Here is a 57671-nt window from a genome sequence, read left to right on the forward strand (position 1 = left end):
CGCCACCGTATGCGGAATGTCATGAAACTTCAGGTCCAGAAACACATCAAATCCACGGCTCTGCAACTGGCGCACGATCTCAGGCCCCTCGCGCGTAAACAATTCCTTGCCCACCTTGACCCTGCACTCAAGAGGATCGAGCGTATCGGCTACGCTCAAGGCCTGTGAACAGTTCATGTTATCCAGCGCAATAATCAACGGTGTCATCCGGTCCCATCCCGAGCAGTAAAAAACCACAGTATACGAGCAGCCCCCCGTCACTCACAAAAGCACTAATAACAGGCAGCATTATATTCTTATTGACTTATTGAAAAGATCGCACGTTTTTAGACTGTGAAGGCGACACAATCACTACCAACTGCAGGGATATAACCGGATGAAAAAACTGATTGCTGCACTGATCACCGCGTCAGCACTGACCACCCTTTCCGGCGCATGGGCACAGGAAAGTACCGACCCGATTGATCTCAACACGGCAAGCACAGAGCAATTGGCAGGTCTGGCCGGCATTGGCGAGAAAAAGGCACAGGCCATCGTCGACTATCGCAACGAACATGGCGACTTCAAGCATATTGATGACCTGACCCTGGTCAAGGGTATCGGCAGCAATCTGCTGGAAAGAAATCGTGACAGGGTAACGCTTGAAACTCCCTGAACACCTCTCCAGATACAAGCGCGCCAGCATGCTGGCGCGCTTGTATTCATGTACACTCGGCCTCACATCATGACTTCAACATGAAACCGGGGAACATGAATGCCCATCCTCTTTATTTTTGCGCTACTGCTGGTTCTGGACCTTGCATCATTGATCATGCTGGGCCAGCAGCTTGGCTTTATCGTGACGCTTCTATGGATCATCGGTACATTTGCTCTGGGCTCTCACCTGATCCGTCGCGAAGGCATGGCAACCCTGCGTGATGCACAGGCCAGCATCATGGCCGGACAGGCTGCGCCCAGCGACGCCTTCATTCAGATTGCTGCCTACGTCTTTGCCGGTATTCTGCTGATTCTGCCCGGCCCGCTCTCCGATATTTTCGGGCTTGTCCTGCTATTGCCCTTTGTTCAGCCTTTGGTCAGTGGCCGCCTTCGCAAACGTCGTCCGGGCACAACCTGGCAGGATGCTGACATTTCCGGCCACAACCCGCGTCAGGAAGGCAGTATTCACGGAGAAGAACGCTCGGGTACCACCATCGACGGTGATTACGTCGCACGCGATGACGAAAAACGGTAAGAATTTTTTCATCGCCTCCCTTGAAACTTCCTTTGATGACCGCATTAAGCAGGCACGACCATCAGACAGACATGTCTGGTCTTTGAACGAAGGTGCCATACCTTTCGAGCGAGCATCACTCGCTCAAGTCCATGCAACCATCAGGAGAACGTGAGCAATGAACATTCGTCCCCTGCACGATCGCGTCGTCGTCCGTCGCGTTGAAGAAGAAGAAAAAACCTCCGGCGGCATCGTTCTGCCCGGTAATGCGAAAGAAAAGCCGACGCGGGGCGAAATCCTGGCTGTAGGCAATGGCCGTATTCTTGAAAATGGCGACGTTCGCGCGCTTGACGTCAAGGTAGGCGATACCGTGATCTTCAAGGACGGTTTCGGCGTCGAGAAGCAGAACATCGACGGCCAGGAAGTATTGATCATGAGCGAAAGTGACGTTCTTGGCGTACTCGAAAGCTGATTCAGTTCCAGCTCATTTTTTTCTGTAAAGACATTGTTTCGAGGCATTAAACATCATGGCAGCTAAACATATTCGCTTCTCTGACGACGCTCGTAAACGCATGGCGCGTGGCGTCAACGTTCTCGCCGACGCCGTCAAGACCACGCTGGGCCCGAAAGGCCGTAACGTTGTTCTTGAAAAATCCTTTGGCTCACCGACCGTTACCAAGGACGGCGTAAGTGTTGCGAAGGAAATCGAACTGAAGGATCGTTTCGAAAACATGGGCGCCCAGATGGTCAAGGAAGTTGCTTCCAAGACGTCTGACGCTGCCGGTGACGGTACAACTACAGCGACCGTACTGGCCCAGTCCATCGTGAACGAAGGTCTGAAAGGTGTCATCGCAGGCATGAACCCGATGGACCTCAAGCGTGGCATCGACCAGGCCGTCATCGCGGCAGTCGAAGAAGTACGCAAACTGGCTGTGCCCTGCACCGATTCCAAGGCCATCGCTCAGGTAGGCACCATCTCTGCCAACGGCGACAGCAACATCGGCCGCATCATCGCTGAAGCGATGGAAAAGGTAGGCAAGGAAGGCGTCATCACTGTTGATGAAGGCCGCGGCTTTGAAGACGAGCTCGAAGTGGTCGAAGGTATGCAGTTCGATCGCGGCTACCTCTCGCCGTACTTTGTCACCAACCAGGACACCATGGCGGTCGAGCTGGAAGATCCGCATATCCTGCTGGTCGACAAGAAGATCTCCAACATCCGTGAATTGCTGCCGACGCTTGAAGCTGTCGCCAAGGCCGGCAAGCCACTGGTCATTGTTGCTGAAGACATCGAAGGTGAAGCGCTGGCAACACTGGTCGTCAACAACATGCGTGGCATCGTCAAGGTTGCTGCCGTCAAGGCACCAGGCTTTGGTGATCGTCGCAAGGCCATGCTGCAGGATATCGCCATCCTGACCGGCGGTACCGTTATTTCCGAAGAAGTGGGCATGACGCTTGAAGAAGCCACCCTGGATCACCTGGGTACTGCCAAGCGCATCACCATGAGCAAGGAAAATACCACCATCATCGATGGTGCCGGTGTTGAAGCAGACATCGAATCCCGCGTTAACCAGATCCGTGCTCAGATCGAGGAAACTTCCTCTGACTACGACCGCGAGAAACTGCAGGAACGCGTTGCCAAGCTGGCCGGTGGTGTTGCCGTTATCCGTGTTGGCGCCGCGACTGAAGTGGAAATGAAAGAGAAGAAGGCACGCGTTGAAGATGCGCTGCACTCTACTCGTGCGGCAGTAGAAGAAGGTGTGGTTCCTGGCGGTGGTACTGCCCTGATCCGTGCCCTCACCAACCTGCACGGCCTGCGCGGTGATAACGAAGATCAGACCCACGGTATCGTGATCGCCCTGCGTGCCATGGAAGCTCCGCTTCGCCAGATCGTCACCAACGCTGGTGAAGAAGCCTCCGTGATCGTCAACAAGGTCAAGGACGGTTCAGGCAACTACGGCTACAACGCTGCTACCGGCGAATACGGTGACCTGTTCGAGATGGGTGTACTCGACCCGGCCAAGGTTACCCGTACAGCCCTGCAGTCTGCCGGCTCCATCGGTGGTCTGATGATCACTACCGAAGCCATGATTGCTGACGACCCGGAAGACAAGGATACTTCCGCAGGCGGCGGTGACATGGGTGGTATGGGTGGTATGGGCGGCATGATGTAATCGCTTGCCCCACCTGATAAGAAGCCCCGCGCATGCGGGGCTTTTTTATGCGCGTGGCCTTCTCGTCCATTCTTCTATAAGCTGACCCCCCTTGATACGACCCTCTTTTTCCGACTGTTTAATCTCCGGCCATCGCATGCTTTCCAATATCCAGATTGTGCTTGTTCAAACCTTCCATCCCGGCAATATCGGCGCGGCTGCACGCGCCATGAAAACCATGGGACTGAGCCGACTCATCCTGGTGGCTCCGCGTCGTTTTCCAGATGATGAAGCCACCGCCATGGCGGCCGGTGCCACGGATGTACTGGAAAATGCTCGAGTGGTGGACACACTGGATGAGGCCGTTGGAGAGTGTGTCAGCGTGATTGGGGCCAGTGCACGCCTTAGAAACATGCCCCTGCCTCATTTCTGTGAACCAGACGAGATGGCCGAACACGTCATGACGCAGGCAGCCAGCGCCCCGGTCGCACTGGTCTTTGGCCGAGAGCGTTTCGGGCTCACGAATGAAGAAATTCAGTGCTGCACGCATCAAATGACGCTTCCTGCTGCACCGGACTACCCTATCCTGAACCTTGCCCAGGCCGTTCAGGTATGTGCCCATGAACTGTTCACTGTCTGGCGCAAGAACCCGGAAAATCAGTACAGCGCTCCTGCGCCGGTACAGTCCACGCGCCCTACACAGCAGCAGCTTCAGGCCTTTTTGCAACATCTTGATCACACCCTTGAAGATGCCGGCTTTCATAATCAGCCACACTCACGCACGCTTGAGCGGCTGCATGCCTTTTACATTCGCGCCCAGCCCAGCAAAAAGGAACTGTCATTGCTGCGCGGCATGCTGAGTGCGTTTTCCACGCCGAGAGACAACGGCCCGTCGAACAAATAATAATTCAGGGAACCTTTGGCGGTTCTGTTTTTCCTATCGACAACCATTACCCATCAACTGCAGGTTTACTGCCTTGCCCTGGAGATTCTGTTTGTGTCATCACCGCTCCCTACCCGCAAGCATGATCACTTTCTCGCCAAGGTATGGGCGCTGACCAAACCCTACTGGCGCTCCGAGGAAAAATGGAGTGCCTGGGGGTTTCTGATCCTGATTCTGACGCTGACTCTGGGGAGCGTCTATCTGACGGTTCTGTTGAACCGATGGAGCGGCGAATTTTATAACGCCATTCAGGACAAGGATCTGGATGCCTTCTGGCACCTGATCGGGGAATTCTCGATTCTGGCCACGATCTATATCATTGCCGCGGTATACCAGTACTACGTCACCTCCATCCTGCAGATTCGCTGGCGCCGCTGGCTTACCAACGTCTATTTCGACCGCTGGCTGGATGGTCACGCGTATTACCTGATGGAAATGCGCCACGAGGAATCAGATAACCCTGACCAGCGTATTTCAGAAGACATAGATCGCTTCACGGACGCCACACTGAACCTCACCATCGGCCTGCTGCGGTCGGTCGTATCGCTGGTCAGTTTTTCAGTCATTCTCTGGACCCTGTCGCAGGCCGTGGCCTTTGATATTGGCCCGCTGCATGTCGACATCCCTGGTTTCATGCTGTGGGCCGCCCTGCTGTACGCCGGTCTCGGCAGCATCCTGACGCATTATGTCGGTCGGCGGTTGATTCGCCTCAACTTCACCCAGCAGCGTTACGAAGCCGATTTTCGTTTTTCGATGGCTCGCCTGCGGGAAAACTCCGAGCGAGTAGCACTTTATGGAGCTGAAGAAACCGAGAAGAGCCTGCTTCGTGGGCGCTTCAACATGGTCTGGCAGAACTTCTGGCGCATCATGCGCACCCAAAAGCGACTGATCGGTTTTACATCCGCCTACAGTCAGATTGCCATCATTTTCCCCATGCTGATTGCAGCACCAGCCTATTTCAGTGGAGCCATGCAGCTGGGCGGGTTGATGCGTGTCGTCAGCGCCTTTGGCCGCGTGCAGGATGCACTGAGCTGGTTTGTCGATAATTACGCCAGTCTGGCGGCCTGGCGCTCCGTCGTTGACCGACTTACCACCATGAATGAAAACATGGATAACCTGGTACCACCCGGCGAACGTGACGGACAGCACTATACTCACGAAACGACGAATCACATCGAGCTTCATCAGGTAGTGCTCAGGGTACCCGATGGCACACGCTTGCTGAATATCGACAGCCTCACATTCAACGCCGGCGAGCATACCCTGATCCACGCCCCTTCAGGCAGCGGCAAGAGTGTACTGTTCAGAACGCTGGCAGGGATCTGGCCCTGGTGGTCCGGCACCGTAAAGGCCGGTACATCACAATTGTTTCTGCCTCAGACACCCTATCTACCGATTGGCACGTTAAGAGATGTACTGAGCTATCCGGACCGGCACAGCGATCACGATGATGATGCCCTCAGGGCGCTGCTGCGCCAGTGTCGGCTTGAAAAGCTTGAGGACCAGCTACACAGCGAACGGCACTGGGCCCACCTGCTGTCACCCGGCGAGCAGCAGCGACTGGCCTTTGCCCGCGCACTTTTAAAACAGCCCGACTGGCTGTTTCTGGATGAATCCAGTTCCGCGCTGGACCTTGATACCGAGCAACACCTTTATGCCTTGATAAAGGAACAGCTCCCCCGGACGACGCTCATCAGCATCGCTCACCGCGCCAGCCTGAATGCCTTCCACGACCGCGTCATTGACCTGCGCGATATCAGCGCCTGAGCCCTGCGCCCCGCTTTGCCGGGGCGCAGGTTAAACCGTACAATGCCCGCATCCAGATTGCTGGCTTTCAACTACTTAATGAAAAGGATGCGGGCTGATGCGCGCCACTGAACTGCTGATTTCGACCCTCAAGGAAACACCGGCAGACGCCGAGGTAGTCAGCCACCAGCTGATGCTGCGAGCCGGCATGATTCGCAGGCTTGCTTCCGGGCTGTATACCTGGCTACCGATGGGCGTGCGCACACTTCGCAAGGTTGAGCGTATCGTCCGTGAGGAAATGACCCGTGCAGGCGCTCAGGAAGTTTTAATGCCCGCGGTACAACCAGGCGAGCTGTGGCAGGAATCAGGTCGCTGGGAGCAATACGGCCCTGAACTGCTCCGCGTCAAGGATCGCCACCAGCGCGATTTTTGCATCGGTCCCACCCACGAAGAGGTCATTACCGACCTGTGCCGTCGCGAGCTGCGTTCCTACAAGCAGTTGCCGGTCAATTTCTTCCAGATTCAGACCAAGTTCCGGGACGAAATCCGCCCGCGCTTTGGCGTCATGCGTTCCAGGGAATTCATCATGAAGGACGCCTACTCCTTCCACCTGGATCAGGCATCGCTTCAGGCAACCTACCAACGCATGTACGACGCCTACATCCGTATCTTCACTCGGCTGGGTCTGGACTTTCGTGCGGTGATCGCCGACAACGGCTCGATTGGCGGTGAAGGGTCCCATGAATTCCACGTACTGGCCGATTCCGGCGAAGATGCCATCGCCTTTGCAAGTGGCTCCGACTACGCAGCCAACCTTGAAAAGGCCACGGCAGGCGACCCCGAACAAACACGCCCTGACGGTAGCGAAACGCTGCGCAAAGTGCCCACACCCAACGCCAAGACCATCAAGGCGCTGGTTGAACAGCACGATGTCGCCATCGAAAAAACCGTCAAGACCCTGATTGTTCATGGTAAAGAAGGACTGGTCGCGCTGGTGGTTCGTGGTGACCACGAGCTCAACGAGGTCAAGGCCGAGCACCTCCCGCTTGTTCGCGCCCCGCTGACCATGGCAAGCGATGAAGAAGTCCGTGATGCCATCGGTGCCGGATTTGGCTCCATTGGGCCTGTAGATCTGCCCATGCCGGTCGTTATTGACCGGGATGTGGCGGTCATTTCCGACTTTGTCGCGGGAGCCAACCAGGAAGGCGAACACTACTTCGGTATCAACTGGGAACGGGATCTGCCGCTGCCTGAGGTAGCCGATATTCGGAATGTGGTAGAGGGCGATACTGCGCCGGATGGCCAGGGCACCCTGTCCATCGTTCGGGGTATTGAAGTCGGGCATGTCTTCCAGCTGGGGCAGAAATACTCCAGGGCCATGAATGCCACCGTCCTGGATGAGAATGGCAAGACCGTCCCCATGTCGATGGGCTGCTACGGCATTGGCATTACCCGTATCGTGGCCGCCGCCATCGAACAGAACCACGATGAACAGGGCATTATCTGGCCAGAAGCGCTGGCACCGTTTGAAGTCGCGCTGGTGCCAATGAACGCGCACAAGTTCCCCAATGTGCGCGAGGCTGCCGAGACGCTGTATAACCAGCTGGTCGAGGCAGGCGTTGATGTCCTGCTGGATGATCGTGATCTTCGGCCCGGCAACAAGTTTGCCGATCTGGAGCTCATGGGCATCCCTCATCGCGTAGTCATCGGCGATCGAGGTCTCAAGAATGGCGAATACGAGTACAAGGGAAGAAAGGACAGTGACTCCACCATGGTGCCGGTTGACGCACTGGTGGATCAGCTGCGCCAGCAGCTGGGTCGCTAGAACGGCTGTTGGACTTGTACTGTTGCTGGTCCAGGCCCCCGCGGGGGCCTGGACGCCACCCACCCTGCCAGCCCTTGACGCTTCTTCCCCCTCCGAACTGACCACCTACAGCGACTCACCCTCCGCCCGTGCCGGCATCAATGACCCCTTTGATGCGCAGGTCTGGTGGCTGGACATGGACTATCGACTGGGCCGGTTCATTACCACGAAAACCATGCGCCGCCCCCTGCTTGAAAAGGTCATGCAGGCAGCAACCCGTGCGGGGCTGTCACCGGAGCTGGTGATGGCCGTCATTCAGGTGGAAAGTCGATTTGATGCCAGGGCAGTGTCGCCGGCAGGTGCCATCGGGCTGATGCAGGTGATGCCATTCTGGAAGAAGATCATTGGCAAGCCGGAAGACGATCTGTTCGACCCACAGACCAACCTCGCCTATGGCTGTACCATTCTGGCCCATTACCTGAGCACTGAAAAAGGCGACATGACTGATGCACTTGCCCGCTACAACGGCAGCCTGGGCCAGACCTGGTACCCGGAACGGGTCATGCAGGCCTGGAACAATCAATGGTGGGTCATTCGTTGATTACTGCTTGCGATCTTCCACTTCGCTGTGGGAAACGCCGGGCTCCAGCGGGTGCCCCTTGGCCAGCTCGGCGCGGGTTGCATCACGAATATCGAGGATTTCGACACTGTAATTCAATGCCCTGCCTGCCAAGGGATGATTGGCATCGACGGTCACGTTGTCCTGATCGATGCTGACCACGGTCACCGTCCGCGGCCCATCCGGACCATTGGCCTGAAACCGCATGCCGGGCTCGAGTTCGCTGGCACCAAAGGCCCCCCGCGAAACCGTTTGCGTCAGCGCTTCATTACGCTCGCCATAGGCCTGGGCAGGCGACAGCTCAAGCTCGAACCGGTCTCCCGGGGTACGCCCTGTCATGGCCTCTTCAAGCGCCGGCATGATATTGCCGTGGCCATGGAGATAATACAGGGGTTTCTCGCGTTGACAGGAATCATCAATGACCTGCCCGTTTTCATCACGCAATACATAATGAAAACCGACAATGTGATGGGACGTTATGAGTGACATGCAGTACCTTCAGTTGAAAATGAACTTCTTGTGAGCTCTGACTCGCTGCGTAATGCGAGATTGCCATGTTATTGAAAAGAGACCTCTGGCTGCGGTCATGATGATGACGGCGACAGAGCCGACGGGTGTTGATCATCACGGTGGCAATAATGGCACGGCTTCAGCCACCTTTCGATGCCAGACCATGCCTTGAGGCTGCTTTTTTATGCCAATATGATCATTTGCCGCCTGATGCTGCCGTAGCCTGTCCGCCATCTGGAAAAACCGCGGCCGAACAGCCTGCTTGCGCCAGCGTGAGTGACGTGCGACCTTTGCACGTCCTGCGCATCAGCCGTTTCCTCCATCCCTGAAAAGAGAGTCTGCATTGGTCGGGTTCAGCAAGCATCTGGGCATTTTTCGCCGTCATGCCATTACCTTTTTAATGGGGTTCGCGTCCGGGCTGCCACTGCTGCTGACTGGTAGTGTACTGCAGGCATGGATGACCGATGCCGGCATCTCTCTTGAGAATGTCGGCTTGCTGGCGCTGATCGGACTGCCTTATACGCTGAAGTTTGCCTGGGCACCGCTGCTTGATCGCTTTTCGCTGCCCTTTCTTGGTCGCCGTCGCGGCTGGCTGTTTCTGACACAGGCCGCCCTGGTCGGCATGCTGGTGATGCTGGCGCTGTCCAACCCCGCCGTGACGCCGCTGCTGGTCGGGCTGATCGCGTTGGCAGTCAGCTTTTTAAGTGCCACCCAGGACATCGTGATTGATGCCTATCGCCGTGAGCATCTGCCCGACAATGAACTGGGACTGGGCTCGGGCTTTTACGTGTATGGCTATCGCATCGGCATGCTTCTGGCTTCCGGCGGCGGGCTGATGCTGGCTGACGTGATCGGCTTCACATCAACATACCTGCTGATGGCAGGCTGTCTGGCAGTGGCAATGCTGGTCACACTCTGGGCCCCCGAACCGGAAGCCGCTGCCCCACTTGAAAGACGCCATCTGCATCAGATATTCATCGACCCGCTCGTCAACTTCATGGCCCGCCCAAAGGCATGGGCGCTGCTGCTGCTTATCCTTCTATACAAGCTTGGGGATTCGGTCGCGGGCAACCTCACCACGCCCTTTTACAAGAGCATCGGGTTTTCCAACGCCGAAATCGGTGCCACGGTCAAGATTTTCGGCCTCTGGCCCCTGCTGGGAGGTATTTTCATTGGCGGCCTGTTGATCATGCGGTGGGGAATCTATCGCTCGCTGGTCGTGTTTGGTGTGCTGCAAATGCTCTCGACAGCCGGTTTTATCGTGCTCAACCATCAGGGCCACGATATTGCCTGGCTGGCCGGAGTAGTGAGCTTTGAAAATCTGGCAGCCGGCATGGGCACAGCGGCCTTTGCAGCCTTCATGGCCTCACTGACCGACAAGCGATTTACCGCCGGTCAATATGCCCTGCTGTCCTCCATCATGGGACTGCCACGCGTGGTCATTGCTGCACCGAGCGGCTATCTCGCCCAGGCAGCAGGCTGGGACGGGTTCTTTCTGGTCTGTACGCTTGTAGCCCTGCCTGGACTGTGGCTGTTGATCATGATCAAGGACAGCGTGCCGCGCACCTGAAGCTTCCGCGTCACCCGAACAACCTCAACATTCGGCCCTTTTTCATTAGAATACTTAAATGGAAAATCCAGCATGCTGTGTCTCGGACCCGTAGCTACCGCTACGTCTCTCATGAGGCCACCCCATGCGATATATATTTTCTCTGGACGATAACAACACTCTCCTGGTACCACCCGAGCAGTTTACCGGTGATGATGCGCGTACGTTCAGGGCCATGATCTCCGATTACCTGGGCTGTAATCCCTCGGTGCTTGCTACCCGCATCTATCTGGATGCACGGCCCATTACCCGTATTGATGCCGATGGCCTCTCGGCCATGGTGGCCATTCATTCCCTGCTGGCCCCCGCCCCCCTGACACTGCTGGAACCTTCCGAAGCGCTGACACGCACCCTGGAATCACTGCGGCTTTTTGAACACTTTGATATTTATTTCGATCGCAAGTACCTGCTCACTGGTGTCGTGACGCGTCCGGACGAGTTGCAGGAATCTTCCCTGCGAGCTCACCCATGAATGCCCGCTACGTGCCCATCCTCCTGGCACTGATGGCGATGATACTGGGGGGATGCACTCCCGTGGACCGGGCCAGCGTGTCGCCGAAGGATCATTGGCAACATAGCCGCCTATGGTCCAGTGAAGTGGAGCAGATTCCCTCCCGGCCCGCTCGGCTTGAACAGCTCAACGCTCAGCGCCTGTCGGCGGGGGATCGTATTACCATTACCGTGGCAGCAGGCGATAACTTCAACGGCCGCTACGAGATCGATCACGATGGCCGGTTGCGACTGCCATGGCTGACCCCGATAGAGGCGGTCGGCAAAAGTGCGCCTGAACTTGCCGAAGCCATTCGTCACCAACTGGAATCGGAAGGCATGTTTCGCTCAGGGCTTGCCTATGTGACGGTTCAGCTTCATAGCTGGGCGCCGATCAGCGTGCGTGTCGAGGGCGCCGTGTTCAACCCCGGCCGGGTGGATATCAGCGCCCGTTCTGCACTGGACCGTAGTGAACGCCAGAGTGTCGCTTCCGGTGAAGCCGGCACCGGTCGCCGGCTTTCGAACGCACTGGCGGCTGCCGGTGGCATCCGTCCGGATGCCGACATTACCCGCGTGGTCCTGATTCGCAACGACATACCCTATTCTCTGGACCTGGCCGGTTTCATTGATGGCACTCGGGTGATCGACCCCTTCCTGCGCGACGGTGATCGACTGGTCATTGGCAGCACGGGGCATTTTTCGTCATCCCTGATGCGGCCCATGCCCATTACCCTGCCGGGGATCAAGATCTTTGCCTCGAACCTGACCCAGCCGGCCTCAAGCAACGGCAATTCAAATCTCGGGGAAGATGCCATGGCATTCCCCTATGGCACTCGCCTGCTGCAGGCGGCAATCAAGGCCAACTGCATCGGCGGCATTCAGACGACCTCGGGTAACCGTAATATCGTTCTGATCAGCGAAAACCCGATGACCCGGAAACCGGTCATCCTGTCACGCAACTCCGATGCGCTGATGGCCCACTCGAATGATGCCGGCATCAACCCCTGGCTCATGCCGGGCGACACCCTGAGCTGCTATGACTCGGGCGTCACCAATTTGCGCGATATCGCTAAAGTGCTGACGGAAATCGTCGTTCCGTTCAGTCTGTTTTAGTGCGGAAACTACCCATGCGACGATGGCTCAGGAAAATCACGCTACACAAAAGGATCAGCGGCTGGATATGGCGCTGGCTGGCCTACGGATCAAACATGCGCCGGGCCCGTCGGCTGGCCATTTATCTCGGCATTCTGATCTCTGTCTGGGCAGCTATCGGTATTCTCGCCAGTATCGTGATTGCAAAGTCACCGGTTCAGTACACCACGCGCTGGGTCATTATTCTGCCCGGCAGTGGCGCGGGGCTGGCCGTCAGCCTGGAAAGCATCGGGCAGGCCAGCTCCCAGTCCAGCTCGCCCTATACCAATACGTCGGTAGACCCCAAGGTCAATTACCAGGCCATTGCTACCAGCGACCCGGTCATTATTGATGCAGCACGGCGCAGCAACATGAGCACCGAGGCGTTTTCATCACTCAAGATCAAACTGGTGGATCAGACAGCATTGATCGATTTCAGTATTTCCGGTGATACGGCCGAACAGGCACTGGCCAAGGCAGAGGCGCATTTTGCAGCGTTTCGAGCCACGCTTGAGCATTTACGGCGCGATGAGTTTGCCACGCGGGAAAACGCATCCCGTCTATCGATCGAGACCTATGAGCGTACGCTGGACACCTCCCAGCAGGAGTTACTGGATTTTCAAAAGAACTCGCGTCTGATCTCGATGGATCAGTTTCAGTCCATGACACTGGCGATAGAAACCCTGAAAGAGAAAATCGAACAGACCACGGCAGAGCTCAAGGCGACCCGAATCCAGCGCCAGACACTGATGGCCCGGCTGGGCATTGACGGCGACGCCGCCAGCCAGGCCATGCTGCTGCAGCGTGACGCCAGCTTCCAGTCGCTGCTGACCGAGCGCACCAAGGCTCAGGCCGTCCTGACCGAACAGGCGGGGAAATGGGGTGATCGCCATCCGGAAGTCATGACCAGTCAGGCCGGCGTGGATGCCCTCACTCAGGCCCTGTTCAGCCGCGCACGAATACTGCTCTCCCCGACCCTGTCCATGGGAGATTTTCGAGCCATCGTCAGTGCCGGTAACCGGGGAACCCAGGAGGCCATGATTCAGCGCATCGTTGAGCTGGAGATCAAGATCAAGGGGCTTGCCAGCCAGCGTGAAAGCTTCATCGAGGCCCATGCCAGGCGCGAGGAAAAGATCAACGGCTCGATGGCCGATGCAGCGCAACTTCAGGCATTGATGCGCCAGCAACAGGTAGCCGCTGCCGTCTATACCACCGCACTTGCCAAGATTGATATCGGCAAGATCGACCCCTTTACCAGTTATCCCATGCTGCAGTTGCTGTCCGCCCCGGTGGCACCGGACAGCCCGGACAAGCTGGGCAAGAAGCTCGCCATGCTGGGGGCCATCGGGTCCTCTTTCTTTGCCACGATTGGACTTGTGCTTCTATGGATTCGAAAACCGTATATCCGGAAACTACGGAAGAGCGAGTAATCTGGTGGTCGATCACCGCGACCTATCCCATTTATGTCGTTGGCGGGCTTTATGTGCTTGCTCCGGTCATGTCATGGTCATTGCTGGGCTATTTCGTTCTCAAGTGCCTTCGGCATCAGGCGCATTTCCCGCGCATTGCCTGGCCCATCTGGGGCTGGATACTGGGCATGCTGGTCATGGAAGTGGCCCTGTTGATGGGCCACATGCTCAACGGGCTCAGTACAGGCCTTACCATCAAGTCCTCGATCGGCTGGGCCAAGGGATGGGCCTTGCTGGCCGTGTTTCCGCTTCTGGGCTGTCTGCCGGTACGCCCTGAAATCATCGTACGGGCCAGCATGAAGGTATGTCTTTACACCATCCTGCTGTTGCCGGTATTTGTCGGAGCCTGGGCGGCAGGCCTTCCCCATACTCCCTACGTCTCGCCGCTGAAGGCCATTGGCGGGCCCGGGCCTGAATTCTTTGCCCTGTCACTTTATGAAATAGACCCGGGGTCCGGCCTCCCCCGATGGCGCCTGTTTACCCCCTGGGCACCCGCGGTGGGGTTTGTGGCCAATATCTACTTCGTGTTTGCCCTGATGGAAACCGATCGACGCTGGAAGGCCATCGGAATGTTCGGCAGCATTTTGATGATTTTGATGTCCGGGTCACGCATGGCCCTGGTCGCCATTGTCCTGATCATTGCCGGCCAGTTTTTTCTGACTCGCCTGTCAAGACCAGGACTCTGGTTCAGTATCAGCGGCGCCACCCTGTTTCTGGGATTTGTCGGGGAAACCATCATCAATGCCGTGGACGCCTTCATCACGGGCTTCAAGAACTCCCGGGCCGATTCAACCCGGGTCCGGGCGGCCCTGGGACGCATCGCCGTTCATCGCTGGAAGACCGAGGCACCCACCTGGGGTCATGGTGTGGTGGAGCGCGGACCACATCTGGTGGAGTACATGCCGATCGGCTCCCACCACAGCTGGTACGGCCTGCTGTTCGTCAAGGGCATCGTGGGGTTTTACGCACTGGCCGTCCCCATGGCCCTGAGCTTTTTGCATCTGTTGTATCACGCCCCGCGCTACCCGATCGCTCGCAGTGGCTTGATCATGGTGGGACTGCTGGTGGTGTATTCCTTTGGCGAGAACCTGGAAATACTCGCCTATCTGATCTGGCCGGGCCTGATGCTGATCGGCAAGGCCCACCAGGAAGCAGGAGCATCCTCATGACTTCCCTTCGCAAGGTGCTGTTCATCATCCCGCGCTATTGGCCCGCCGTGGGCGGCGCGGAGCTGCATACCCGTGAATTGTTACGCTACACCCGTACCCTGTCCGCCAGCGTCGCCTGTGTATCTCAACAGGCCGGCACATCGCTTGAGGTGGCTCTGGGCGAGAACACGCCGATTATTCGGGATCCGCAGGGGCCACCGGTTATCAGGCTTCATGCCCCGCCATCCTACCAATTGGGCCTTCGCCTGCTGGGCAGGCGGGTCGAGCATCACCGATGGGCCAGGCCGCTATATACCCGATTGATGAAACAGGCCCTTCGAGCCGAGCTGATGGCACTGGCTGCCCAACATGACATCGTTCACTACATCTATAACGGCCTGACCGGTCTGGCCGAGCTGGCAGCAGACTGTGCTCGTGAGACCGGTACCGCCTTCTTCCTGACCCCCTTGTGTGGTGACGTGGGCGTGCCGTCCGCCTGGACCACGCCACGCTTCAAACGGCTTTATCGGCGCGCAGATGGGTGTATTACGCTCACGAATTTCGAACGGGACTGGCTGATTGAACAGGGAGCAATACCGGAGAAAACCCATGTGCTGCCGGTTTCCACCCTGTTGTCACCGATCCACGACGCCAGGGCATTCCGACAGGAACATGACCTCGGCGACCGGCCGATCCTGCTTTTTCTGGGCCGTCATGAAAATCATAAGGGAGTCCACTTCCTGCATGATGCGCTGGAGACACTGTGGAAAAGCGTACCAGAGCTTCGAGTCGTGATGATGGGCCCGGAGGGGGAGTGTCGGCTGAATGCCGATCACAGTGATGACCCGCGCCTGATTCGCATCGTGGCACCGAGTCAGGAAGCAAAGGCCTCTGCCCTGGCCGCATGCACCCTGCTATGTGTGCCTTCACTGCTTGAAGGGCTCGGCGTGGTGTATCTGGAAGCCTGGCACTTCAGCAAACCGGTTGTAGCACTGGACTTGCCGGTACTTAGGGAAGTCATCGGCCATCAAGAAGGTGGCCTGCTCGGCCGTATAGACGGAAGTGACCTGGCCGAACACATTCTGGCCCTGCTTGACGACCCGGCATTGAGTCGACGTCTGGGACAGGCAGGCCATCAGCGCCTGCAGACCCGATACCGCTGGGAAACGCTGGCACACACGCTTGAAGCCCTTTACGCCAACAGCCCGCCGGGCAAAAAGGCCCTTGCAAAGGACATCCCGGATGGTGATTTATAGCCGCCTGAAAATGGCCCTTAAAGACCGGCTGGCCGGTAATCGGTTTGCAGGCAATATGCTCTGGATGGCGATGACTCAGGGCATTCACCGCATAGCCCGCCTGGCGGCAACGCTGGCGGCAGCGCGCCTTCTTATGCCGGAAGCCTTTGGGCTGGCCGCCATCGTGCTGACCGTGCATGAACTGATGCATGCCTTCACCAATTCTGCTGTGGTACCGGCACTGGTGCAGGCGCCCAGGGAGCGACTGGAACGCCTGTGCCAGCATGCCTATCGGCTGAACTGGCTGATCTGTGTGGCCCTGATGCTGGTTCAGGTACTGGTTGGATGGGGAGTAAGCCAGGTCTATGACCCCGCTCTTTTCTGGCCCATTGCCCTGCTGTCACTGAGTTTTTTATGCCTGCCCCCCGGCACGATTCAGGCAGCTCGCGTGCTGCGCGCCAACCGGCTTAATGTGGTTGCCAGGGCCGAAATGGGACAAAGCATTGGTGAAGCCCTGTTGATTGCCGTACTGGCCGTCGCGGGTGCGGGCGTTTGGGCGCTGGTATTGCCAAAGCTGCTGATGGCACCCTACTGGACCTGGGTCTATCGCCGCGCCGATGACTGGACACCCACTCGGCCTTCCGAATGGCGGATACCTCCCGCCCTGACCCGTTACTCGTTACCGATGATCAGTATCGAGCTGGTCAATGTATTGCGCCAGCACATGGATTATCTGCTGATCGGCCTCCTGTTCAGCATGGATGTGCTGGGCATTTACTACTTCGCCTTCAATGCAGGTCTGGGGCTCAGCATGGGTTTGCTACGCGCTTATTCGACCGCCCTTTTCCCCCACCTGTGTGCCGAGGACAAGGCCGTCCAAGGCGTCAAAATGCGACAGGGAATGTGGCTTTTTGCCCGCTTTGCCGTACCGATCATTCTTGCACAATGTTTATTAGCACCTATTTATGTTCCGATCCTGTTTGGCGCGGACTGGCTGGAGCGAGGTGCCTTGCCGGTCTTGATTCTGATCTGTCTGTCGGCCCTGCCGCGCATCGTGCTGGATACCTGCGCTCAGGGGCTGCGCGCTGCCGGCCTCCCCGGGCTGGATCTCAAGCTGCAGATCATGACCACGGTGCTGTTCGCCACCGGCATGGCCTGCGGCATGCCCTGGGGGCTTAACGGCATCGCTACCGGCATTCTGGTGAGTGCCACGCTGGCGGCCATACCGGCCTGCATCATCACCCAAAAACGATTAACGCTGCCATTGGCCACCGAGGTGCACAAGCCATGACTCCCCTGTTTTCCGTCATCATGCCGATTTACAACGTAGAGGCCTTTGTTGCTGAAGCCATCGACAGTGTACTGGCGCAAACGCTGGGTGATTTCGAACTGCTGATCATCGACGATCTGGGTAACGATGGCAGCCGCCGGATCTGTGAGCAGTATGACGACTCGCGCATTCGCATCGTGACTCATCCTGTCAACCGTGGTCTGGCCGGAGCACGCAATACCGGCATTCGTGAAGCCCGTGGCCGCTTCATGGCCTTTATCGATTCGGATGATATCTGGATGCCGGAAAAGCTGGCTCGGCATCTGGCTCATTTTGAACATGGCCCGGACGTTGGTCTGTCCTTTTCGCGTTCTGCCTTCATTGATGCCGGAGGCCATCCCATGAACTACTACCAGATGCCACAGCTCACCAATATTACTGCCGGCTATCTTTTCTGTCGCAACCCGGTGGGTAACGGGTCAGCACCGGTACTTCGTCGGGAAGCACTGGAGGGCATCGCCTATCGGGCGGATATCAGCGGTGAAAAAAATGCGGTGTGCTATTTCGATGAGCGCCTTCGGCGCAGTGAAGACATCGAGTGCTGGGTACGAGTTGCGCTTCAGACAACATGGCGCATTGAAGGCATCAACCAGCCGCTGACCCTGTACCGCCTCAATGCCGGCGGGCTTTCTTCCTCGCTGGACCAGCAGTACGCCTCCTGGCAAAGCATTGTCGAGCATACTCGGCACTACGCACCCGAATTCATCAAGGAATGGTATCCCAGGGCTCAGGCATATCAGCTTCGCTATCTGGCGCGTCAGGCGATTCGCCTGCGCGATGGCTCGTTTGCCCTGCGTTATATCACCAGAGCGACCAGAAGCTGGCCAGGGATCTGGCTGGATGAACCGGGACGTACGCTGGCAACCACTGGTGCGGCACTGCTGCTTGGCACCATACCCAAACGCATTTATCTGTTTCTGGAAAAAATTGCCCAGGGTGTCATCGGACACTTTCAGCGTAAACGCATCAATGCAGGAGAGACTCGATGAGCCTGTCTCACGCATCCAGCTGGCAGGAAAAAACGTCCCCGATGGCCTGCCCAACGGTCACGGTGCTGGGTATTCCCTTCGTCAACATCGATCGGGAAACGGCTCTGGAGCAGCTCATGAACTACATGCGCTCTCCTCATACCAGTGCCACGGTACATTTCATCAATGCTCACTGCGCCAACGTGGCACAGAATCATCCCAAGTACTATCAGGCCCTTCTGAACGCCAACATGATCCTGCCGGATGGCAGTGGCGTGGCAATTGCCTGCAAACGAGTAGGCACAACCCTCAAGGCCAACCTCAATGGTACGGATCTATTTCCGCTGATCTGTGAACGCATGGCCGAGGAAGGATTGCGCCTGTTTCTGCTGGGCGCCTCTCCAGGCGTTGCGGAAAAAATGCAGTTCAAGCTCAAAAAGCAGTTTCCGACCCTGAAGATTGTCGGTGTTCAGCACGGCTTCTTTGGAACCGTCGGTACCGATCAGGTCATCGACAAGATCAATGCGGCCAGGCCGGATCTCTTGTGTGTCGCGCTCGGCGTACCACGCCAGGAACTGTGGCTGCAGAAACATCGGCACCGTTTGAATGTGAAACTCGCCATGGGAGTCGGTGGCCTGTTTGATTTCAATGCCGATCGTGTATCCAGAGCGCCCCTGTGGCTGAGACGGATCGGCATGGAATGGAGCTGGCGTCTCCTGCAGGAGCCCGGCCGCATGTGGCGCCGCTATGTGCTGGGCAACCCTCTGTTTTTGCTCAGCATTACCCGATACGGACGCCATACCAACAAGCGGCTCGCCAATTATCTGGAAGGCAATTACCCACTGATGTATCGATTGCGCTCACTGCGGCGGCGCAGCTGGTGGCATTTCCGGCGCTGGTATGGCCCCAGGCTGCGGCGCCTGATGGACATTGGCATGTCAGTGTTCATTCTCGGACTGGCAAGCCCGTTGCTTCTGTTCGTGGCCTGCTGGATCAAGGTCAATTCACGTGGGCCGATCTTCTTCAACCAGGTGCGTGTCGGCAAGGGTGGAAAGACCTTCAAGATGTGGAAATTCCGCTCGATGTACATCGACGCGGAAGAACGTCTGCGCGAGCTTCAGGCCCGTAACGAATCCGAAGGCAATGTACTGTTCAAGATGAAAAGCGACCCACGGGTTACACGACCCGGGCGGTTTATTCGCAAGTTTTCGATCGACGAGGTGCCTCAACTCTGGAACATCCTCAAGGGTGACATGGCGCTGGTCGGGCCGCGCCCGGCACTGCCCCGGGAGGTCGCACTTTATCAGGCACGCGCCCGAATGCGACTTGATGCCCGCCCGGGGCTGACCGGTCTGTGGCAGGTATCCGGCCGCTCGGACCTGTCCTTTGAAGAACAGATCAACCTGGATCTTTTTTACCTTCACCGCCAGGGCATCCGTGAGGACGTCAAACTGCTGTTCAGAACCGTTCCGGCCGTACTCAAGGGCCGCGGTGCCTACTGAGTTCCCATAACAGAGAGAGCTACCCCATGCAGGTTGTGATACTGGCAGATCGAATGGGACAGGAAATGGCGCCGATGGATCAGCGTTACCCTCCCGCCCTGCTTCCCCTGGCAGGGAGAAGCATTCTTGAACGTAATCTGGACATGCTGGCCGACCACCCCGATGTACAGACGGCCACTGTATTATACGGGCGGTCCCCCGAATGGTTCCGGGCCGTGTGCCACCAGGACGATCGGTGGGGCATTCCCATTCGACTTTATCCGGTAATCGGCGAGCGGGAGCCCAGGGAACACATGCTGCGCCTTGGCGGTCGCATCGTTTATCCCTGCCTGGTGGTTCGGGGTGATGTACTGCTGGAACGAGAGTGGATCGATCACCCGGTATTGCATGCTCCCGTTGTGATCGCCAGGGGCCCTCAGGACCCGGCGCTCAATCGTCTGCGCTGGTCAGCGCTACGGGAAAATCTGATGCTTGGCCCTTCTCTGCTGGCGTCGCTGTCGCATTATCATGAACTGACCATGAGCGTGCTGAGTACTTCACAGCCGGTCGCTCCCCACGGAACATTGATCCTTGATGGACTCTGGGGCTCGGCGGGTACGGCAACACCGGACATTTCCGTGCTGGATCACGGTTTCATGGGGCCCGTGTCTCACGTGGAAAAGGGCGCCTGGCTACACAGCCGATGCGTACTGGAAACCGGTTGCTATGTCGAGGAAGGCGCTGAACTGGAAGATGTCATCATCATGCCCTTTACCCACGTCAATGGTGCCCAACGCCTTAAAAACGGTATTTTTTTCGAGGGCACTCTTCTCGACAGCAATCTGGGGTACTGGAAGAAGGACCGCCGACAGGCAGGTACGCTGGTGACCCGGGGAGTGTCCTTCACACCGCCCCATCGTCCCAGCCATACCGAGCGGGCCATCGGCGGCGTGCTGGCGATGTGCTACGGGCTGACAGGCCGTTTTGGACGCGAGAAGTACAAGGCGCTGATGGAGGTTGCTCGCGGTGAGCAGCGGCTGATCGGTCCGGTTCCCAGCAAGTCACCTGAATTGCTGGGCTATGCCGCGCGTGTCACGCGCGGCGTATTTACAGCGCCGGTCCGGCGACGCTCGCCGGACCCGATTGCAGACTGTATCGACTCCATTCATCTAAGTGAAAAGCCTCGGCTGCGCAATGCGCTGTCCGGCTGGTTCAGGCTGCTCAGAACGCGCTAGCGAAGGCGACGCATGACCTGTTTCAGAAAGTCGATGGCCCCGGGAGTAGATACCCATTGATCACGCATCAGAACGCGATACTGCCAGGCTTCGCCTCGTGATCCGGGTTCCGGCACATTGTCGGCGTGCACTTCCCGCCGAGGGCTGGCCTGCATCATCAGACCCGGCAGGTGTTCGTTGTAACGGTGCACCGCCATGATGCTCTGCTCGGCATCGTCCAGACGACCCAGCCGATACATGACCAGTGCCTTGCCGATGGTCAGACCCGGCCAGTGCTGCTCGTCATCGGACAGGGCTTCAACCATGGCCAGCGCCTGTTCGTTGTCGCCCTCACGAAGCAATTGCTCCAGCAACAGCTCTCGAAGCCCGAGGTTATCATCTCGGTCCAGCCTCAACAGCCGCTGAGCCAGTGTTCTGGAGCGCATCACATCTCCGCGCTCCATGCCGATTACCAGTGACAGGCCAAGCCTGAAGAGCACTTCGTTATCCCCGTCCTGCCACAGAAATGACTCATTGGCGGCCTCCACCGGCGCAAGCCAGGTATCCAGGCGCGTGGCGATCGGCACGAAAAAGGCGGGTATCATCCAGGGAAGGTTGCCAAAACGCACGGCCAGCGCCATGGCAAGCTCCTGAAGCACCATGGGAGAGTCCAGCCAGCGGGGGTGCTGGCACAGCTCTCCCAGCCATTCCTGCGCGTTGGGCCAGGGATCGGTCACGGATTCGTGAATACTGTCCTGGGATTCCTGAATACCGAAGAAGTCCTGCCACCGGGTGTAGTCATCCTCGTGACGCTCGGATACATGGTACTCAAGCCGCCCTTCGATATTGTATTCATAGTCCAATGGCTCAGCCGTGGGCAACTCCTCCAGCATGTCCTGCAGGATCGCCAGCGGCTCGGCCAGCTCTTCTTCCGAATTGACCATCTGCTCTGCCAGTGCTGCCACCGGATCATCAGCCAGCACTTCCAGAAAGCCGATGTAGTCAGGATCGATATCCGGCCGACGTGATAATCGTCTCAACCAGAAATCAGCACGGCTGCCAGCCTCTTCCCTGCGGCCTTCATGCAATAACAGCATGGTTTCGATATAGGCCAGCGACGGTGCATCGGGAATGGTTTTCAAGGCCCGCAAGAAGGCGGCACGGGCATCTGCCAGATTATCGGCATCAATGAAGGCCAGGCAGATACGCTCAAGCGCTGCGCCCTTGAGAAACGGTGGGCCTCTATCGACCACCTGATCCACAAAGTCAGCCTTCTTGCGCGTAAAGCCCCGCTCCTGGTACACATCCGTCAGCAGTTCGAAGGCCGGCTCGGATGCCTCCGGCACAGCGCTCCAGTCTTCCAGACGGAAAAAGGCCTCCAGAATGCGCTGAGCACGGCCAAGCTGCCCGGTTTCGGCACTGATGATAGCGGCCTCCAGCAGCGCCTGCGGTGGGGCCTTGCCAGCGTCAAGGGCCTGGCGCAGTCGCTCGCCGCGCCATTCCTTGAGTGCCAGCATCCACATCAGGTTCGAAGGAATCGGGCCCGGCACCACCACGGCACCACAGCAATCGCGATACCGCCTGCCGGAATCACACCAGCAAGGCTCCAGTGGATCGGGCTCGGCCAGTGGTTCGGGGGAATAGTTACACCGGACCAGCGGCATCTGGTTCCACAGCTGTGGTGTCAGCGCCTGCGCCAGTGCCAGATCCTCACCCAGTAATGAAGCCCCTTCATTACGCGCCCACCGGATCAACTCCGGATACTGCTCACTGCTCTGAATCGTGGCCCGCGCCCTGTCGGCAAACCCGAGTAACTGATCAACCCACCCTGCCAGCATCAACGGCTCCCTGCATCCCTGTCATTGATATTTGATCACGTGTACTTCACTTGTCATGGTTACGGCCGATAATCAGCCTGTAAGGGGCTGATTTACCGCCGAAGACGCTTTCTCCGGACCATACCGAAACGGTAGTATAGCGCCCCCGATACATCCCTCGCTCAGCAGGTTTACTGTGTTGCCTCTTCCGGTTTTCAAACGACGCGACCAACGCGATACTTCCGGCAGTTCGATCAATCTCGAACGGCAGGGTCGCGACGAGATTCGTCGCATCACCAGCGCTGTCGAAAAGGTGCCCTGGTCCATCAGTTTGATGCAGATTCTCTGGACTGCCGGCCCGGTAACCCTGATTGGCGCCTGGGGCGGCTATCTGATGGGCTACGGCAAGGCGCCCACCATTGACAACTATATCTTCTTTATCTCGTATACGGTGATCACCGGGGTTGCCGGTATTCTGGCAAACCTGGTACATAACCTGACCCGAGGCCGTCAGTATGAGCGTACCGAAGCCAAGATAGCCCGCGTCATTGATGTCCTGCCGGAACTGATCCTGTCGACCCGCAACCTGATCGTCGAGAGTCTGGACGGCGATGCGCGTCGACGGGAAGCGGCGGCCATGCTACTGCGAAAGCAGGACCTGTCGCCGGAAGGCGTCGAACTCGCGGCACTTGAACTGCTGAACGACCCGGATTCTGCGCAGATCATCTCCCGTATCGATGTCTACCGTCGCGTTGGCATGTATGCCCGCATCCGGGATCTGAATGCCCTGCACCGGGAAACCATCGAACCACAGCTTCATGAACAAATGGAACTGGCTCCGGAAGTCATCGGACTTCTGCGAGACAGGTTCGAAGGCGTGGCACCCAACCTGCACCTCGGGGTCGCTCGGGACGAGAACTTCATCGAGCGTATCATGGCGGCCATCGAGCAGGACAACGACCTGCTGATGACCCTTCAGGACGTGGAGGAGATGCTGATTCTGGCCTTCGAACTGATCAGTGGTCGCTCGATTACCATGCTGACATTCGAGTATCGGGGGCAGTGGCATCTGGCACGGGCCCTGGACCAGCTTGAGCACGCACGTGCCCGTTACCGCATCGCCCAGGCAACCGGGCTGTCACGTGTCAAGGCACTGGCTGTCTATCTGGCCGAGCAATCGGTCACGCTGGTGGAAGATGCCGCCTCCGGACTTCGCGCTGATGTACTGGTTGCACGGTCCAGAGAGGCCATGGACGCGCTGGCCGATCAGATTGTCAGCGATGCGCGCCGATTCGAGAAATCACCGGACAAGGGGCAGCTACGCAACCGGATACGTGAACGGTCCGATATTCTTGCCAATGCAATGAAACTGTTCAAATCCGTTCAGGACGCCTACGAAAACGCCGGGCGAAGCCACGCGCAGCTCTTGAAACTGTCCGAGCGCTGGGAACGCGCCAACAGCGATACGGAAACCACTCTTCGTACCGGCCGAGGACGACGCGGCCTGCGCATCCGTGAAGACACCATTCACCTGGACGACGCGGCCAAGGCCCAGGTCTGCAAGGTACTGGCCAGACATCTCAAGACCTTGCCGATACGTCACTGGGGGCATCCACGCCATACGCCCTACAGCCGGGAAACCCTGCTTGATCATGGCGCCGATACACTGAAACGCTTTGCCATTGATATTGCACTGGCGCTGGAACCGCACATTTATTTATCCCGTCCTGAAGTGCAACGTGCCATCAATGCGACCAATGCAGCCTATTTCGGTCAACTCGAACCCAACCTGTCGGCAGCGACCAAGGCTGCGCTCGGCGTGGCAATGGTCAAGAGCATTGAATCGGACCTGTCACGCTCGGCAGAGTCACTGGCCCTGGCACTGGTGCGCCACTACGGAGTTCCACTCGATGATGGTGCCATTGAGTTCCTCATCGAGCACTATCAGGCCCGTGAAGCAACGCTGAACATGATTGCCGGCTCGCACAGCAATGATCGCCCACAGGTCAGCCTGCTGACCCACAGGCCTCCGGTCACGGGCAAGCGCCCGCGGCGGTGGTACCGGGCGCTGGTCAGAGCGCGCCGTATTCTGGGCTGATCAGTCTCGACGGCTCTCGCCCTCTGCAGGTACCATGACACTGTACAAATAAACAGACTTTTCTCATGCGCCTGATTATTGCCGAAAAACCCAGCCTTGCGCGAGCCATCGCCCAGGCCCTGCCGGGCAGTGGCCGTCGCCAGGATGGCTATATCGATTGCGGAGACACCCGGGTCACCTGGTGTTTCGGGCATCTGCTCGAGCAGGCCGAGCCGGAGGCCTACGACCCGCGTTACAAGCGCTGGCATCTGGAACATCTGCCCATTATTCCCGATCAATGGCAACTCAAGCCCCGTGCCGATGCACGCAAGCAGCTGAGCCTGATCAAAAAACTGGCAAAGGAATCGGATCAGCTGGTACATGCCGGAGACCCCGACCGCGAAGGTCAGTTGCTGGTCGATGAAGTCATCAGTACCTTCAGACTTGGCGCTGCCCGGCAGCAACAGGTTCAGCGGCTACTGGTCAGCGATCTGACGCCAGCCGCCATCACCCGCGCCCTCAAGGCCCTGCGTCCCAACAGCGAGTTCATCCCCCTGTCGGTATCCGCGCTGGCCCGCAGCCGTGCCGACTGGCTGTACGGCATCAACATGACACGTCTTTGCACGCTAAAGGGCCGACAGGCGGGCTATCAGGGAGTACTATCGATCGGACGGGTTCAGACCCCCCTGCTCGCCCTGGTAGTACAACGAGATGCCTCCATCGCGTCTTTTTCACCTCATGATTATTTCGAGGTGGATGCGTGCATGGCCATGGCCCAGGGCCGTGCCGAAGCCTTTCGTGCGCGATGGCAGCCCAGCGAGGCCTGTGAGGCCTGGTGCGATGAAGAGGGCCGTGTTCTTTCGGCCAGACTGGCTGACCATGTGGCTACCACCATTACCAACCAGCCCGCCACCGTATCCGGTGTGGATCGCAAGCAGAAACGGCAGGGGCCGCCGCTGCCTTATAATCTATCCACCCTGCAGATCGACGCTGCAAAGCGCTTCGGCATGAGCGCGCAACAGGTACTGGATACCTGTCAGGCACTGTATGAACGTCATACCCTGATTACTTATCCCCGCTCGGACTGTCGCTACCTGCCAAAGGATCAACACGGGAATGCGCCCGGCATTCTGGCATCGCTGGCCGGCAGTGCACCATCGCTTCGTGACGCACTCAAGGGGGCAGATAGCAGCAGGGAAAGCAAGGCGTGGAATACACGCCAGGTGGGTGCGCATCACGCCATCATTCCCACTGGCCGCGCACTGGATGCCGATAAATTGAGTCAGGCCGAGCAGCGACTTTTTGAATTGATCGCCCGACAGTACATTGCACAGTTCCATCCAGCCTGGTGCTTTCAGGATACCCGTATTGAATTGCGTATCGAAGGCGGTACATTCGTGGCCAACGAGCGTATCTGGCAGACCGCAGGCTGGAAGGCCCTGTTTCAAAAGGAAACTACACAGGAGACGCCGAACAGCGGCACTCAGGCCAACCCGGGCGCTCTGGACGATATCAAAGAAGGGGCAACACTATGGTGCCTGCGCGGTGAGCGCCTCGACAGGACCACGCAGGCACCCGCCCCGTTCACCGATGCCTCGCTCCTGTCAGCAATGACCAATATTGCCCGCTTTGTAACGGATGCCGAACTGCGAAAGGTACTTCGTGACACCGACGGACTGGGTACCGAAGCCACCCGGGCCAGCATCATCGAACTGTTGTTCAAACGCAGCTTTCTTCGTCGGGACGGCAAGTCCATTCGAGCCAGTGAGGCAGGCAAGGCACTGGTCAGCCAGTTACCTGCCAGCATGACAACGCCTGACATGACCGCTCGCTGGGAAGCGGAACTTAATGCCATCAGCCGCCGTGAAGCCGGTTATCAGGGCTTCATGACGCAGCTCGTCGAGCAACTCACACCACTGATCGAGACTCTGGGCAATCAGTCGTTTACCGATTTCTCTGCCTTGCCAGCCCCGCCAGGGAAAAAAGCAACGGGAACGCGGCGCCGCACGCGCAAATCCTCTGGAGGCCGCTCTCGTACTACCGGCAAGTCACCGACATGAAAAAACCCGGCCGAAGCCGGGTTTTTTATACTGTCAGCGCTGTTATTTTGCAGCCTGATAGCGTTTTTCAACTTCTTCCCAATCGATCAGACTCCAGAACGCCTTGATGTAGTCCGGACGACGGTTCTGATAGTTCAGGTAGTAAGCATGTTCCCAGACATCCAGACCCAGAATCGGCGTAGCGCTTGCGCCGCCGAATTCCTCGGTCATCAGCGGGCTATCCTGGTTGGCAGTGGACATGACTTCAACCTTGCCATTCTTGACGACAAGCCAGGCCCAGCCGGAACCGAAGCGACCCTTCGCAGCCGTTTCAAACTTTTCCTGAAAGGCTTCAAAGCTGCCAAAGGTTTCCTTGATGGCTGATGCCACATCATCTGTCGGCTCACCACCACCGTTCGGAGACAGAACCGTCCAGAACAGACTGTGATTGGCATGGCCGCCGCCGTTGTTACGAACAGCAGTACGCTGTGCTTCCGGCACTTCACCAATTTTCTGCACCAGTTCTTCAACGGGCAGACCGGAAAGTTCTTCCGGCAGCTTTTCCAGCGCGCCGTTGACGTTGGTCACGTAGGTGTTGTGGTGCTTGGTGTGATGAATTTCCATTGTCATCGCGTCGAAATGCGGCTCGAGCGCGTTATAGGCATACGGAAGTTCAGGAAGCTGATAAGCCATTGAAAAACTCCTTTTTCAAACGGTTTTTTGCGTAAAAACGCGTAGGTGCGTTTCATGAAACCGGGCTGGCGATGACCCGAAAAAAAGCAGGCCAACGCCTTGTCTACCCCACAACATTAGGTGTGATGTTCGACATTTCAAGGGCTGGCCCATAAAAAAATCAGCGTCACCCTACCCGGTATTGCGAAGCCCGGCTGCAATACCTGCCATGCTGACCAGCAGCGCACGAGAAAGCTCCGAAGAAATTGCACCGTCGGCGTCTCGATTACGCTGCAACAATTCCGCCTGTACGCCGTGCAGGGGGTCAAGATACGGATTACGTACCTCGATGGCCTGCCGGATCAGCGGCGCGTGTTCCAGTAAATGCTCCTGCCCGCGAATATCAAGCAGCACGGTCACCAGCACCTCGAAACGCTCCCTCAGACTATTGCCCAGCGCACGCAGCGGCGCCTCATCGATCAAACGCTGCTCATAATAGGCATTGATATCGATATCCGCCTTGGCAAGCAGCATTTCCAGCATGTCCACATAAGTACCGAAAAACGGCCACTCATCCATCATTTCGCGCAGCACCTCAAGCCCGCCAGGCTGCTCGACACGCCGGGCGAAGGCTTCACCGCTGCCAAGCCATGCCGGCAGCATCAACCGCGTTTGAGTCCAGGCAAAGATCCACGGGATAGCGCGCAAGGTTTCCACTCCACCATCCTGACGGCGCTTGGCAGGCCGCGAGCCCAGTGGCAGACGCGACAGTGCCGTTTCCGGAGTGACTGCGCGAAAATAAGGTACGAAATTCGGGTCTTCCCGCACCACACTTCGATATATTCCATGCGCGCATTCAGCCAGAGCATCCATTTCGTCACGCCAGGCCTGTCGTGGCTGAGGCGGCGGCAACAGCGAGGCTTCAAGCACAGCGCAGGCATAGATTTCCATGGATCGCACTGCAATGCCTGGCTGGCCGAACTTGAACCGGATCATCTCCCCCTGTTCCGTGACCCGCAGGCTGCCCTGCACCGAGCCAGGAGGCTGCGAGAGAATCGCGGCATGAGCCGGGCCACCCCCACGTCCGACAGTCCCGCCCCGGCCATGAAACAGGGTCAGTGATACGTCATGAGCCGCGCAGACATTCACCAGCTCCTCCTGAGCCCGATACTGGGCCCAGGCTGCCGCCAGCTGTCCGGCGTCCTTGGCAGAATCCGAATAACCGATCATCACTTCCTGACAGTCATCGATACGCGTTCTGTATTCAGGAAAGGACAACAGATCATCGATGACCGTGCCGGCACGGTTAAGATCATCCAGGGTTTCAAACAGGGGTGAAATCGGTAGTTTGACCTCTCCGCCAAACTCCTTCATCAACAGCGCGACAATCAACACGTCCGAGGGATGACCCGCCATTGAAATGACGTAGGAGCCCAATGCTTCAGGCGGCTCTTCCGCGACGACCCGAAAGGTTTCCAGCACCTCCTGAACATCTTCCGAGCATTCCCAATGCGGCGGAATAAGCGGCCGACGCGAGACCAGTTCCTTCAACAGGAAGGCCTGCCGTTCGCTTTCATCCCAGTCGTTGTACCGACCCATGCCAAGCCAGTCCGTGAGTTCATCCATGACCTGAGCATGGCGGGAAGCCTCCTGACGAATATCCAGTTTGGTCAGGGTCACACCAAAGCAGGCCACACGGCGCAGGGTATCCAGCAGGGCGCCATTGGCGATGGTATCCAGCCCGCAGTCACACAGTGAGCGGTAGCAGGTCAGCAACGGCGCATAAAGCTGTTCCCGGGTTTCGATGATGGGTGTTTCACTGGTCCAGGGCTCACCATCCAGCTGTGCCTTGGCCCAGTCCCGGGTCGCTTCCATACGGCAGAGAAGCCGTTTGATCAGTTCCCGATAGGGTTCGGATGCATCGCCGGTCTCCGCACGCAGGGCTGAAGTGGCCTTCCACATCGATAGTTCGCGCTTGAGCTGATCAAGGTCACGCGTATAAAGATCAGCCGCCATCCAGCGCCCGAGCAACAGCACTTCGCGAGTCACTTCGGCCGTGACATTGGGGTTGCCATCCCGGTCTCCACCCATCCAGGAAGCAAAGCGAAGCGGGGATGCATCCAGCGGCAGTCGCTCACCTGCCAGATCCACCAGCAGGGTATCCAGATCCCGATAGAATTCCGGAACGGCCTGCCACAATGAATTTTCGATGACAGCGAACCCCCAGCGGGCTTCGTCTACCGGCGTCGGCCGTTCGCGCCGTATCTCATCCGTGTGCCACGCCTGGCTGACCAGTTCACTCAGGCGCCCGCGCATTCGGTTTTCAAGCTCGGGATGGTCCGCTGACTGCTCAAGCTGAGTGAGGCATTCATCGATGGCATCGTATTTTTGAATCAAGGTACGGCGCACAACTTCGGTCGGATGTGCTGTCAGTACCAGCTCGACGCGCATGGTGCTGAATGCTTCCAGAATTGCCTCGGGGTCGTGCCCCTTCCGGTGGATCCGTTCCAGCAGCTCCCCAAGCTCAGGCTGGCTGCCCGGCCGATAATCCTCCACCCGGCGAGATCGTGCCCGATAATGCTGTTCGGCCAGATTGGCCAGATTGAGAAACTGATTGAATGCCCGCGTCACCGGCAGCAATTCGTTTTCCGGCAGATGACGCAGGTAATCTATCAATTCGCTGCGCCCTTCACTGCCATGCTGGCGGCCACTTTTGGCCAGCGCTCGAATCCTCTCGATACGGCCAAGAAATTCATCGCCCATGTCGGACGCAATGGTGTGCCCCAGATTGTCGCCGAGGATACGTACGTTATCTCTTAACGACTCATGCAGATCATGACTCATGACGCCCCCCTTTTGTCACATTGTTGATTCAAGACTAGCAGGTACGCTGCGAAATGGATGAGCAATAACGACATGATGCGCCACCTCATGATGACATCTGCCCGACACGGGCTTCAGCATTGAAAAAGGGGCCCAGGGCCCCTTTTCTGCGTCACGTCTTGAGTCCATCCTTCAATCGGATGATTCCTGCGCCTTGGCTGCCTGCCAGTGCGCTTCCATGACCTCAAGCGAGGTCTCCTCCATCCGGCCGTTATCCGCCATGACTGCGGCTTCGACGCTACGAAAGCGACGCTCGAACTTGCCATTGGTACGCCGCAGGGCCTGCTCAGGATCTACACCCAGCTTGCGCGCGAGGTTGACGACCGAAAACAGCACATCACCCAGTTCGTCCTCAATGCTGTCGGCATGCTGGCGCACGATGGCCTCTTCCACTTCGGCAAGCTCTTCGCGTACCTTGTCGAGCGCTCCATGGTGCGTTGGCCAGTCAAAGCCACTGCGGGCAGCACGTTTTGACAACTTGCCAGCTCGAGTAAGTGCAGGGAGACCGATCGGAACATCATCCAGCAGGGAAGTGGCCTGGCGTGAATCCCGCTCTTCCTGCTTGAGCGCTTCCCAGCGCTGGTTGATCGCATCACTGGCCGGATCATCGCCGGCGCCACGCTTGCGCCCATAAAGCGTGCCGTCGACAAACACATGGGGATGACGCCGAACCATCTTGCCTGTCAGGCCATCAACAATACTGTCGAGATTGAACTGCTGCGCTTCCTGCCCCAGCTGCGCGTAGAACACCACCTGAAAGAGCAGATCACCCAGCTCGCCGGGAAGCTCCTGCCATGCCTCGCGCTCTATGGCATCCGCCACTTCGTAGGCCTCCTCGATCGTATGCGGCACGATCGTGTCAAAGCGCTGACGAAGATCCCAGGGGCATCCCTGTTCCGGATCACGGAGGGTCTGCATCAGATAACGCAAATCCTCCAGTGTATAAGGTGCATCACTCACAACCTGTCTCCTGCCTTGTCGCCACCCTGACGCAGACGCTTGACGTCCATGACATTGGGAAGCTGCTGAATGCGGCTGAACAACTGCCCAAGCATTTCAATACCGGATACTTCCAGGGTGATATTGAGGGTGGCCATATTATCCATCTGATCAGTGCGTGTATTGACTGACAACACATTGACCTTTTCCCCTGAAAGAATGGTAGTGACATCGCGCAATAAACCACTGCGATCCCACGCCTGGACTTCGATATCCACAGGGTACTGGGTATCCGGTCGATCCCCCCAGTCCACTTCCACAATGCGCTGGGGCTCGTCACTCTTCAGCTGCAGGATGTTGGGACAATCCTGGCGGTGGATCGTGACACCACGACCATGAGTAATGAACCCGACAATCTGGTCTCCGGGAACCGGGTGACAGCAGTTGGCCATTTGCGTCTTGAGGTTTCCGACACCCAGTACCATGACCTGGCCACTGGACGCTTCATGGGGGCTCCCCTTGCGAGGTCGGGTCAGCAGACGATCCAGCTTGTGCTGTTCCTCTTCCGCATCGTCCTCGCCAAACAGATGCTGCGCCTGAGAGAGAACCTGCCCTACTCGCAGGTCACCGGCACCGATGGCGGCATACATGTCATCAACAGCAGTGTAATTGACCGCACGTGCCAGCCGATCCCGATCCAGGTTTTCAAGATCCAGACGCCGGAATTCCTTTTCAAGCAGAGTACGACCATCCTCGAGGTTCTGCTCGCGGGCCTGCAACTTGAACCAGGCCTGAATCTTGGCCCGTGCCCTGGAGGTTTTAACAAACCCGAGCGCAGGATTAAGCCAATCGCGGCTGGGGCCGCCGCGCGTCGCAGTGAGAATTTCGATCTGCTGGCCGGTCTTGAGAAGATAGGTCAGCGGCACGATTCGTCCGTTGATCTTGGCACCTCGGCACAGATGCCCCACTTCAGTGTGAACCCGGTAGGCAAAGTCGATCGGAGTGGCTTCACTGGGCAGATCGATCACATGCCCATCGGGCGTAAAGACGTAAATCCGGTCCGGGGCGACATCAGAACGCAGTCCATGGCCCAGGTCTCCCAGATCACCCACTTCATCCTGCCATTCGAGCACCTGACGCAACCAGGCGATCTTCTCTTCATAGCCTCGGCTGCGGGAATCAACATCCGTGCCCTTGTAACGCCAGTGCGCACAGACGCCGAGTTCGGCCTCCTCGTGCATGTCGAAGGTACGCACCTGAATCTCGAGTACCTTGTTCTCGGGACCGATCACGGCCGTATGAAGAGACTGGTACCCGTTTTTCTTGGGATTGGCGATATAGTCATCGAACTCGTTGGGCACGTGGTGCCAGCGGGAATGTACCAGCCCGAGCAGGGTGTAACAGTCGGCGATGCGAGGCACCAGAATCCGTACGGCGCGCACATCATAGACCTCGGAGAAGTCGATGCCCTTGCGCTTCATCTTCCGCCAGATGGAATAGATATGCTTGGCGCGGCCGGTAACATCAAAGGGCGTGATGCCCTGCTCGCTCAACATGTTTTCCAGAAGCACCAGCACTTCGCTGATATAGCGATCACGGTCAAGCCGTTTTTCAGCCAGCTGCCGGGCGATGGCCTTGTAGTCATTCTCGTGCAGGTAGCGGAAGGACAGATCCTCCAGCTCCCATTTTATATGCCCTACTCCAAGCCGATGCGCCAAGGGGGCATAAATATCGAAGACCTCCTGAGCCACTCGCAGGCAACGCTCTCGCGAACTGTTGCGCACTTCACGCAGCATGCAGGTACGCTCGACAATCTTGACCAGTGCCACCCGCACGTCATCCACCATGGTGACGAGCATGCGACGCAGGTTGTCATGCTGGTTATGTTGCTCAAGCCCCTGAGCAGGTGCCTGAAGCTGGCTGATGGCCGCCATTTTCAGCACCCCGTCAATCAGCCCGGCGACCTCGCTTCCAAAGCGCTTGCGCACCGCCTCAAGCGTCACAAGCTCTTCTCGCACACAGCGATAGAGCACCGCAGCAATCAGGGCATCCTCATCAAGCTTGAGCTCGGAGACAATACTGGCCATTTCAAGGCCGATATGCAGGCTGGCCCCCGGGTTTCGCCAGGCACTGTCGGGATGGCGCAGCTCGGCAGCACGTGCCAGCTGCTCCGCCAGAAAACATGCCTGCCGAAACCGCTCGGGCTCCTTCATCCGGACATGAGACTCGAAGACAGCCAACCAGGCTGTCACATCGATATGCCCATCATCCTGCAGTGGTTGATCGTCGCGTACCTTTACCATTGCCTGATTCTCACCTGACGGTGCCCCCTTGTGTTACGGGCCTTCTTTTAACCGCTGCAGGCCATCAACGTGCCAGCAGTACCATGCTTTCCAGGTGCGCTGTCTGCGGAAACATATCAGCCATGGCAGATGCCTGCAGCTGATAGCCACCTTCCATCAGGTAGACCACATCCCTCGCCAGTGTGGCTGGATCACAGGAAATATAGACAATGCGCTCTGGCCCGTCAGTCGCGAGCTGACGACATAGCGCCTCGGCACCAGCGCGGGGCGGATCCAGTACGGCAAGGTCGGCATCAGGCAAGTGTGTAAGCGGTCGCGATAAATCGGCCTGACGCGCCTCAACGTTGCCATCGGGCACGGCCCTGGCGGCATTGGCACTCAGACGATTCACCATGTGTGCCTGCCCTTCCAGCGCAATGACCCTGGCGCCCCGTGCCGCCAGCGGCAGTGAGAAGTTGCCGATTCCGGCAAAAAAGTCGACCACGGTCCGGCCTTTCACATCACCACACCATGCCAGCAAACGTGACACCATGGCCTGGTTGACCTCGGCATTGGCCTGCAGGAAATCACCGTTTTCAAACCCGATACTCAACGGCTCGGACACACCGATGTCCAGCAGATAGTGACCACTCCCGCTACCCGTAACCGTTTCACGTACCAGTGGTGCCTCACGCCCCTTGAGCACCTCGAGGTGAAGCCCCTGAACAGAGGCAAAGGCCTGCCACCGCGATTCATCCGACGCCACGGCGCGCAGCAGCCGAACGGTCAGGTGCACGCCATCATCGCTGGCAACCAGCATGACATGACCGACGTGACGCGGCGCATCAAGCGTATCCAGAAGCGCCTTCATCGGTGCCAGCAGCGCCTGCAGTGACGGCACAAGTACCGGACACTCCGATACGGCAAACAACCGATCAGTGCCCCGCTTTCGAAAGCCCATGATGACCTGCCCATCGCGATCTACACGGACCCCGAGCCGGGCACGACGCCGATAGGCTATCGCGTCGCCGTCCAGTATCTCGGGCTCGGGCAATGTCATCTGATGACGTGCAAACAGCTCACCAAGCGTATCGGCCTTGTGACGTCGCTGCGCTGCATGCGCCAGATGCTGAAGGTCGCACCCACCGCAGACCCCAAAATGCGGACACACCGGTGTAATCCGGTCACTGGAGGGGTCGGCAATGTCTCGCGGATGAGCTTCATCAAAGCGGCGATGGCTATGATGAACCGCCACGGCCACCGATTCTCCCGGCAGAACCCGATCAATGAAAATGGTCTTGCCATCAGCATGGCGGGCGATACCACGGCCATCGTGCGACAGGCGCTCAACGCGAACACGGGTATCGTCCACAGGGCCTGATGCCGGCGCAGAGGACTGCAGTACGCGCTTTTTTGCCGGCCGGTTCTGCCGGCGCTGACCTAATAGAGCCACGTCAGTGCGCTCCCGGAGAATCAATGTGTTCCGGGGCAAACAGCCCGGTCGAGAGATAACGGTCGCCACGGTCACATACAATGAATGCAATGACGGCATTTTCGACCTCTTCAGCCAGACGCAGCGCGCCGGCCAGCGCGCCGCCGGAGGACACTCCGGCCAAAATACCTTCTTCACGGGCCAGGCGACGCATGTTGTCCTCGGCCTCTTCCTGACGAATATCCATGACGCGATCCACACGGGCCGATTCAAAAATGCCGGGGCGATACGCTTCCGGCCAGCGACGAATGCCGGCAATGCTGGCTCCGTCCGCCGGTTGAAGGCCGATGATCTGAATCGCTTCGTTTTGCTCCTTCAGATATCTGGACGTCCCCATGATCGTACCGGTAGTGCCCATTGAACTGATGAAGTGGGTAATGCGGCCGTCGGTCTGAGACCACAACTCAGGCCCGGTAGTCTGATAATGCGCCAGCGGATTGTCCTGATTGGCGAACTGGTCAAGGCGCTTGCCGCGCCCTTCACTGATCATGCGCTCGGCCAGATCGCGGGCACCTTCCATGCCCTCCTCACGCGTCACCTCGACAAGTGTTGCACCATAAGCCGCCATGGCCTGCTTGCGTTCACTACTGGCGCTGTCGGGCATGATCAGGATCATCCTGTATCCCTTGATCGCGGCCGCCATGGCCAGCGCAATGCCGGTATTGCCCGACGTGGCCTCGATCAGGGTATCGCCCGGTGTTATCTCGCCGCGCGCCTCAGCCCGGGCCAGCATGGACAGGGCCGGGCGGTCCTTGACCGAGCCCGCCGGATTATTGCCTTCAAGCTTGGCCAGCAGAACATTGTTGTTACCGGCGCTGATACGCTTCAAACGTACCAGGGGAGTTTGTCCTACCGTGTCTTCCAGGGTCATGTATGCCATGGATTACTTCCTCATCGGCGCCCGCTCTCTGGCGGACGTCTGGTGTCATCAATAACCGGTCTATCAGTGATCGTGATGGCAGCAACCGTCATGGTCATCGCCGCCGCCATGCTCATGATCGTGTTCTTCAAGCGCCATCATGAGGCCATTTTCCTGGCCACTGATAATCAATCGCTTCATTTCCGCCACAGCCTCCTTGAGTCCCACAAACAGAGCCCGCGCAATAATGGCATGGCCAATATTGAGCTCGTGGATACCGCCGATGGCAGCAATGGCTTCAACATTATGATAGTGGAGTCCGTGACCGGCATTGACCGTCATTCCAAGCTCGGAGGCCATTTCGGCGGCAGCAGTCAGTCGGGCATGTGCCTGTCGCGCGGTCTCGCCTGTGGCATCGGCATACGCGCCGGTATGCAGTTCAATGGTCGGCGCACCAGCTTCAAAAGCCTTCTGAATCTGCTCAGGATCCGGATCAATGAACAGTGATACATCAATGCCTGCTGCGGCCAGGCGGCGACAGGCGGCAGCGATGACGTCAAACTGTCCGGCCACATCCAGCCCGCCCTCGGTCGTCAGCTCTTCACGCCGTTCAGGGACCAGACACACATGGCGCGGCACAATACGCTCGGCCAGAGCCAGCATGGGTTCCGTGACGGCCATTTCAAGATTCATGCGGGTTGTCAGCACTGCAGCAATCAGCTCGACATCTCGCTCCTGAATATGACGACGATCTTCACGCAGGTGTAGCGTGATCCCGTCCGCCCCGGCTTCTTCAGCCAGCAGCGCGGCCTGAACGGGATCAGGGTAGCGGGTGCCACGCGCCTGACGCAGCGTGGCGATATGATCAATGTTGACACCCAGTTGGATGCGAGGCGCGTACATGCGAATCTCCTGAATACAGGGAATGGAAACCATCAGTGCGACATGGGAGGCACGGCCGCCCGACGCCGCTTGTCACCGAGTTGCTGGATCAGTTCGCGAGAGCGGAGAGGCCTGTCGCCCAGCAAAGGCGCCAGCGCCTGGCGCGCCAGGTATTTGGCGACCCGGGCATTGGCCGGCTCGCCCCAGTCGCCCTGGGCCATGGCACGAAGGGAACGGCCATCAACCCCCTGGCCCATCGGCACCACCTGAAAGTGGCGCGCTTCCTTCACGTAAAGATAGTGCGAATGCGGGTCGAGGGGGGAGCCTGCACCATCGGCAAAGACGGGATCGGCGTCCAGTGCTGACAGCACTGCCTGCTCGAAGCGACGCAACCCACTCTGGCGACGATCCGGGAATGGCAATGCACCCAGCAGCACCGCATAAGCACCAAAGACATCGGGGACGGCGCCTTCGAGCGGCAGGCAGCGAGCCAGTACTTCATTGGCGTACAGCCCGCACAGAAGCCCTTCACCAGCCAGCATTGCGCCCTGCCCGCTGGACTCGAATACCCTCAGGGTCTTCAGGTCCCCGTGACCTGCCCAGGTAATATGCAAGGGCGAAAAGGGCTGCAGTCGATGCCTTGCCTTGCTTCCCGGTCGCATGACGCCCCGTGCCACGGCCCGGACACGCCCATACTCCATGGTAAGAAGCTCCACCAGTGCGCTGGTTTCACGATAGGGGCGCCGATGAAGAAGATAGGCAGGCTGTAGCTGCATGGCCGGACTCCCGCGCCTAGTCCAGGTTATAACCGAGACTTTTCAGGGCCCGTTGGTCATCAGACCAGCCCCGTTTCACCTTGACCCACAGCTTGAGCATGACCTTGCTGTCGAACATCTTCTCCATGTCCAGACGGGCTTCCCGGCCAATCTGCTTGATCCGATCGCCCTTCTCGCCGATCAGAATCTTCTTCTGACCATCGCGCTCAACCAGCATCAGAGCACTGATATGGATGATGTTCGGTTCGGTACGAAATTCTTCGATCTCTACCGTCATCTGGTAGGGAAGCTCATCCCCCAGCTGACGCATGACCTTTTCACGCACCAGCTCCGAAGCAATGAAGCGCGAGCTGCGGTTGGTAATCTGATCTTCCGGAAAGAAGTGCTCACTTTCAGGCAGGAAGCGCTCGACTTCATCTTCAAGCTGATCCACCTGAGTACCATGGCGCGCTGAAATCGGCAGGATAGCGGCGAAATCGCGCCTGGTACCCAGCTCTTCAAGCCAGGGCAGCAGGGTCGACTTGTCTTCGATCCAGTCCACCTTGTTGACCACCAGAATCACCGGGGCGGTCACGCTGGACAGTCGCTTTAGAACCACATCATCCTCGGCCGTCCACTTGGTCCGGTCCACGATGAAGATAACGGCACTGACATCCCTGAGCGCTTGTGTAGCGGCCTGGTTCATGAACTGGTTGATCGCGCGATTGCGATCCTTGTGCATGATATGCATGCCCGGCGTATCAATATAGACCGTTTGACGATGATCCTCGGTCTTGACCCCCAGCACCTGATGGCGAGTTGTCTGGGGACGCCGCGATGTAATCGACAGCTTCTGTCCCAGAATGCGGTTCATCAGGGTCGACTTGCCCACATTCGGACGACCGACAATGGCCACAAAGCCACAGCGCAGGGCCTCTTCCTGGGAAGTCGGGGGAGTCTGATCATTCGTCGGAGGAGTCTGATCACTCATGGCGTGTTCCTTTGGTCATGGATTCGAGCTTCTTGAGCGCCTGATCAGCCGCCTGCTGCTCTGCAAAACGCCGGCTTGCCCCCTGCCCCTCGGTAGGTTTGGACAATACTTCGATATGACAGGCCACCAGAAAGGTCTGGGCGTGTGCTTCTCCCTCGACCGATAACACATCGTAGCGCGGGAGAGCATGTTGTCTGGACTGCAGATATTCCTGCAGCCGGGTTTTCGGGTCCTTCTGGGTGTCCTTGAGATCCAGCGCGGACAGCCGACTGTCGTACCAGTCCAGCACTCGGTCCTTGATGGCCTCCATGCCACCATCAAGGTAGATCGCACCAATGACGGCTTCCATTGCGTCGGCCAGAATGGAGTCGCGACGATGACCGCCACTTTTCATCTCTCCCGTCCCCAAACGAAGAAATTCACCCAGCCTGAATTCGCGCGCCAGCTCGGCCAGCGTTTGCCCCTTGACCATACGGGCCCTCAAGCGCGAAAGCTGCCCTTCACGAGCCTCGGGAAACCGGCGGTACAGGGCTTCTCCCACCACGAAATTGACAATCGAGTCGCCGAGAAACTCCAGACGCTCATTGTTCTCACCACCAAAGCTTCGGTGCGTTATTGCCAGTTCAAGCCGCGCTATATCGGTAAATGTATAGCCGACGCGCTGGCTGAGCACATTCAAGGGACTGCTCACGTTATTCCTGTTTTATCCAGTATCATGTGTAAGGACAGAGGCTGCCACGCAGCCTCTGCCGGACGCGTGTCAGTCGATCAGACGCACGCTTGAAAAGCTCGGCAATCCGTCGTGCCAGTGCATCCAGACGGCAAAGGCCTTGCCGACGATGTTCTCTTCAGGCACAAATCCCCAGTACCGGCTGTCATTGGAGTGATCTCGGTTATCCCCCATGACGAAGTAATGCCCTTCGGGCACGGTAATCGTGCGAGTCTGAGGGCCGGCATCATTCGGGTTGTTGTAGATTTGATGGCTGACATCGCCCAGATGTTCTTCAAACAACTGCTCCCCGGCGTTGTCAGGGGCGTCCGCTTCCAGCAGTTCCTTGGGCACCGGCTTGTCATTGATGTAGAGCTGCTTGTCTGCGTAACGCAGGGTATCGCCAGGCAGACCGATGACCCGCTTGATAAAGTCAACATCGGGATCTCCCGGGAACCGGAACACCATCACATCGCCTCGCTTCGGTTCGCCAACACTCAGAAAGCGTGTGTTCAGTACCGGCAGTCGCAGGCCATAGGCAAACTTGTTGACCGCGATATAGTCCCCCACCTTGAGGGTCGGGCGCATCGAGCCTGACGGAATCTGGAAGGGCTCGATAATAAAGGAGCGAATGACCAGAACCGCCAGTAACACCGGGAAAAAGGACCGGGAATAATCAACATACCAGGGTTCCTTTTCAGTCCCGCCCGCCGTACGGCGAGAGCGCTTCAGCACCAGAATGTCCAGCAGCCAGACAAGGCCCGTGACCGCCACGGCGACAACCAGCAACAGGGAAAAATCCATCATGCGTTCCTTACGGGATCAATCATTGACTTTAAGCACGGCAAGGAAGGCTTCCTGGGGAATTTCCACCTGACCGACCTGCTTCATGCGTTTTTTCCCCTGCTTCTGCTTTTCCAGCAGTTTCTTTTTACGGCTGACATCGCCGCCATAACATTTTGCGGTGACGTTCTTGCGCAGGGCCTTGACCGTTGAACGGGCCACGACGTGCCCGCCGATGGCGGCCTGCACTGCCACATCAAACATCTGGCGTGGAATCAGCTCTTTCATCTTTTCAACCAGAATGCGGCCACGCGAGTGGGCATGATCACGGTGAATGATTAAAGCCAGGGCGTCTACACGATCACCATTGATCAGGATGTCCAGCCGTACCAGCCTGGCCGCTTCGAAACGCTCAAAGCTGTAGTCAAGCGAAGCATAGCCTCTGGAGATGGATTTCAGCCGGTCAAAGAAGTCCATGACCACTTCCGCCATCGGCAACTCATACACCAGCTGCATCTGACTGCCCAGCACCTGCATATCCAGCTGATTGCCACGACGATTGACGCACTCGGAAATCACGTTGCCGACAAATTCCTGCGGCACAAGAATGGTCGCGCGCACAATCGGCTCACGCATCTCGTTCACATTGCCCATGTCCGGTAGTTTGGACGGGTTAGAGATGTAGGTGATGTCACCGTTATCCATGGCCAGCTCGTAATTTACGGTCGGCGCCGTGGTCAACAGTTCAATGTTGTATTCGCGCTCAAGCCGCTCCTGGATGATTTCCATGTGCAGCGTACCGAGAAACCCGACACGAAACCCGAAGCCGAGTGCATCCGAGTTTTCAGGCACGTAATCAAGGGATGCATCATTGAGCGCCAGTTTTTCAAGCGCGTCACGAAAGTCCTCGTAGTCATCGGAACTGACCGGGAAGATGCCGGCATAAACCTGGGGCTTGACCTTCTGAAAGCCCGGCAGACGAGCCACATCCCTGGTTTTCGTGTGAGTAATGGTATCGCCGACAGGCGCACCATGAATGTCCTTGATACCGGCGATGACGTAGCCTACTTCACCGGCACGCAGGATCCCGGTATGCGTCTGCTTGGGCGTAAAGAAACCAATGTCATTGACCTCCCAGTCTCGTCCGGTGGATTTCATGTGCATCCTGTCACCCTTTTTGAGGGTGCCGTCGAACAGACGAACCAGCGAGACCACACCCTGGTAGTTATCGAACCAGGAATCGATGATCAGGGCCTGCAGCGGGCCTTCCCTGTCTCCCTTGGGGGGAGGAATATCACGCACCAGCCGTTCAAGCAGCAGGTCAATGTTCAGGCCGCTCTTGGCAGAGACCTGAACGGCATCATGAGCATCAAGACCGATGATTTCCTCGATCTCGTGAGCTACCTTTTCCGGGTCAGCCTGCGGCAGATCCATCTTGTTCAGTACCGGCAGTACTTCCAGGTTCTGCTCGATGGCGGTATAGCAGTTGGCTACCGATTGCGCTTCGACACCCTGGGCAGCATCCACCACCAGCAGCGCCCCCTCACAGGCATACAGAGAGCGGGACACCTCGTAGGAAAAATCCACGTGCCCGGGTGTATCGATGAAGTTCAGCTGATAGATGTGTCCGTCTTTGGCGTGATAATCCAGTGTTACAGACTGTGCCTTGATCGTGATGCCTCGTTCACGCTCAAGCTCCATCGAATCAAGCACCTGCTCCTTGAGCTCGCGGTCGGTCAACCCGCCACAGACCTGGATGATACGGTCTGCAAGCGTCGACTTGCCGTGATCAATATGTGCAATGATCGAAAAGTTACGGATCTTGCTGAGGTCGCGACGAGTTGCATCTTGCGTCATGGAATACTTATCCACCTGTAAAAGCCATCACGGCACCCGCTTCTCGGGCCACCGGCGGCTGATGAAAAAACAGCAGGCATTGTACCGACATCGGTACGCGAGTTACAGCGCACCATCAGCACGGCATCAATCAGTAGTTATCGACATGGGGATTTCCTGCTGTAGCGGCCCTGCCGACCAAAAGCCTGATCGGCATAAAATGTAGACCCGAGACGACACATACGGCACATCACCCGCACCGCCGCTCCCCTAACATGCACCTACATCAAGCGTCGACTCTACATGCACCGTGATCCGTGATCACACCCGCAGCCGAGATGACCGGCGCCTCCCAGACCCGATATGCAGCGATGCGAGACTTATATCATGGAAAAGCCGACTTCCCCGAACACCGCCCAAACCACCAGCAATGATCCGTGTGACCCCAACTTCCACGCCTGGTGGAAATGGATGCAGTCCGGTGACACCGCATACCGCGCCCGGTTTGATGCCATGGTCGACTGGCATATCTCCTTCAAGCGCCAGCAACGTGCCGGCCACCTTGACGTCGAGTAATGACCCACTTGCCCATGAAAAAGCCCGCTTTCGCGGGCTTTTTCATGGCTGATCATTTTTTGGGTAACGTGATAGCCACAAAAAGGGGCTGCCCATCACGACTGATGCGAAGTGGCACCGGCTTTTCGGCCGGCAGATGGCCTACCGCTTTCTCAAGCGCCGCCACGTCATCCACGGCCTTGCCATTGAGGCTGGTAATGACATCACCGGGCTGAATACCCGCCCTGGCGCCCGCACCATCGGGATCAACCGACTCAACGACAACCCCCCGATCCACGGACAGCTGACCCTTGAGTGCATCCGTCAATGGTGTCACCTGAAGGCCCAGCGAGTTGTGCCGTTGCTCGTCGGCACTGTCTCCGATCGAGGAGGACTCATCCTTCGGCCAGTCAGCGACAGTAGCCTTGAGCGTCGTGTGATGTCCGTTACGAAGCACCTTCATGCTGAGCGTATCACCCGGCGTCAGGTGTCCGACAATACGCGGCAGCTCATCAGAGGAATCAACGGTTTCACCATTGGCCTCAAGAATGATATCACCTGCTTTCAGACCCGCCTTTCTGGCTGGCCCGGTGGGTGCTACATCAGCGACAAGCGCCCCGGTTTCCTGATCAAGGCCGAAGGAACGGGCAAGATCCCTGGACACCGGCTGAATGACAACGCCGAGCCAGCCACGATGTACCTGACCGTCCTTCTTGAGCTGATCGGCAATATCCATCGCCACATTGATCGGAATGGCAAAGGACAGGCCCATGAAACCGCCACTACGGGTATAGATCTGCGAATTGATGCCAATGACCTGACCGTTCAAGTTGAACAGCGGGCCACCGGAGTTACCCGGGTTGATGGCCACATCGGTCTGAATGAACGGAACATAAGTGTCATCCGGCAACGTGCGATCAATGGCACTGACAATCCCGGAGGTCACGGAATGGTCAAAGCCGAAGGGTGAACCAATCGCAACCACCCACTGCCCCACTTCCAGCGAGTCCGAATCTCCCATATCAAGCGTTGGGAGGTCGGTGGCATCGACCTTGATCAGTGCCACATCGGTCTTCTTGTCTTCGCCTATCAGCTTACCGGTCAGTTCACGGCGATCATTCAGGCGAACCTTGATGGTATCTGCCCCGTCGATGACGTGTGCATTGGTGAGGATATAGCCATCCTTGCTGATGATGAACCCCGACCCGAGTGAACTGAGCTCACGTCCCTTTGGACGAGGCCCACCGGGTGACCTGGGCTGCTGCGGCCCCATCGCTCCTGGAGGAAACTGATCGCCGAAGAAGTGGCGAAAGATGTCCGGCAACTGCTGCTGTTCAAAGGGGCTGAATGCCGTATTCACTTCACGCGTGGTGGAAATATTGACCACTGCCGGAGCAGCACTTTTTACCAGCCCGGTAAAATCGGGTAATTGCGCCAGTGGCGCAGCGGCCTGCGCACAATGAGCCGCAATGAGAAAGACCGTAGCCATCAGCCATGTCGACATGCGTCGGTAAACAACATCCATGAAAAACTCCTGGGGTCTGGTGCATCAGGGAGACAGGGCGAAAAACGCCAGGTGGCATCACATTTCATTGACGGCGAGACTTACAATTAGTTCATTGCCGTTACAACATAACTGAAACTTAAACAGCCTGACCAGGGCCAAAAAAAACAGGACCTGACCATGTCAGATCCTGCTCATCGCATTCAGTGGAGACGCAGGACTATTGTCCGGCCACCTGATCATAACCCGCTACGGCATTCGGGTTGTATCCAGCGCCCTGCACAGGTGAGGCAAGGTATCTGGCCCAGGGGGCATCATCGTCATTGGCACTGGCATCACCGGACATCAGCCATGTAGACGCACCATTGACGCGAATCGGCCCATTGGTCGCGCCACTTTCGGAAGGCGTATCGAAAAGCGGCAGGCTGACCAGAGACACATTGGTCCTCATTGAGCCATTGCCTGAAGCACTGACACGCGAGGTATCCAGCGCAAAGTCGTTACTGCCCGGCAACGATGTTTCAGCGCCACCTTCTGCACCGCCACGAAAGACCTGAACACCGGTAATGACCATCAAACTGACTGCCGCCGCAATCGCGGCGCTGCCCATGAAGGAGAACGGCGCATGACGCTTGCCCTGACGATTTGCTGCAGGCTGGCTCTCGGATTCTGCCGCCTGGTGTTCCTGCTCGATTCGAGCACGAATCTGTGCCGAGAAATCCATCGACACATTGATGGGCTGCTCACGCTTCATCACGCTGCGCGCCACATGATATCGCCGCCATGTATCGGCTTCTTCAGGATGTTGCTCAAGCGTTTTAAGGACACGCGGAAGAGACAGCTCATCTCCCTCGTCATCCATTACCGCTGACAGCGATTCCCGCAGATCCTGGTTCATTGCACCCATCCTCATACTGAACACGATTTTTGCTTCCTGCCTACATGGACCACACAACTGTCAGGAAGTTTAACTTCATCAGAAAAAAACGATGCACTACGCCGTAGCGTCAGTATCATCGCCCGGTCCGGACATCAGCGGTGCGATGTGATTATCGACCGCTTCGCGGGCCCTGAAGATCCGTGAGCGCACCGTACCTACCGGACACTGCATGATACTGGCGATGTCCTCATAGGACAGGCCTTCAAACTCTCGTAGTGTAATGGCTGTTTTCAGATCCTCCGGCAGCTTCTCGATCGCCTCGAAGACAGCCGCCTCGAGCTGATCACGAGCCAGAGAGGCCTCTGGGGTTTCGGTATCCGATAGCCGGCCACTGACATCCACGACCTCGGCATCGGAAATATCCAGATCACTGCCCGGCGGCCGGCGGCCGCGGGACACCAGATAGTTCTTGGCCGTATTGATCGCAATGCGGTATAGCCAGGTATAAAACGCACTTTCACTGCGAAACCGCCCCAGGGCACGATAGGCCTTGATAAAGGCCTCCTGAGCCACATCCTGCACTTCCGATTGATCGTTCACGTAACGGCTGATCAGGCCAATGATCTTGTGCTGGTATTTCCTGACCAACAGATCGAACGCAGCGTTATCGCCCTTCTGGGCACGCGCGACCAACTGCTGATCGGTAGTCTTTTCCGTCATGACGCCGACCTTGTATTTCCTGAATCCATTGCGACCGCCATTTCCGGAATCGGCGAAACCAGGGTGCTCTCGTTCCGTACATACTTGTTCATAGCTGGGGATCACCACTGCACGCGCTGGGTCGAATCAACAAGGTGCTAGTGTTCCTGTTTATGGCACGGCTATCAAGGCAGACACCCTGAATTTCGTACGCATCGTTCTCCTTTCCCACCGATCATGGCATGGTAAGATGCCTTCATCGCGCGAGGCAGGCGCATTTCTACCACGGATAAAGCAGGTGTCATTGCACAATGTCTGAACAGCAGGTCAATAACCTCAACATTCTGTCTCAGGACGTTCTTACTGCACCGGAAACACTGACGCGCGATATACCGCTCAGTGAAGCCGCCGAGCGGGTCGTGATCGACGGACGCAATACCATTCAGCGCATTCTGGATGGCACGGATCACCGGCTGATGGTCGTGATCGGCCCCTGTTCCATTCATGACATCGCATCCGCAAAGGACTATGCGCAGCGCCTCAGAGCCCTGGCCGACAAGGTCGGCGATACCCTGTATCTGGTCATGCGGGTCTACTTCGAAAAGCCGCGCACTACTACCGGCTGGAAAGGCCTCATCAATGATCCACACATTGATGACTCCTTTGATATCGAACACGGACTCAAACTGGCTCGTCAGCTGCTGGTCGACCTGACAGAGCTGGGCCTGCCACTGGCCACTGAAGCACTGGACCCGATTTCGCCCCAGTACATGCAGGACTGCATCAGCTGGTCAGCCATCGGCGCTCGCACCACGGAATCGCAGACCCACCGCGAAATGGCCTCGGGCCTGTCCGGACCGGTCGGTTTCAAAAACGGTACCGACGGCAGTCTGGGCGTGGCCATCAATGCCCTGCAGTCCGTGGCGAGCCCGCACAACTTCCTCGGCATCAACAAGGCAGGCCAGGTCGCCATTACCCGCACCCGCGGCAACCAGTACGGCCACATCGTCCTGCGCGGCGGCAATGGCAAGCCCAATTACGATAGTGTCAGCGTGGCACTGGCCGAGCGTGAGCTGGAGAAAAACGGCCTCAAGCCCAACATCATGGTTGACTGCTCGCATGCCAACTCCAACAAGGACCCGGACCTTCAGCCACTGGTGCTTGATAATGTCACGCAGCAGATTCAGGAAGGCAATACCTCCATCATTGGCCTGATGGTCGAATCCCACATCGAATGGGGCAGCCAGAAGATCCCGGCCGACCTCAAGGAGCTCAAGTACGGCGTCTCCATTACGGATGCCTGCATCGACTGGGAGACCACCGAACGAACCCTGACCGATATGGCCGACAAGCTTCGGGACACACTGCCAGGGCGCGCCCGTTGAATCACGAACTCGGGTATGTGCCGGGTATAAAAAAAGCCACCGCAAGGTGGCTTTTTCATGACAGCAGGATGAATCAGTCAGGCGATGTCGCGCCGAAACGGCGGCAGCGAGTCCAGCAGTGCCTGACCATAACGCCGGGTCAGCACACGCCGGTCCAGTAGCGTAATGGTGCCCTCATCCCCTTCCTTGCGAATCAGCCGACCACAGGCCTGAATCAGCTTGATCGAGGCATCCGGCACCGAAATCCGCATGAACGGATTCCCTCCCTGTGACTCGATCCATTCCGCCAGCGTCGCCCCGACCGGATCATCCGGCACCGAAAAGGGCAAGCGGGTGATCACCACATGCGTCAGGTACTTGCCGGGAAGATCAATGCCTTCGGCAAAGCTTGCCAGACCAAAGATCATGCTGCCCTGACCGGCATCCACCGCCTTGCGATGGCGCTCCAGCAGCTCACGCTTGGGAAGCCGGGTCTGTGAAAGTACCCGCTCACCAACAGAGTCAGGCAACGCATCAGTGACACTTTTAAGCTGTGCTCGTGAGGAAAACAGCACCAGGAGAGCCTCGGTATCAGACTGACGCGACAGAAAACTCACGATGGCCTGGTCATGGGCCTCTTTCTGAGCAGGATCAACTGCCTCCTTCGGCACGGCCAGCACCCCTCTGGAATAATCCAGTGCGCTCGGCAGGCTTTGATACCGGTAGCGATTGGCCAGCCCGGCACGCTCCTGAATCCGATCAAACCGTCCCAGCGCCGTCAGGGTCGCCGAGGTAATGACAGCACCGAAGCAGGCGCCCCACAGATGGCGCGCCAGAGTATCCGCGGCGCTGACAGGACTTGCCGAAAAAATCAGCTCTCCTTCATCCATGTTCTGGATTGACTGGGTCAGCCAGCGGGCCCGTGGTGGCTTCTGCGGATCATCCTGCTCGGAAAAGGCCTTCCACAGGGCGTGACAGTCCAGCGCACGGCCATGAATCAGCGCCATCATCGGCAGCCAGCTTTCAGCCTGCTCCCGCTCGATCCCGGTGGCCTTGTCCGGGTCCAGGCTTTCACGCAGCATATCAGTCACTGTTTCCAGCGCCCGCGACAGGGTGGCAAACGGTATAACCAGCCGCGCGGCCTGATCGCGAAGCTCGACAGGCACTTCTCCACGCGGAAAACGGAAATGGCGCGTATTGCCCTGGGACTGCGCCGTGGCACGCTCATCAAAGTCTGCCAGCTGACGTGACACCTGCACGGCCTCACCGATGCCGCTTTCAGCCATGTTAAGGGCCTCGGGCAGGGATTCCAGCAGGCGAGCCAGCGTTGTCTGATGCCCCAGCGCGGTCAGGGCTTCCGGTAAAGACTTCCTGAACTGCCCCAGCCAGCGAAGCGTGCCGTTGACCGGTGAGCGATGATAAAAGTGCTCCAGTGCCTTTTCCGGCAGGTGATGCCCTTCATCAAGCACGTAAATGCTATCCTTCGGGGCCGGAAGCACCAGGCCACCGCCCAGTGAAAGGTCCGCCAGCAGAAGGTCATGATTGGTCACAATCACATCCACTTCTTCCTGACGACGCCTTGCCTTGAAAAACGGACAGGCACTGAAATGAGGACAGCGGCGATTGGTGCACTGGCGGTGGTCCATCGTCAGCTGCTGCCAGTGCACCGGGTCAATGGTATCCGGCCAGCTGTCGCGGTCGCCGGCCCATTCGCCACTGCCCAGCGCCTCCGCCAGCGATGCCGCCAGATCGCTGACATCCTTGTCGGGGTCAGCCCACTGTTCAAACAGCGCCATGCTGGCCTGGCCGCCCTCGTGGCCATCCAGAATCTGTTCAAGCCGGGTCAGGCAGATATAGCGGCCACGCCCCTTGGCCAGAGCATAATCAAAACTCAGGCCGCTGTGCCTTTTAAGCATCGGCAGGTCCTGATGAAGCACCTGCTCCTGCAGCGCGATGGTCGCCGTCGAGATGACAAGGCGCTTGCCCCGCGCCCGCGCCACCGGCAAGGCTGCCAGGAGATAGGCCAGCGTCTTGCCGGTCCCCGTCCCGGCCTCAAGCACACATACGTGCTCGTTGCCGACCCGACGCCCGTCATCATCCTGTTCGATATCTCCCAGGGTTCGGGCGATTTCCGCCATCATCAGCCGCTGACCGTAGCGAGGCGTCAGATCAAGCGCCTCCACCACCTTGCGGTAGGCGCCCTGAATTTCAGCCTTCAGTGCATCATCAAGCATGGTGCCGGCTTACTTTTCGATCGGCTTGCACAGGTGCTCCGGCGGCTGCACACAAGGCAGCTTGTCATTGATGTAGGCTTCGATTTCCGGCATGGCAAACCCGTCTTCCTCGCCGACAAAGCTGATGGAAACACCCGTGGCCCCGGCACGGCCGGTACGCCCGATACGGTGAACATAATCTTCCGGGTCTTCCGGCAGCGTATAATTGATCACGTGGCTGACGTCATCGATGTGAATCCCCCGGCCCGCAACATCCGTGGCCACCAGAATGTCCACTTCGCCGGAGCGCAGGTCTTCGAGCGTCTTGATACGCTGACGCTGCGGCACATCACCGGACAGCATGGCGACTTTGACACCGGCGGCACGCAACTGACTATCGAGCTTGCGCACATGGTCACGTCGATTGGCAAAGACAATGGCCTTGGTGACCTGTTCCTCGCGCACAAGATTGGTCAACAGCGTCAGTTTTTCACTGTCGCTGACCAGATAGACCCGCTGCTCGATATTGTTGGCCGTCTGGGTATCCACCGCGATCTCGACGTAGGAGGCTTCATGCGTCCACTGCGTGGCCAGATTCATGATGTCCTGCGTAAACGTGGCCGAATAAAGGAATGTCTGGCGATCTTCCTTTTTGGGCGTCGCGCGGATAATGCGCTTCACGTCCGGGATGAACCCCATGGACAGCATGCGATCGGCTTCATCCAGCACCAGAATCTCTACCTGAGACAGATCAAGATCCCGTTTCTGATGAAAATCAAGCAGACGGCCCGGCGTGGCGACCAGTACATCCAGCGGACGTGACAGCGCATTTTTCTGTTTCTGATAATCCATCCCGCCGACCGCACAGGCCACTTTCAGGCGCGTAAAGCGCATCAGTGCCTTGGCATCCTTCTCGATCTGAAGGGCGAGTTCGCGGGTCGGCGCAATGATCAGTGCTCGCGGCGCGCCGTTTTTCTGGCCATCAGGCAGCTCTTCTTCCAGAAAATAGGCAAGCACAGAGATCAGAAAGGCAGCCGTCTTGCCGGTACCTGTCTGCGCCTTGCCGACGATATCACCGCCCAACAGCGTTTTCTGCAAGGACTCGAACTGAATCGGTGTGCAGTATTCAAACCCCTGCTCGTGGATCGCCCGCATCAGGGGAATCGGCAGGTCAAAGTCATGAAACCGCCACTTGCCCGCGACAGCAGGAACCTTGAAATTCGACAGGTCCCACTGCTGCTGACGTGCACCGTTGCCACGGCGTGAACGATTGTTCCGGCGTCTGCGCTTGGGCTGGCGCGACTCATTCTGGGTCGGCTGAGAGGTCTTTTCCGACTCGCTCATAAATAGTCATCACTTCGTTGATTGAAAATACCCGGTGCAGAAGGCGCCAGGCCCTTCATTCCCCCTGCCTTTCACAGGCTGATGCCGGGAATCAGTGGGTCGGAGCGCGTCTCACCAGGACCGAATATCGGACAGACAGTCCCTGAAAGGGCATTATTGTATCAGGCTCGCGCGTTCACCGCTTCCTCCTGCCGGCCGGTCTGATCCACACTTTACTGCAGCAGTCGGGAGCGTCAGTTGGTAAGATGGCGGCGACTGCATTTTACACCCCCTTTGTTTAGTGAGAGTGCCATGACACGACAGAAAAAGACCCGCTCGCTGGCGGACAAGGTGACCATTCGAACCGGCCGCCGCAAGGATTACCGCCAGTGGCGCCACGACAATCCGGACGAAGTCACCTCCTCACGGCGGTATGTTCAGAAAAAGGCTCGCCAGCGCAAGGCGCAGGCCGTCAACAAGCAGGAACGGATGCAGCGCGAGGGCTTTACCCTGCCTCTGCATGGCAACACGCCATCGAGCGAGGAAAGCCACTGACCATGCGTGTTGTTTCCTTCAATATCAATGGCGTACGCGCCCGGCCGCATCAGCTCGAGCACCTGAAGAATACTCTGGACCCGGACGTTATCGGTCTACAGGAAACAAAGGTGCAGGACAGCGAGTTTCCGCGAGAGCATATCGAGGCGCTGGGTTACCATGTCTACTACTTCGGCCAGAAGGGCCATTACGGTGTGGCGCTACTGACGCGCGAGCCGGCCCTGGAGGTCCACTATGGCTTCCCGGACACGATCAAACCCGACATCGGTGCTCATGAAAGTGATGATCAGCGCCGCATGATCGGCGTTACGCTGTCTGCCAAGGATGGGCCGGTCACCATCTGGAACGGCTATTTCCCCCAGGGCGAAAGTCTGGATCACCCGAAGAAGTTTCCGCACAAGCGGCGCTATTATTCCCAGTTGTTTGCCCTGCTGGAACACTACCACCAGCCAAACGACAGGGTGATAGTGATGGGCGATTACAACATCTCCCCGCAGGATCTGGACATCGGTATCGGTGAAGCCAATCGAAAACGCTGGCTGCGAGAAGGAAAGACCAGCTTTCAGCCCGAGGAACGGGCGTGGATGGACCGACTGTATGCACTGGGCCTCAGTGACAGCTATCGCCTATGCCATCCACACAGCACCGACTACTTCAGCTGGTTTGATTATCGCTCGAAGGGGTTCGACCGAGACCCGAAACGGGGCCTTCGAATCGATTTGATCATGGTCAGCGAGGCACTGAAAACCAGGGTCACCGCGTCAGGCATTGACTATGCGGGCCGGGCACTGGAAAAACCCTCTGACCACGCACCGGTCTGGACGGACCTGACACTGTAAGCCACGTCAGGCACTGCCGGCACCGCTTTTAGACGGCGTCAGTGCCTTTCTCCAGGCAAGCGCCTGCTGCCTGATTTCCCCGTTACCCGCGCTGACGGCTTTATCAAGCGCGGCCAGTGCCTGCTGGTGGCGGCCCGCTGTAGACTCGGCTACGGCCTGCAACAACCAGCTGCGCCCCACATGCTCAAGCCCGGCTGCACGTGCACGGGTCATGGCCGTAACGACCAGGTCCCACTGCCCCCACTGATACGCCAGCTCGCCCATCTGTGACCAGTCCACTGGAGCCCGGGTATGCTCGGAGAGTGACTGCCAGGCAGTGAGCGCCTGGTGTCTGGCCCTGGCCGCTGTCCAGGCATCCGCCAGCTGACGCAAGTGAGCCTCATCGGAGGGCAGGATGCCCTCCTTCAGAGCCTGCTGAAGATATTCGGCAGCGCGTGCCGGCGTCCCGCCCGCCAGGTGCAACCTGATCCGCGTTTCCAGCGCCTCGGCCCCGCTCAGCACTCCCCGACGCCAGCCGGCCTCCCAAAGGGCTGCAGCCCTGCCGGGTTGATTCATCTGCTGGTAAAGCGCCACACCACGCTTCCATACCATCGGGTCATCAGGCGTGCGATCAATATCACGCTGAACCAGCCGCTGGGCATTACCCGCATCGCCACTGTGCTGATAAATCGCCTGCGCAAGTGCACTACGTTCTGACGTCATTGCAATACCGGCCTGCGTCGCACGTGATAGCCAGTGCGAAGCGCCAGACCAGTCTCTGGCCTGTACCGCCAGCTCAACCAGGGTCCAGAGATCCTGAGCGGAGGGCGTACTCTGACCGGCCCAACGTTCGAACAGGGCACGACCACGCGCCGTGTCACCGGCCGCAAGCGTCCAGCGTGCAGCCTCACGCAGCCAGTTCCTGCGCAGTGCGATCGGCGCGACGTCATTGTTGCGAGCCCGGTTGAAATACTCTGCCGCCTGCTCTGCCTTGCCCTGAGCAGCAAAGGCTCTGGCCATCAATTGCCAGTAAAGCGCCTGTACCCATTGATCCTGACGACTGGAGGATAACTCACCGAGGGCTCGACGTGCCTGCTCAATGACACGCGCCGGATGACGGTCCAGCGTGCCCTCAAGCGACTGGATTCGGGTCACCGTCGCCTCCGGCAGGGCCGGCCCGTCTGCCAGTACCGGTCCGACACAGACAAGTCCGGCCACCAGCAGCAATGCAACGCGCAACACCTTCATCGGATCAACCTCGCAACTTGAATTCAATGCGCTGGCGGGTACGCATCGGCTGTGGCCGCCTTGGATACTGCCACTGCGCCACCGCCTCAAGCGCCGCATCGTCAAAGGTGGATCCCGGTCGAGACTCCAGCACCTTGATGGATGCGCGATCAACCCGCCCGCTGCGCAGGATCACATACTGCAGTTCGACATATCCTTCCGTACCTCGCAGCCGTGCACGGCGGGGGTAATCCGGCAGCACCTTGCGCGTGGGCTCGGCGGCACCGCTTTGCATGGCAGTACTGTCACTTTTCTGCCCGCCCGCTGCCGCGGCAGGTGCCGATGAAGGTGACGGATCCTGGGCAGGCGCAGGGGACGGGCTGGGCGTCGGCGGCGCCTTTGCCACACTCAGCGACGGCGCAGCTGTTCTGGAAGGCGACACCTTGGGCGATACCGGGGGCGTCGGAGTCGGTGGTACCGATACGCTACTTTGTACATCCGGCGCCGGTGCCGGCCGGGCTTCCGGACGTGGCGGCGCCGCGGGCGGTGGCGCAGGCCGTTGCTGCGCTCGCGAAGAATGAGCGTCTCCCCTGGCCTTTTGATCCTGCGGTGCCTCTACCATTGATACCGAAAGACGCGGTGGCGGCTCACTGAGAGATTCCGGCGGCGCCACCAGCAGGGCCAGCAAATAGAACAGGCACAACGCCAGAACGGCCCCTCCGATCAGCGCACCGAGTCGACGCCCTGCCATCATGAACCACTCCGGGTTGCGGCAACTGCGATATCATCGACTCCGGCCTGACGGATGGCATCCATGGTTTCAACCAGCAAGCCAGTCCGAGAGCGCCGGTCGGCCTGTACGACGACGCCACCACCACTGCGCTTCACGGCCTGAGCCACCGCCGAGCCGACCTGATCGGGGTTGATGGTTTCACCGTCAAGCCACAGCGCACCCTCGGATGTAATGGCCACCATGACCTGCGCACTGGGTTGCGCCGTCGCCCCGCTGGCTTCAGGTCGCTCGATATCTACCCCGCTTTCCTTCACGAAGCTTGTGGTCACAATGAAGAAGATCAGCATGATGAACACCACATCCAGCATCGGAGTCAGGTCGACCCCGGCGGTGGTATCTTCCTGCAGCTGCCGACGACGTCTACGCATCTACTCGCTCCTCGATGGCTCGTGCCATGCGGTCATGCAGCCGCTGGCCTTCACGCCGGACAATATGTTCAAAATGGCCGGCAAACAGCAGACCCACTACCGCAACGGCCATGCCGGCAAGCGTCGGCAGGGTGGCACGCGCAACGCCATCGGACATCGCACGTGACTGACCGGTCCCGGACAGGGACAAGGTATCAAAGACCTGAATCATGCCGGTGACCGTGCCCAGCAGCCCGAGCAGCGGGCACAGCGCCACCAGCACCTTGAGCCAGGGCAGACTGCCACGCAGGGTGCCAAGCAACTCGTCGCTCCAGCAGGTTCGCAGTGTACGGGCACTCCAGCTGACGTGGTCCTGACGTGCCTGCCAGCGTGTCAGAAGAGCCCTGCGGTCACGTCGATACCCCAGACGCCAGTAGATCCAGCGCTCCAGCGCCAGTGCAAACAACAACATGGCCACGAGCATGATCAATACCAGCACCGGGCCACCGGCATCACTCAACCGTGCAATCGGGTCAAGCAGAGGGGACATGAGCGCCCCCGGTCGCATTTCGGTCGGCGGGACGTTCAAGCCGTTCGGCCAGATGGGCACTGGCCTGCCCTTCCAGAACATTCAGCACCTTGCGACTGCGCGAGGTAAGGCCCGTGTGAGCAAACAGCACCGGAATCGCCACCACCAGACCGATCACCGTGGTGATAAGTGCCTGGGAAATACCGCCGGCCATCAGTTTCGGATCACTGCTGCCGAACACGGTAATCGACTGAAAGGTGCCGATCATGCCCGTCACGGTGCCCAGCAGGCCCATCAAGGGCGCGATGGCGGCAATCAATTTGACCAGAGACTGGCCTCGTTCGATGACCGGCTGCTCGGCCAGCAAGAGCTCATCCAGCCGCGCCTCCAGAGCCTCGGGCTCACTGCCGGCATGAACGCCCTTGAAGCGAGCCAGTACTCGCCCCAGTGGATTATCATCCTTCGGCTGGTCGAGCTGTTTGATCTGACGCCGCACACCCAGACTGATTCGCTGTAGATAAAGCCACTGCACCAGGGCCACCAGCAACCCCACGGCACCTAGCGCCAGCGTGATATAGCCCACGATACCGCCCTGCTTCAGCCGCTCCATCAGCCCGGGCTGATCTGCCAGCGCCTTGACGATGTCACCGCCGGAGGCATCCACCGGGACAGCGCCCTGACGCTTATCAATGAAGGCGGTCAGTCGATCAGCCACATCGGACGGGGTTCGAGGCGCGACTATCAGTGGCTGTCCTGATTGAGGGGGGCTCAGCAGGTGCCCGGCCGTGAAGCTCATGATGTTGCCAAGCTGCATGACCGGCTGCGCCGATACGGTGCCGTCCGGCCCGGCGACCGGCCGCGGTGCCAGGCTGACCTGACCGGTACGAGCCATCAGCCCTGACAGTTGCTGACCCAGGGTCTGGAAGGTTTCAGCGCTCGGCAGGGCATCGTCGCCGGGACGAGAAGGCACCAGTGAGGGATAGAGTGCCACTACCCAGCTGCCCTTGAGCGAGCCTGCCAGCTTGTCAATCTGGCCGGACAGCGTGTGAGCGACCTCACTGACGCCTGCCCCCTTTTCAGCTCGCTCATCACGCAACTCATCAAGTGTTTTCTGCTGGCTGTCAAAGCGGCGCTCAAGCTCGGTCTGTCGCGTTTTGGCCTGATCACGGGCCGCCCTTGCCTTTTCAAGCGCCGTCGTCAGTTTCGATCGGTCGGCGACCAGCGCATCCAGCCGCGCCTGGTCCCGCGACTCGGCCTCATCGGCCTGTTGATTGAAGCGGGTAATGGCCTCATCCAGTGAACTCGGTGCGGCCGTTGCCGCCACACTGATACTCATGAGTACGCTGCCTGCCAGCAGCATCCAGCCTGGGCGCGTCATGCACCACCTCCGGAAGACGATGTATCGGTAGAGGCCGTCGATGCAGACACCGGCAACGACAGGGGCAGCGTCAGAAGTTCGGGTGCCTGCTGGTCATGGGCCATGCGCACGGCATGACGCAGACTGGACAGGGCTTCATGGTCCAGCGGCTGCCAGCCCTTGCCCTGCCAGACACCGCCCTCATCCCCATCCAGACTCAGGTAGTAGTAGCCGACGCGCCCAAGACGAACAAACTGCACCTGACGCTCGGTCTTGTCTGCACCGTCAAGCTTGCCACGCCAGCTGTCCAGCGTACTGCCGTAATCGATCTCGGAGCGCCATACACTCAGGATGCGCTTGAGTTTCTGGCCGTCCGACATTGATGCACTGCCCAGCATGCTATCCAGGCTGTCGAGGCGTGCCAGACGTTCGTCGTGGCGAAAGGGAAGGTCTGCCGCGACCATCGCACGCAGCCTGTGAGTGAGTGAGGCAAGTTCCCCGGGAAGAGCCTCCCTGATATCCCCCGCCTGGGCCAACTCGGCCTTCTGGCGTGCAATACGTCGAGACTGGTCTTCAACCTGTGCCTCGAGCGAGGCGTTGTAGCTGTCCAGACGATGAATGGACTGCTCGGCATCCCGAAGCGATACCAAAAGGGCGCGAGTGCTGTCATCTGCGGTATCGATCGCGTGCTGCAGACGCTGCTGCTCGGCCTGATGGGCCGATGTCGCATCACGCAATGTGGTCGGTGCCCCCACGGCAGGCATCGACAGCGTGGCAAGACCCAGCGCGCCGACCAGGGCAAGCATCTGCCCGTTGAATACACGACCCTTCACGTGCGTCTCCCGACTCATGGTCATCAAAGATTCTGGCGTGCATCACGATGTACGCGTGATGCTCCCTGCAAGCAGTCGATACGCTAATACAAACAATAACAATTATCAATTACCGCGATGATTAATGTCATCTCGGCCACGCAGGCAAAAAAAAGGCATGCCCCAGGGGGCATGCCTTTTTCAACACTGCAGCTTATTCAAAGCTTCTCGGCAAGCTCCGGCAGGACGGTAAACAGGTCACCGACCAGGCCATAATCTGCCACGTTGAAGATCGGCGCTTCATCGTCGCTGTTGATCGCCACGATAACGCGGGAATCCTTCATGCCGGCCAGATGCTGAATCGACCCGGAAATACCAACGGCGATATAAAGCTCCGGTGCCACGACCTTGCCGGTCTGACCGACCTGCATATCGTTGGGAACAAACCCGGCATCCACGGCCGCACGTGACGCGCCGATGGCAGCACCAAGCTTGTCGGCCACGGCTTCGATCAACCGGAAGTTGTCGCCATTACCCATGCCTCGGCCCCCGGAAACCACAACGCGGGCGCCGGCAAGTTCCGGACGCTCACCTTCCGGGCGGACTTCATCGACGAATCGCAC

General features: G+C 58.3%; 51 protein-coding genes (2 of these 51 cut by a window edge). 24 read left to right on the top strand and 27 right to left on the bottom strand.

The window, feature by feature from the left end:
* On the bottom strand, nt 1–207 hold the beginning of the coding sequence (gene pyrF / locus OQ287_RS05085; RefSeq protein ID WP_265895749.1) for an orotidine-5'-phosphate decarboxylase. 486 nt of this gene lie to the left of the window's left edge; 207 of the gene's 693 nt are visible here — the first part of the coding sequence; the start codon lies at nt 205–207; its stop codon lies beyond the left edge, outside the window.
* Nucleotides 208–376: 169 nt separating this feature from the next.
* Here pyrF and OQ287_RS05090 point away from each other — a divergent pair, with 169 nt between their 5' ends.
* From OQ287_RS05090 to OQ287_RS05125, 8 genes are all read left to right on the top strand, one after another.
* Nucleotides 377–655 (top strand): ComEA family DNA-binding protein, encoded by a 279-nt coding sequence (locus OQ287_RS05090; protein ID WP_265895750.1) that lies wholly within the window; start codon nt 377–379, stop codon nt 653–655.
* 99 nt (nt 656–754) lie between these two features.
* Nucleotides 755–1231 (top strand): FxsA family protein, encoded by a 477-nt coding sequence (locus OQ287_RS05095; protein ID WP_250937319.1) that lies wholly within the window; start codon nt 755–757, stop codon nt 1229–1231.
* 157 nt (nt 1232–1388) lie between these two features.
* Nucleotides 1389–1682 (top strand): co-chaperone GroES, encoded by a 294-nt coding sequence (locus OQ287_RS05100; protein ID WP_250937321.1) that lies wholly within the window; start codon nt 1389–1391, stop codon nt 1680–1682.
* 55 nt (nt 1683–1737) lie between these two features.
* Entirely contained in the window at nt 1738–3381 is a 1644-nt protein-coding gene (gene groL / locus OQ287_RS05105) for a chaperonin GroEL (protein WP_250937323.1), read from the top strand.
* Between the two features lie 136 nt (nt 3382–3517).
* Nucleotides 3518–4264: an RNA methyltransferase gene (locus tag OQ287_RS05110; RefSeq protein ID WP_250937324.1), complete on the top strand. Its 747-nt coding sequence runs from the start codon at nt 3518–3520 to the stop codon at nt 4262–4264.
* Between the two features lie 93 nt (nt 4265–4357).
* The gene (locus OQ287_RS05115; protein WP_265895751.1) at nt 4358–6070 is read left to right on the top strand and encodes an ABC transporter ATP-binding protein/permease; all 1713 of its coding nucleotides are present in this window, start codon (nt 4358–4360) and stop codon (nt 6068–6070) included.
* Between the two features lie 97 nt (nt 6071–6167).
* Nucleotides 6168–7874 carry a proline--tRNA ligase gene (locus tag OQ287_RS05120; RefSeq protein WP_265895752.1) on the top strand — a complete coding sequence of 569 codons (1707 nt, stop codon included), beginning with the start codon at nt 6168–6170 and terminating at the stop codon, nt 7872–7874.
* Complete coding sequence (locus OQ287_RS05125; protein ID WP_322974099.1) at nt 7810–8454, top strand: lytic transglycosylase domain-containing protein; 645 nt, start codon at nt 7810–7812, stop codon at nt 8452–8454. The genes OQ287_RS05120 and OQ287_RS05125 overlap by 65 nt, the downstream gene beginning before the upstream one ends.
* Here OQ287_RS05125 and OQ287_RS05130 read toward each other — a convergent pair whose 3' ends face one another.
* Nucleotides 8455–8961, bottom strand: a complete 507-nt coding sequence (locus OQ287_RS05130; RefSeq protein ID WP_250937327.1) for an FKBP-type peptidyl-prolyl cis-trans isomerase — start codon at nt 8959–8961, stop codon at nt 8455–8457.
* A gap of 364 nt (nt 8962–9325) precedes the next feature.
* Here OQ287_RS05130 and OQ287_RS05135 point away from each other — a divergent pair, with 364 nt between their 5' ends.
* From OQ287_RS05135 to OQ287_RS05180, 10 genes are all read left to right on the top strand, one after another.
* Nucleotides 9326–10552 (top strand): AmpG family muropeptide MFS transporter, encoded by a 1227-nt coding sequence (locus tag OQ287_RS05135; protein ID WP_265895753.1) that lies wholly within the window; start codon nt 9326–9328, stop codon nt 10550–10552.
* Nucleotides 10553–10676: 124 nt separating this feature from the next.
* Nucleotides 10677–11063, top strand: coding sequence for a hypothetical protein (locus tag OQ287_RS05140; protein WP_250937332.1), 387 nt, complete (start codon nt 10677–10679; stop codon nt 11061–11063).
* Nucleotides 11060–12193, top strand: coding sequence for a polysaccharide biosynthesis/export family protein (locus tag OQ287_RS05145; protein WP_250937334.1), 1134 nt, complete (start codon nt 11060–11062; stop codon nt 12191–12193). Before OQ287_RS05140 ends, OQ287_RS05145 begins: the two co-directional genes overlap by 4 nt.
* 95 nt (nt 12194–12288) lie before the next feature.
* Complete coding sequence (locus OQ287_RS05150) at nt 12289–13641, top strand: GumC family protein (RefSeq protein ID WP_265895754.1); 1353 nt, start codon at nt 12289–12291, stop codon at nt 13639–13641.
* Nucleotides 13596–14849 (top strand): O-antigen ligase domain-containing protein, encoded by a 1254-nt coding sequence (locus OQ287_RS05155; protein ID WP_250937336.1) that lies wholly within the window; start codon nt 13596–13598, stop codon nt 14847–14849. Before OQ287_RS05150 ends, OQ287_RS05155 begins: the two co-directional genes overlap by 46 nt.
* Complete coding sequence (locus tag OQ287_RS05160) at nt 14846–16084, top strand: glycosyltransferase family 4 protein (protein ID WP_265895755.1); 1239 nt, start codon at nt 14846–14848, stop codon at nt 16082–16084. The genes OQ287_RS05155 and OQ287_RS05160 overlap by 4 nt, the downstream gene beginning before the upstream one ends.
* The gene (locus tag OQ287_RS05165) at nt 16071–17354 is read left to right on the top strand and encodes an oligosaccharide flippase family protein (RefSeq protein ID WP_265895756.1); all 1284 of its coding nucleotides are present in this window, start codon (nt 16071–16073) and stop codon (nt 17352–17354) included. Before OQ287_RS05160 ends, OQ287_RS05165 begins: the two co-directional genes overlap by 14 nt.
* Entirely contained in the window at nt 17351–18382 is a 1032-nt protein-coding gene (locus OQ287_RS05170; protein ID WP_250937339.1) for a glycosyltransferase family 2 protein, read from the top strand. Before OQ287_RS05165 ends, OQ287_RS05170 begins: the two co-directional genes overlap by 4 nt.
* Nucleotides 18379–19863 carry a WecB/TagA/CpsF family glycosyltransferase gene (locus OQ287_RS05175; protein ID WP_250937340.1) on the top strand — a complete coding sequence of 495 codons (1485 nt, stop codon included), beginning with the start codon at nt 18379–18381 and terminating at the stop codon, nt 19861–19863. The genes OQ287_RS05170 and OQ287_RS05175 overlap by 4 nt, the downstream gene beginning before the upstream one ends.
* A gap of 26 nt (nt 19864–19889) precedes the next feature.
* Nucleotides 19890–21077, top strand: a complete 1188-nt coding sequence (locus tag OQ287_RS05180; protein WP_250937342.1) for a hypothetical protein — start codon at nt 19890–19892, stop codon at nt 21075–21077.
* On the opposite strand, the gene OQ287_RS05185 is transcribed toward OQ287_RS05180, so the two are convergent.
* Nucleotides 21074–22894, bottom strand: a complete 1821-nt coding sequence (locus OQ287_RS05185) for an SEC-C metal-binding domain-containing protein (RefSeq protein ID WP_265895757.1) — start codon at nt 22892–22894, stop codon at nt 21074–21076. The genes OQ287_RS05180 and OQ287_RS05185 overlap by 4 nt on opposite strands.
* Before the next feature lie 175 nt (nt 22895–23069).
* Between OQ287_RS05185 and OQ287_RS05190 the strand changes: the two genes are divergently transcribed.
* Entirely contained in the window at nt 23070–24971 is a 1902-nt protein-coding gene (locus OQ287_RS05190) for a hypothetical protein (protein WP_250937346.1), read from the top strand.
* Nucleotides 24972–25036: 65 nt separating this feature from the next.
* The gene (locus OQ287_RS05195; RefSeq protein WP_265895758.1) at nt 25037–27010 is read left to right on the top strand and encodes a DNA topoisomerase III; all 1974 of its coding nucleotides are present in this window, start codon (nt 25037–25039) and stop codon (nt 27008–27010) included.
* A 42-nt stretch (nt 27011–27052) separates the two neighbouring features.
* Here OQ287_RS05195 and OQ287_RS05200 read toward each other — a convergent pair whose 3' ends face one another.
* The 12 genes from OQ287_RS05200 to lepA all read right to left on the bottom strand — a co-directional run bounded on the left by OQ287_RS05200 (nt 27053) and on the right by lepA (nt 42093).
* Entirely contained in the window at nt 27053–27682 is a 630-nt protein-coding gene (locus OQ287_RS05200; RefSeq protein ID WP_265895759.1) for a superoxide dismutase, read from the bottom strand.
* 171 nt (nt 27683–27853) lie between these two features.
* Nucleotides 27854–30505: a phosphoenolpyruvate carboxylase gene (gene ppc, locus OQ287_RS05205; RefSeq protein WP_250937353.1), complete on the bottom strand. Its 2652-nt coding sequence runs from the start codon at nt 30503–30505 to the stop codon at nt 27854–27856.
* A 171-nt stretch (nt 30506–30676) separates the two neighbouring features.
* The gene (mazG, locus tag OQ287_RS05210; RefSeq protein WP_265895760.1) at nt 30677–31504 is read right to left on the bottom strand and encodes a nucleoside triphosphate pyrophosphohydrolase; all 828 of its coding nucleotides are present in this window, start codon (nt 31502–31504) and stop codon (nt 30677–30679) included.
* A complete protein-coding gene (relA, locus tag OQ287_RS05215) occupies nt 31501–33786 on the bottom strand; it encodes a GTP diphosphokinase (protein WP_250937357.1) in 2286 nt (761 codons plus the stop codon). The genes mazG and relA overlap by 4 nt, the downstream gene beginning before the upstream one ends.
* Nucleotides 33787–33850: 64 nt before the next feature.
* Nucleotides 33851–35218: a 23S rRNA (uracil(1939)-C(5))-methyltransferase RlmD gene (gene rlmD / locus OQ287_RS05220; protein WP_265895761.1), complete on the bottom strand. Its 1368-nt coding sequence runs from the start codon at nt 35216–35218 to the stop codon at nt 33851–33853.
* A 1-nt stretch (nt 35219) separates the two neighbouring features.
* On the bottom strand, nt 35220–36137 hold the full coding sequence (gene cysM, locus OQ287_RS05225; RefSeq protein ID WP_250937360.1) for a cysteine synthase CysM: 918 nt from the start codon (nt 36135–36137) through the stop codon (nt 35220–35222).
* A gap of 63 nt (nt 36138–36200) precedes the next feature.
* Nucleotides 36201–37019, bottom strand: coding sequence for a pyridoxine 5'-phosphate synthase (pdxJ, locus tag OQ287_RS05230; protein WP_265895762.1), 819 nt, complete (start codon nt 37017–37019; stop codon nt 36201–36203).
* A 32-nt stretch (nt 37020–37051) separates the two neighbouring features.
* Entirely contained in the window at nt 37052–37774 is a 723-nt protein-coding gene (gene recO, locus OQ287_RS05235; RefSeq protein WP_250937364.1) for a DNA repair protein RecO, read from the bottom strand.
* A 16-nt stretch (nt 37775–37790) separates the two neighbouring features.
* Nucleotides 37791–38744, bottom strand: coding sequence for a GTPase Era (gene era / locus OQ287_RS05240; protein ID WP_265895763.1), 954 nt, complete (start codon nt 38742–38744; stop codon nt 37791–37793).
* Nucleotides 38737–39435 carry a ribonuclease III gene (gene rnc / locus OQ287_RS05245; protein WP_265895764.1) on the bottom strand — a complete coding sequence of 233 codons (699 nt, stop codon included), beginning with the start codon at nt 39433–39435 and terminating at the stop codon, nt 38737–38739. The genes era and rnc overlap by 8 nt, the downstream gene beginning before the upstream one ends.
* A 69-nt stretch (nt 39436–39504) precedes the next feature.
* Nucleotides 39505–40257 carry a signal peptidase I gene (gene lepB / locus OQ287_RS05250; RefSeq protein ID WP_250938044.1) on the bottom strand — a complete coding sequence of 251 codons (753 nt, stop codon included), beginning with the start codon at nt 40255–40257 and terminating at the stop codon, nt 39505–39507.
* An 18-nt stretch (nt 40258–40275) separates the two neighbouring features.
* Nucleotides 40276–42093, bottom strand: a complete 1818-nt coding sequence (lepA, locus tag OQ287_RS05255; protein WP_265895765.1) for a translation elongation factor 4 — start codon at nt 42091–42093, stop codon at nt 40276–40278.
* A 366-nt stretch (nt 42094–42459) separates the two neighbouring features.
* Here lepA and OQ287_RS05260 point away from each other — a divergent pair, with 366 nt between their 5' ends.
* Nucleotides 42460–42648: a hypothetical protein gene (locus OQ287_RS05260; RefSeq protein ID WP_250937372.1), complete on the top strand. Its 189-nt coding sequence runs from the start codon at nt 42460–42462 to the stop codon at nt 42646–42648.
* A gap of 52 nt (nt 42649–42700) precedes the next feature.
* On the opposite strand, the gene OQ287_RS05265 is transcribed toward OQ287_RS05260, so the two are convergent.
* The 3 genes from OQ287_RS05265 to rpoE all read right to left on the bottom strand — a co-directional run bounded on the left by OQ287_RS05265 (nt 42701) and on the right by rpoE (nt 45731).
* Complete coding sequence (locus OQ287_RS05265) at nt 42701–44152, bottom strand: DegQ family serine endoprotease (RefSeq protein WP_265895766.1); 1452 nt, start codon at nt 44150–44152, stop codon at nt 42701–42703.
* Between the two features lie 199 nt (nt 44153–44351).
* Nucleotides 44352–45029 (bottom strand): sigma-E factor negative regulatory protein, encoded by a 678-nt coding sequence (locus OQ287_RS05270; RefSeq protein ID WP_250937376.1) that lies wholly within the window; start codon nt 45027–45029, stop codon nt 44352–44354.
* A 96-nt stretch (nt 45030–45125) separates the two neighbouring features.
* Complete coding sequence (gene rpoE / locus OQ287_RS05275) at nt 45126–45731, bottom strand: RNA polymerase sigma factor RpoE (protein WP_250937378.1); 606 nt, start codon at nt 45729–45731, stop codon at nt 45126–45128.
* Nucleotides 45732–46021: 290 nt separating this feature from the next.
* On the opposite strand from rpoE, the gene OQ287_RS05280 reads away from it, so the two are divergent.
* A complete protein-coding gene (locus OQ287_RS05280; RefSeq protein ID WP_250937381.1) occupies nt 46022–47095 on the top strand; it encodes a 3-deoxy-7-phosphoheptulonate synthase in 1074 nt (357 codons plus the stop codon).
* A gap of 77 nt (nt 47096–47172) precedes the next feature.
* Here OQ287_RS05280 and dinG read toward each other — a convergent pair whose 3' ends face one another.
* Together dinG and OQ287_RS05290 are read right to left on the bottom strand one after the other, a co-directional pair.
* Complete coding sequence (dinG, locus tag OQ287_RS05285) at nt 47173–49308, bottom strand: ATP-dependent DNA helicase DinG (RefSeq protein ID WP_265895767.1); 2136 nt, start codon at nt 49306–49308, stop codon at nt 47173–47175.
* Nucleotides 49309–49317: 9 nt separating this feature from the next.
* On the bottom strand, nt 49318–50631 hold the full coding sequence (locus tag OQ287_RS05290; RefSeq protein WP_265895768.1) for a DEAD/DEAH box helicase: 1314 nt from the start codon (nt 50629–50631) through the stop codon (nt 49318–49320).
* Between the two features lie 291 nt (nt 50632–50922).
* On the opposite strand from OQ287_RS05290, the gene OQ287_RS05295 reads away from it, so the two are divergent.
* A complete protein-coding gene (locus OQ287_RS05295; protein ID WP_250937387.1) occupies nt 50923–51165 on the top strand; it encodes a hypothetical protein in 243 nt (80 codons plus the stop codon).
* A gap of 2 nt (nt 51166–51167) precedes the next feature.
* Nucleotides 51168–52004 carry an exodeoxyribonuclease III gene (gene xthA, locus OQ287_RS05300; RefSeq protein WP_265895769.1) on the top strand — a complete coding sequence of 279 codons (837 nt, stop codon included), beginning with the start codon at nt 51168–51170 and terminating at the stop codon, nt 52002–52004.
* Between the two features lie 6 nt (nt 52005–52010).
* Here the strand turns inward: xthA and OQ287_RS05305 are convergent, their stop codons facing one another.
* From OQ287_RS05305 to OQ287_RS05335, 7 genes are all read right to left on the bottom strand, one after another.
* Nucleotides 52011–53231, bottom strand: a complete 1221-nt coding sequence (locus OQ287_RS05305; RefSeq protein ID WP_265895770.1) for a tetratricopeptide repeat protein — start codon at nt 53229–53231, stop codon at nt 52011–52013.
* A gap of 4 nt (nt 53232–53235) precedes the next feature.
* Nucleotides 53236–53964, bottom strand: a complete 729-nt coding sequence (locus OQ287_RS05310; protein WP_265895771.1) for an energy transducer TonB — start codon at nt 53962–53964, stop codon at nt 53236–53238.
* Complete coding sequence (locus OQ287_RS05315) at nt 53961–54371, bottom strand: ExbD/TolR family protein (protein ID WP_265895772.1); 411 nt, start codon at nt 54369–54371, stop codon at nt 53961–53963. Before OQ287_RS05315 ends, OQ287_RS05310 begins: the two co-directional genes overlap by 4 nt.
* Nucleotides 54364–54900 (bottom strand): MotA/TolQ/ExbB proton channel family protein, encoded by a 537-nt coding sequence (locus OQ287_RS05320; protein ID WP_250937404.1) that lies wholly within the window; start codon nt 54898–54900, stop codon nt 54364–54366. The genes OQ287_RS05315 and OQ287_RS05320 overlap by 8 nt, the downstream gene beginning before the upstream one ends.
* Nucleotides 54884–56257: a MotA/TolQ/ExbB proton channel family protein gene (locus OQ287_RS05325; protein WP_250937406.1), complete on the bottom strand. Its 1374-nt coding sequence runs from the start codon at nt 56255–56257 to the stop codon at nt 54884–54886. The genes OQ287_RS05320 and OQ287_RS05325 overlap by 17 nt, the downstream gene beginning before the upstream one ends.
* The gene (locus tag OQ287_RS05330) at nt 56254–57069 is read right to left on the bottom strand and encodes a DUF3450 domain-containing protein (protein ID WP_250937408.1); all 816 of its coding nucleotides are present in this window, start codon (nt 57067–57069) and stop codon (nt 56254–56256) included. The genes OQ287_RS05325 and OQ287_RS05330 overlap by 4 nt, the downstream gene beginning before the upstream one ends.
* Nucleotides 57070–57266: 197 nt before the next feature.
* On the bottom strand, nt 57267–57671 hold the 3' portion of the coding sequence (locus OQ287_RS05335) for an electron transfer flavoprotein subunit alpha/FixB family protein (protein ID WP_265895773.1). Its footprint extends 522 nt past the window's final position; the window shows 405 of its 927 coding nt (coding positions 523–927); its start codon lies off the right edge, out of view; the stop codon is at nt 57267–57269.

Origin of the sequence: Larsenimonas rhizosphaerae, assembly GCF_026240105.1 — a bacterium.
In the GTDB taxonomy this organism is placed as follows: Bacteria; Pseudomonadota; Gammaproteobacteria; order Pseudomonadales; family Halomonadaceae; genus Larsenimonas; species Larsenimonas rhizosphaerae.

What these genes read in the sequence shown, in the direction of transcription:
- OQ287_RS05090 (WP_265895750.1), top strand. Translation starts at nt 377, where the DNA reads ATGAAAAAACTGATTGCTGCACTGATCACCGCGTCAGCACTGACCACC.
- OQ287_RS05095 (WP_250937319.1), top strand. Translation starts at nt 755, where the DNA reads ATGCCCATCCTCTTTATTTTTGCGCTACTGCTGGTTCTGGACCTTGCA.
- OQ287_RS05100 (WP_250937321.1), top strand. Translation starts at nt 1,389, where the DNA reads ATGAACATTCGTCCCCTGCACGATCGCGTCGTCGTCCGTCGCGTTGAA.
- groL (WP_250937323.1), top strand. Translation starts at nt 1,738, where the DNA reads ATGGCAGCTAAACATATTCGCTTCTCTGACGACGCTCGTAAACGCATG.
- OQ287_RS05110 (WP_250937324.1), top strand. Translation starts at nt 3,518, where the DNA reads ATGCTTTCCAATATCCAGATTGTGCTTGTTCAAACCTTCCATCCCGGC.
- OQ287_RS05120 (WP_265895752.1), top strand. Translation starts at nt 6,168, where the DNA reads ATGCGCGCCACTGAACTGCTGATTTCGACCCTCAAGGAAACACCGGCA.
- OQ287_RS05130 (WP_250937327.1), bottom strand. Translation starts at nt 8,961, where the DNA reads ATGTCACTCATAACGTCCCATCACATTGTCGGTTTTCATTATGTATTG.
- OQ287_RS05140 (WP_250937332.1), top strand. Translation starts at nt 10,677, where the DNA reads ATGCGATATATATTTTCTCTGGACGATAACAACACTCTCCTGGTACCA.
- OQ287_RS05145 (WP_250937334.1), top strand. Translation starts at nt 11,060, where the DNA reads ATGAATGCCCGCTACGTGCCCATCCTCCTGGCACTGATGGCGATGATA.
- OQ287_RS05150 (WP_265895754.1), top strand. Translation starts at nt 12,289, where the DNA reads ATGCGCCGGGCCCGTCGGCTGGCCATTTATCTCGGCATTCTGATCTCT.
- OQ287_RS05155 (WP_250937336.1), top strand. Translation starts at nt 13,596, where the DNA reads ATGGATTCGAAAACCGTATATCCGGAAACTACGGAAGAGCGAGTAATC.
- OQ287_RS05160 (WP_265895755.1), top strand. Translation starts at nt 14,846, where the DNA reads ATGACTTCCCTTCGCAAGGTGCTGTTCATCATCCCGCGCTATTGGCCC.
- OQ287_RS05165 (WP_265895756.1), top strand. Translation starts at nt 16,071, where the DNA reads ATGGTGATTTATAGCCGCCTGAAAATGGCCCTTAAAGACCGGCTGGCC.
- OQ287_RS05170 (WP_250937339.1), top strand. Translation starts at nt 17,351, where the DNA reads ATGACTCCCCTGTTTTCCGTCATCATGCCGATTTACAACGTAGAGGCC.
- OQ287_RS05175 (WP_250937340.1), top strand. Translation starts at nt 18,379, where the DNA reads ATGAGCCTGTCTCACGCATCCAGCTGGCAGGAAAAAACGTCCCCGATG.
- OQ287_RS05180 (WP_250937342.1), top strand. Translation starts at nt 19,890, where the DNA reads ATGCAGGTTGTGATACTGGCAGATCGAATGGGACAGGAAATGGCGCCG.
- OQ287_RS05185 (WP_265895757.1), bottom strand. Translation starts at nt 22,894, where the DNA reads ATGCTGGCAGGGTGGGTTGATCAGTTACTCGGGTTTGCCGACAGGGCG.
- OQ287_RS05195 (WP_265895758.1), top strand. Translation starts at nt 25,037, where the DNA reads ATGCGCCTGATTATTGCCGAAAAACCCAGCCTTGCGCGAGCCATCGCC.
- OQ287_RS05200 (WP_265895759.1), bottom strand. Translation starts at nt 27,682, where the DNA reads ATGGCTTATCAGCTTCCTGAACTTCCGTATGCCTATAACGCGCTCGAG.
- ppc (WP_250937353.1), bottom strand. Translation starts at nt 30,505, where the DNA reads ATGAGTCATGATCTGCATGAGTCGTTAAGAGATAACGTACGTATCCTC.
- relA (WP_250937357.1), bottom strand. Translation starts at nt 33,786, where the DNA reads ATGGTAAAGGTACGCGACGATCAACCACTGCAGGATGATGGGCATATC.
- cysM (WP_250937360.1), bottom strand. Translation starts at nt 36,137, where the DNA reads ATGGCATACATGACCCTGGAAGACACGGTAGGACAAACTCCCCTGGTA.
- pdxJ (WP_265895762.1), bottom strand. Translation starts at nt 37,019, where the DNA reads ATGTACGCGCCTCGCATCCAACTGGGTGTCAACATTGATCATATCGCC.
- recO (WP_250937364.1), bottom strand. Translation starts at nt 37,774, where the DNA reads ATGCAGCTACAGCCTGCCTATCTTCTTCATCGGCGCCCCTATCGTGAA.
- era (WP_265895763.1), bottom strand. Translation starts at nt 38,744, where the DNA reads ATGAGTGATCAGACTCCTCCGACGAATGATCAGACTCCCCCGACTTCC.
- lepB (WP_250938044.1), bottom strand. Translation starts at nt 40,257, where the DNA reads ATGGATTTTTCCCTGTTGCTGGTTGTCGCCGTGGCGGTCACGGGCCTT.
- lepA (WP_265895765.1), bottom strand. Translation starts at nt 42,093, where the DNA reads ATGACGCAAGATGCAACTCGTCGCGACCTCAGCAAGATCCGTAACTTT.
- OQ287_RS05260 (WP_250937372.1), top strand. Translation starts at nt 42,460, where the DNA reads ATGGAAAAGCCGACTTCCCCGAACACCGCCCAAACCACCAGCAATGAT.
- OQ287_RS05265 (WP_265895766.1), bottom strand. Translation starts at nt 44,152, where the DNA reads ATGGATGTTGTTTACCGACGCATGTCGACATGGCTGATGGCTACGGTC.
- OQ287_RS05270 (WP_250937376.1), bottom strand. Translation starts at nt 45,029, where the DNA reads ATGAACCAGGATCTGCGGGAATCGCTGTCAGCGGTAATGGATGACGAG.
- rpoE (WP_250937378.1), bottom strand. Translation starts at nt 45,731, where the DNA reads ATGACGGAAAAGACTACCGATCAGCAGTTGGTCGCGCGTGCCCAGAAG.
- OQ287_RS05280 (WP_250937381.1), top strand. Translation starts at nt 46,022, where the DNA reads ATGTCTGAACAGCAGGTCAATAACCTCAACATTCTGTCTCAGGACGTT.
- dinG (WP_265895767.1), bottom strand. Translation starts at nt 49,308, where the DNA reads ATGCTTGATGATGCACTGAAGGCTGAAATTCAGGGCGCCTACCGCAAG.
- OQ287_RS05290 (WP_265895768.1), bottom strand. Translation starts at nt 50,631, where the DNA reads ATGAGCGAGTCGGAAAAGACCTCTCAGCCGACCCAGAATGAGTCGCGC.
- OQ287_RS05295 (WP_250937387.1), top strand. Translation starts at nt 50,923, where the DNA reads ATGACACGACAGAAAAAGACCCGCTCGCTGGCGGACAAGGTGACCATT.
- xthA (WP_265895769.1), top strand. Translation starts at nt 51,168, where the DNA reads ATGCGTGTTGTTTCCTTCAATATCAATGGCGTACGCGCCCGGCCGCAT.
- OQ287_RS05305 (WP_265895770.1), bottom strand. Translation starts at nt 53,231, where the DNA reads ATGAAGGTGTTGCGCGTTGCATTGCTGCTGGTGGCCGGACTTGTCTGT.
- OQ287_RS05310 (WP_265895771.1), bottom strand. Translation starts at nt 53,964, where the DNA reads ATGATGGCAGGGCGTCGACTCGGTGCGCTGATCGGAGGGGCCGTTCTG.
- OQ287_RS05315 (WP_265895772.1), bottom strand. Translation starts at nt 54,371, where the DNA reads ATGCGTAGACGTCGTCGGCAGCTGCAGGAAGATACCACCGCCGGGGTC.
- OQ287_RS05320 (WP_250937404.1), bottom strand. Translation starts at nt 54,900, where the DNA reads ATGTCCCCTCTGCTTGACCCGATTGCACGGTTGAGTGATGCCGGTGGC.
- OQ287_RS05325 (WP_250937406.1), bottom strand. Translation starts at nt 56,257, where the DNA reads ATGACGCGCCCAGGCTGGATGCTGCTGGCAGGCAGCGTACTCATGAGT.